The following is a 54801-nucleotide window of genomic DNA, read 5'->3' on the forward strand; positions in this document are numbered from 1 at the left end:
GCCAGGGGCCGTGCTCTGGGATTGTTCCGGCGTCTTGGGCGCTCATGGGTCGGTATTGATCCTTTCGAAAGCGGGGCGAGTCATGAGAGCCGCGCGTCCTTGGGCACGAGGAAATGCTCCAGCGCCATGACCAGCCCATAGAGGAAGACTCCGATCAGGGTGATCAGAATGACGGCCATGAACATGGCGGGGGTGTCCAGCGATGCCTGCACCTGGATCATCAGGTAGCCAAGGCCGCGGCTGGAGGCGATGAATTCGCCGACGATGGCGCCGGCCACGGCCAGGATGGCGGCCACCTTCATGCCCGAGAAGATGTAGGGCAGGGACCCCGGCAGCTGGATATAGATGAAGGTCTGCCAGCGCGAACCGCGCAGCGACTTCACCAGGTCCAGCAGATCCGGCTCGATCTCGCGCAGGCCGCGCACTGTGGTCAGCAGGATCGGGAAGAAGCAGAGACTGAAGGTGATCAGGATGTTGGTGCCGATGCCATAGCTGAACCAGACGATGACCAGCGGACCCAGCGCCACCTTCGGGATCATGTTGAGCGTGACCAGCAGGGGGAAGAACAGAACGAAGGCCAGGCGCGACCAGGTGAAGATGAGGGCACAGAGTACACCCAGGACGACGGCCAGGGCATAGCCGCCGAAGATTTCGATGGCGGTTACCCGGGTGTTCGAGACCCAAGCGTAGTGATCGCCGGTCAGGGTGGCGAGGATCTCGGTAGGCGGCGGTAGGATGAATCGCGGGACTTCAAGGGCACGGACCAGCACTTCCCACAGCACGAAGGCTGCGAGGTGCACGCCGATGACAATGAGCTGATTGTAGGACAGTCCGGGTAGGCGCGGTGCCGTCCGGGTTGCAATCTTGGTATCCTGCATCGTCATCACTGTCTCTCAGCCAGGAGGTGAAAGGACCCTAGAAGATCGCTCTCCCTGCAGTCAACTATCCAGTTGGTTGATTATGGCGGCGCAGGGCATGCAGTACGAAATCGATCACATGCTGGCGCCGCCGCGCCACCTCGGTCGCGGACGACATATCGCGATTGAAAATGGCCGAAAGCGTCGGGTTGTTGGAAAAAAAGAAGTACGAGAGGCTGGCAATGGAAATGTAGAGATTGACCGGTCCGAAGCGGTCGTGAAAAACCCCTTCTTCCACACCGCGCTTGAGCACCCTGTCGATCACGTCGACCAGCGGCGAATGCATGTCCACGAGCTCGCGGGACCCCTTGAGGTGCGCGCTGCGCATGCGGTTCTCGTCGTTGAGTAGTGCGATGAACTCTGGGTGTCCGGCCAGATAGTCGAAGGAGAAGCCGACGAGGCGCTCCATGGCTGCCAGAGGTGGCAGCGCGTGTAGCTCCAGTTCGCGCTCCTGCGAGCGGATTTGGCGATAGACCTCCTCCAAAGAGGCGGTGAAGAGCTCATCCTTGCTGCCGTAATAGTGATAGACGAGTTGCTTGTTGACGCCAGCGCGCCGGGCTATCGCATCGACGCGTGCTCCCGCCAATCCGTTCTGTGCGAACTCGGTGATTGAGGCATCCAGCAGTGCTCGGCGCGTTTCCACCGGGTTGCGGCGGCGTGGCCGTGTGCTCTCTTTGGTTGCTTTGGCCCGCCTCTGTCGCTTGTTCTGGTCCGTGCCGGCCAACTCCGATGCCTTGCGCTTGGAGACTTGCTTTTCCGTCATGCTTCACATCAAACCAACTGGTTGGTTAATTATTGATCCAAGGAAGCGAAATGGGTAACCTTTTTTAAGTGCAACACCAAGTCCGGCCATCTCGCATAATGCTGCCGGACGTGGCACCGCTGCGATCGAGGCTGTTCGGCAGCGATTCAACAGGGAGGAAAGTTCGTTGAAGAGACTAGCGACACTGGCTGCCGCATCGGCAATGATCCTGCCCGGCGCTGTGGTGGCAGAAGATCTGGACATGGTGCTCAACTGGGTGCCCACCGCCGATCACTCGCCCTATTTCTACGCCCAGGAAGCAGGCTGGTATGAAGAGGCCGGCCTCAATGTGAGCATCGAAGCCGGACAGGGCTCCTCGGCCTCGGCCCAGCGTGTTGGCGCGGGGCGCTCCGAGCTGGGCGTGGCAGACATGGCAACGGCGCTGGTCGCACGCAGCAAGGGCGCGGATATCGTTGCGGTCATGGCGGTCTACGCCAACTCGCCCCAGGGCTTCTATTGGCTCAAGAGTACCGGCATCGAGGGGCCGGAGGACTTCCCCGGTCACAAGATCGGAAATCCCCCGGCCGATGCCTCACGCGTGATGTGGCCTCTGTTTGCCGAGACGGTCGGCATCGAACCAGACTCCGTCGATTTCGTGAATGTCAGCCCGCAGGCCAAGCTGACCTCTCTGAAAAGCGGCGCTATCGACATCACCAGTGACTTCTATAACGAGCACGACCTGAAAGTGCGCGAGTTCGGCGATGACCTGGGCTTCGTCGCCTGGCGCGACATCGGTATCAACCCCTACGGCAACTCGGTGATTTTCAACGGCGAGTACAGCCGCGAGAATCCAGAGGTCGTGCAGAAGTTCACTGAGATCAGCCAGCGCGCCTTCAAGGCCTGCGTCGACGATTTCGAACCCTGCCTGGACGCCCTGATGGAGAATGTCTCGGGACTGGATCGAGACAATCAGCGCGATCAATGGGGCCGCATCCAGGAGCTTATGCGTGATCCGACAACCACGAGCGTTGCCCTGGGCGCCTTTGATGCAACGCGAATGGAAGACGACTATGCCATGGTCGACGAGTACTTCGGCGTCGACGTACCGTTCGACGTGAACGACGTCTACACGAACGAATACCTCGATCAGTCGATTAAGATGCCTGAGGAAGAGTGAGCACGCTTTTGGTGTGCGTCAGAGGGCAGCACCGAAGCGCGGATTAGCCCCTCGAGTATTCTTGAAAAGATATAGACAACGGCGGGGTTCAAACCCCCGCCGTTTTTCGTCTTAACAGGCCGGTCAAGTGGCTCTAAGCAGTGCTCTTGGGCACACCCGCTATCCGGCCTAGGCGCACCGATAGCGCTGGGGGCTCATGCCGGTCCAGGCGCAGAAGGCACGGGAGAAGGCGGAGAGTTCGGAATACCCCGCCTGTGCACGACCTCGGTCAGGGACATGGCGGAGTCGTCCAGATGGTGGAGCGCGAGCTCCTTGCGGGCTGGGTTCAGCAGTTCCTGGTACGAGCTCGCCGTCCCGCAGCGGGAAAAGGGCGCGGCCATCCGGCAGTTGCCGACCAGGGCGGCGTAAAGCGTATCTGCCTTTAGGAGAATAGCTCGATACACAGCAATCACCCCCGCCGACCAGGTTACCGGCCGGCGGGGGCTTGGGCGTCACTGCATGCGCATGCCGCCGTCGAGGCGGATGTTGTCGGCGTTGAGCATGGGGTTGCCCAGGATGTGCATGACCAGGCTGGAGAACTCCTCTTCCTTGCCGAAGCGCTTGGGGAAGGGGACCTGGTTGGCGAGGTTCTCCTGCACCTCTTCCGGCATGTTGAGCAGCATCGGCGTGGCGAAGAGCCCCGGCGCGATGGTCATGACGCGCACGCCGGACTTGGCGAATTCGCGCGCGGCCGGCAGCATCATGCCGACCACACCGGCCTTGGAGGCGGCGTAGGCCACCTGGCCAAGCTGGCCCTCGCCGGCGGCGATGGAGGCGGTGTTGACGATCAGGCCGCGCTCGCCGTCCTCGTTCACCGGCTCGGCGCCCAGCATGTCGGCGGCGGCCAGGCGCAGCATGTTGAAGCTGCCCACCAGGTTGATGTCGACGGCCTTGCGGAATTCCTCCAGCGGCATGGGGCCGTTGCGCCCGACGATGCGCTTGGCCGGGGCGACGCCGGCGCAGTTGACCAGCACCCGGGCCGGCCCGTGCTTCTCGCGCGCTTCGGCCATCACGGCCTCGGCCTGCTCGGCGCTGGTGACGTCGCAGCGGAAGCCGAGGCCGCCGATCTCCTCGGCCACGCGCTTGACGCCTTCCTCGTTGATGTCGAGCACCGCCACCTTCGCGCCGGCCTTCGCCAGCGCCCGGGCCGTGGTTGCCCCCATGCCGGAGCCGCCGCCGGTGACGATCGCGGCCAGTCCTTTCACGTCCATGAGCTGTCTTCCTTATCCTGTGGGAAAGTTCCTGCAAAAAGCTGGCCGCGCCTATAGCACGCCCCCGGCCGTCCGGTCACGCCTGCGCGCGCTCACGCCCCGTACTCTCCCGCGTCATTGCGAGGAGGCGCAGCCGACGAAGCAATCCAGGGCCATTTGCCTGTGGCCCTGGATTGCCGCGCTCGCTTTGCTCGCTCGCAATGACGCGGCGAGATGCCGGTTTACACCCCCAGCAGCAGGAAGAGCAGGGACAGCGTGACCAGGGAGAGCAGGGTGGAGAGCAGGATGGCCGAGGTGGCGCGCTGGACATAGACCTCGTAGCTCGAGGCCAGCACGAACATCAGCGCGCCGATGGGCAGGGCCGCCTGGATGATGGCGGAGAAGGCCCAGACCCGCTCCAGCTCGAAGACCACCAGCGCCAGCCAGGCCACCAGGGCCGGCAGGGCCACCAGCTTCAGCAGGCAGATCCACAAGACCTCGCCCAGCCCGGCGCGCAGCGACTTGCCCACCATGAAGAGCCCGATGGCAAAAAGCGCGCAAGGGCCCGCGGCGGCACCCAGGATGTCCATGAAGTTGCCCACCGAGGCGGGCAGCGGCAGCCCGCCCCAAGACCAGAGCAGGCCGGCGGCGGCCGAGAGGAAGAGCGGGTTCTTGCCCACGCCGGCGCCGGCCTTGCGCACCACCTGCAGGGCGCCCTGGCCCTTGGCCCGCACCACCTCCAGCACCACCACCCCGGCGACGATCACCAGAGCGCCGTTGATGATGGTGGTGATGACCGCCGGCAGCACCCCCTCCTGCCCGAAGGCGAGCTGCAGCAGCGGCACGCCCATGTAGCCGGTGTTGGAGAAGATGGCGGAGAAGCCGTGCATGGCGTTGAACTCGATCCCGCCGGGAAAGGCGAAGCGGGCGATGATCGCGGCCAGGAAGAAGATCGCCAGCAGGCCGAGGCCGAAGACGGCGATGAAGTCCCAGTAGAAGACGTCGGCCAGGGGCGTGCGCGCCAGCGAGCCGAAGAAGAGCGCGGGCAGGGCGGCGTAGTAGACGAATCCGTTCAGCGCCTGGCTGGAGTCCTGCCCCAGGATGCCGGTGCGACCGCTGAGATAGCCGGCGGCCATGATGGCGAAGACTGGCAGGACGACATTGACGATGGCTTCCATGACGCGGCGCAGACTGTCGCTGCAACGCCCGGCTGTCCAGCCATGAAGCCGACCACGAGACCGGATCGCATTTAATCTGAACCACTCTTGGATCAGATTAAATGCGTGAATCCGCTCTCCATCAAAGAGATAGAGCCATGCACGCGGCGCAAGCGCGCAGGAAGCGGCTACTCCGCCGCCCGGCGCAACTGTGCCACGCCACCGGGCGGGTGTTCCTGCTTGCGCGACCGCCGCCGGGCGCGCCACGCCTGGACGTTGGCCCGGAACATCAGGGCGCAGGGCGTGAAGATCAGCGTCAGCAGCGTGGAGAAGGCGAGCCCGAAGGCGATCGCGGTGGCAAGCTGCTGCCACCACTGGGTCGAGGGCGCGCCGAACTGCACGCTGCGGCCAAAGAAGTCGATGTTGACCCCCAGCACCATGGGCATGAGGCCCAGGATGGTGGTGATGGTGGTCAGCAGCACCGGCCGCAGGCGCTGTGCCCCGGTGCGCAGGATCGCCTGCCGGGGCTCGGCTGTCTCCTGCTTCAGGCGGTCGAAGGTGTCGATCAGCACGATGTTGTTGTTCACCACGATGCCGGCCAGCGCGATCACACCGATGCCGCTCATCACGATGCCGAAGGGCTGGCCGGTGATCAGCAGGCCCAGCATCACGCCGATGGTGGACATGATGACGGCGGAGAGAATCAGCCCGGCGCTGTAGAAGGAGTTGAACTGGGTGACCAGGATGATGGCCATGAGGAAGAGCGCCACCAGGAAGGCCTTGCTGAGGAATTCGCCGGCGGCGCGCTGCTCCTCGTCCTCGCCGCGGAAGGTCACGCTGACCATTGGATCGAGCTCTGTGCCGGAGAGCGCGGCACGCAGTTCCTGCACCTTGTCGTCGGCCAGGATGCCCGGCGCCACGTCGCTGCGGATGGTCATGGCGCGGTTGCCGTCGACCCGGCGCAGCAGGGAGGTCTTGGGCTCCGGGCGCAGGGTGATGAAGTTGGCAATGGGCACCAGGCCGTTCTCGGTCTGCAGGCGGATGCGGTTCAGGTGGCTGGTGTTGCGATAGGCCTCGGGCAGGCGCACGACGATGTCGATTTCCTCGTCGGCCCGGTCCGGCCGGTAATTGCCGATCTCCAGCCCCCGGGTGGCCATCTGGACGTAGGAGCCGACGAGCTGCACGTCGGCGTCGAACTTGGCCGCCTGGGCACGGTCGACCCGCATCTCCCACTCGATGCCCGGCACCGGCCGCCCATCCTCCAGGTCGATAAAGCCGCCCAGGTCCGCCATCACCTCCAGGATGCGATCGATGGTGGGTTCGATGCGTGCCGGGTCGGAGGAGGCCACCTGGATCTGAATCGGCTTGCCCACCGGCGGGCCCGATTCCTGCTCGCGCAGCTCGATGGAGATGCCGGCCAGGTGCGCGCTGCGCTCGCGGATCTCCGCCAGGATCTCCTCGGACCCGCGCCGCGCGAACCAGTCGACGAACTCGAGCTGGATCGTGCCCACAAGATCTTCCGGCTCCTCGTCGTTGGTCTGTCCCGAACTGGCGACGGAGCGGGCATAGATGGAATGAAACTCGCCGTGCTCGGCCTGAAGGTCGAGCACCTGCTGTTCCACCTCGCGCAGCAGCGCGTCGCGCTCGTGGATCGAGAGGTTGCCGCGGCCGTGAACCCAGAGCGAGACGTTCTCCGGCTCGACGCTGGGGAAGAACTCCACACCGCGCCCGAAGGTGGCGTAGGTGAACTGCACGGCGACCAGCATCGCCACGGCGGTCAGCAGGATCTTGCCGGGATGGCGCAATGTGGCGCGCAGCACCCGCACGTAGGCTCCGGTGATGCCCCCCAGGCGGGAGAGGTCGCCGCTTTCGCCCGCCGCCAGTGCGCGCATGCGCCCGGCCTCCACCGGGGCGCCCGACTTGCCGATCAGCGAACCCAGGGTCGGCACGAAAATGAGCGCCATCACCAGCGAGGCCGTCAGCGTCGCCAGCAGGGTGATGGGCAGGAACTTCATGAACTCGCCCACCAGGCCCGGCCAGAACAGCAGCGGGAGGAAGGCGGCCAGGGTGGTGGCGGTGGCGGCAATGATCGGCCAGGCCATGCGCTTGGCGGCGAGCGCATAGGCTTCGCGCCGCGGCAGGCCCTCGACCAGCTTGCGGTCGGCATACTCGGTCACCACGATGGCGCCGTCCACCAGCATGCCCACGGCGAGGATCAGGCTGAAGAGCACCACGATGTTGACCGTCAGTCCGGCGACCGCCAGCACCAGGATGCCGGTGAGGAAGGAGCCGGGGATGGCCACGCCCACCAGCCCGGCCGAGCGCAGCCCCAATGCGGCCACCACCACGACCATCACCAGGATGATCGCGCTCAGCACGTTGTTCTGCAGATCGCTCAACATGGTGGCGATGTGGGTGGACTTGTCCTGGCTGTAGCTGACTTCGAGCCCCGGCGGCCAGCTGGCGCGCTCCTGCTCGATCAGGGCCTTCACCGCCTCGATGGTCTCGATGATGTTGGTGCCGGTGCGCTTGGAGATCTCGAGCGCCAGGGCGGGCTTGCCATTGACCCGGGCGAAGTCCACAGGATCCTTGAAGGTGGCGTTCAGGTGGCCGATGTCGCGAAAGCGGATCACCGCATCGCCCTCGGTCTTCACCGGCATGTTGAGGATGTCGTCCACATCCTCGAAGAGTCCCGGCACGGTGACGGGGAAGCGTCCGCGGCCCGTGTCCATTTCCCCGGCGGCGACGACGCGGTTGTTGCGGCTGACCGATTCCAGAATCGCCGGCGCGTTGAGCCCGTAGCCTTCCAGCAGCAGCGGGTCGACGATCAGCTCCACCAACTCCTCGCGGTCGCCGCCGATCTCCGCCTCCAGCACGGGGGGGATGGTTTCGATCTTGTCGCGCAGGTCACGGGCGATGCGCAGCAGGCTGCGTTCCGGTACTTCGCCGCCCAGGGTGACCACCAGGACCGGGAAGAGACTGAGATTGACCTCATGCACCCGCGGTTCGTCGGCATCGCCGGGCAGCTCAGCCTTGGCGATGTCCACCTTCTCGCGCACATCGGCGAGCGCCGTGGTCACGTTGAAGCCGGCCTCGAACTCCAGCAGCACCATGCCGCCGCCGAGATAGGCGGTGGAGCGCATCTCCTTCTTGCCCTCGATGGCGGTCAGTTCCTGCTCCATCGGGCGGATCAGGAGACGCTCGGCATCCTCGGGCGAGATGCCCGACTGGCTGAGGGAGACGTAGACGATGGGAATGTTGACGTCGGGCTCTGCCTCCTTTGGGATGCTCAGGTAGGCATAGGTTCCGGCGATCAGAAGCAGCGTCAGCGTCGCCAGCACGGTGCGGGCATGGCTGAGCGCGGCATCGATCAGGCTGTTCATGAGCCCGCTCCGGGCTGCCCGGCTGCCACCTCGGCCTCGTCCACGGGCGTGACCCTCTGGCCTGCCAGCACGTATTCCTGACCCACGGTGATCAGGGTCACCTCGTCCGGCAGGCCCGCGACCCAGACCCCCTCGGGCCGCTGCTCGATGATGGTGACGGGGTGGAAGACGACGCGGTCCTCCTCGTCCACGGCGCGCACGCCGACCGTCCCGTCATCAGCCAGCACCAGGATGGCCGGGGACACCAGATGGGCCGGCACGACCTCCAGCGGCAGGCGCAGTTCGGCAGTCACGCCCGCCGGAAAGACATTGCTCGGGTTGGGGATGGCCAGTTCCACCCGGAAGGTGCGGGTTGCCTCTTCAGCGGTGCGGGCGATGTAGCGCAGCCGACCCTCGGCCTCCCGGCCGTCGGCCAGGCGGGCCGTGCCCCGGTCTCCCACCGAGAGATCGCCTATGTCGCGTTCATTGACCATCGCGACCACAAGGAGCGGATCGAGATCGACCAGACGGGCGACGGTATCACCCTCGCGCAGGAAATCGCCCAGCTCGGCTGAGCGTTCCTCCAGCACACCGGCAAAGGGGGCGCGAACCTCGAGCTGTTCCAGGGCCACTTCCGCCCGGCGCAGCGCTGCGCGCGCCTGTTGCATCTCCGCCCGCGCGGCGGCGTGCTGGGTTTCGGCGGTGTGGCCGCGCTGGAGGAGGCGATCGGCGGCGTTGAATTCCAGCTCACGCGAAGTCAGGCGGGCGCGGGCCTCCTCGACCGCCGCGCTGCGGTCGCGGTCGGCGAGGCGTGCGATCAACGCGCCTTCCTCCAGAACGTCGCCCTTCTTCCCGGGCAGTTTGACGACCGCACCCGACTGTTCAGCGCGGATCTCCACCTCGCGCGTCATCTCGGTGCGCCCGTTGATTATCAGCTCGAGGGTGTGGGGCTCGGCCTGCTGTTGGCGTACGCGTACGTCCGGCCGCCGCTCGCTTCGGTCGAGCGCGGCGGGAGCCTTTTGCATGTCGGGTCCGTCGTCCTGACTCAGCAGCGGACCGGAGACCACCCAGAGGGTGGCGCCGACGGCGATCAGGATGGCAAGAAGAAGAGAGCGATTCATCTGTGGTCTCTTTAAGCCGCGTTCGGTGCTATTCGGCGGCGCGCTTGCTGCTGGGCGCAGAGGCTGCGTTCAGGTCCTGGGCCAGCTTGGAGCGGTTGCGACGGAGGTAGTCGAGACAGCCACAGTAATGGGTCCGGCCCAGGCCATGCAAAAAGACGGCACAGGGCGAGTCCGTGCTGGGTTCGCAGGCCTCTACCTGGGCCAGCTTCGCTTCGAGATCCGTGATCCGGGCATCGATCATTTCCAGAACCAGGTCGGGCGGCAGCAGGTCGCCGTGCAAGAGCGTGAAGAGAAAGTCCGAGCGGAGACGGTCGGGCGTGGGCGCTTGGCCAAGCGCCGCCAGCAGCCGGTCGCGACCTTCGGCGGTCAGTTCATGGATGCGCTTGGCCGGGCGCCCGGTCGGGGTGCAGTCCGTCGCGGCGACGGCCCCTTCCTCGCTCAGCCGCTGCAGCGCCGGGTAGATCGAGCCGAAGCCGGTGTCCTGAAACAGGCAATAGGGCGGCTGCTCCAGGGTCTTCTTGATCTCGTAGCCGCTGGCCGGCCCGCGAGAGAGGACGGCAAGGCACAGGGTTTTGGTGTCCATCGGGCGGGTCTCCTGAGGCAACTCTATGAGGCGCAGCAGTCCTTCAGGGACGCGCTTACCTCGGCCCGATATATATCAGATCGATATAATATTCGAGTGCGGACTTACCCCTATTTCTGCAACATTCCTGCGACGCAGATGGCCAAACGCAGGATTCTTACCCGCCGGTTCCGCCAGGCTTACCAGCACCGGCGCCCAGGTGCTGAACCAGACCCATCAAGTCGCCCGGGAGCGGGAAGACGATGGTGTTGGTTCGCTCACTGGCGATGTCATAGAGCGTGGAGAAGTACCGCAGCGTCATGGCCTCCGGCCGACCGCCAAGGATCTCCGCGGCCTCCAGCAGCTTGGCTGCCGCCTGCTGCTCGCCCTCGGCGTCGATGATGCGCGCGCGACGATTACGCTCCGCCTCGGCCTGGCGGGCGATGGCCCGGACCATGGATTCGTCGATGTCCACGTGCTTGATCTCGACATTGGCGACCTTGATGCCCCAGGCGTCGGTCTGGGAATCCAGGATCTGCTGGATGTCGTCGTTGAGCTTGTCCCGTTCGGCCAGCATCTCGTCGAGCTCGTGCTTGCCGAGCACGGAGCGGAGCGTGGTTTGTGCCAGCTCGCTGGTGGCCTGGAGGAAATTCTCCACCTGGATGGTGGCACGGTCCGGCGCGATCACCCGGGCGTAGATCACCGCGTTGACCTTCACCGAGACGTTGTCGTGGCTGATCACGTCCTGGCTCGGCACGTCGAGCACCACGGTGCGCATGTCCACGCGCACCATCTGCTGGATGTAGGGGATCAGCAGGATCAGGCCGGGGCCTTTCACGCCGGTGAAACGGCCCAGGGTGAAGACCACCGCGCGCTCGTACTCCCGCAGGATCTTGATTGCTGCCGAAAGAAAGAAGATCAGCAGGAAGAGCAACGCGACATAGGTTATGAGGTCGAAGGGCAAGTCCATGGTCTCTACTCCCCTTTGCGGGTGTCGGGTTCAACGGTCAGGATCAGGCCGTCCAGGGCGGTGACCCGTATCTTCTGTCCGGGTGTCAGCGGCGCCGAAGCGCGCGCCTGCCAGATCTCACCGTGGACATGCACGCGTCCGCGCGTGTTCTTCCAGCGGCGCACCTCGCCACTGCTCCCGATCAGCTCCTCGCGGCCGGAAACCACCGGTCGGCGGAAGGAGCGGGCGGCCAGGCGCAGCACGACCGCGAGCAGCAGCAGCGACAGGCCGGTCATGGCGCCGATGGTCCAGTAGGAGATCTCGAAGCCCGGCACATCGGCGCTGTCGAACAGCATCGCCGCACCCAGGGCGAAGGCAACCGCCCCGCCGATGCCGAGTACGCCGAAGGAGGGCACGAAGGCCTCCGCGGTCATCAGCGCCACGCCCAGGAGCAGCAGCCCGAGCCCGGCAAAGTCGATCGGCAGGATGGTGAGCGAGAAGAGCCCCAGCAGGAGACTGATCGCCCCGATGGTCCCGGGATAGAGCGCGCCGGGATTGGAGAATTCGAAGATCAGGCCGTAGATGCCGATCATCATCAGCACCAGCGCCAGGTTGGGATTGCTGATGATCGCCAGCAACTGCGCGCGCCAGTCGGGCGCCTGCTCCTCGATCGTCATGTTGCTGGTGGAAAGCGTCAGGGTTTCGCCGCGCTCCATGACCACGCTGTGCCCATCGAGTTGGTCCAGCAGGTCGGCGGTGTCCTCGGCGATCAGATCGACGACATTCTCGGCCAGCGCTTCCGCGGATGGTAGGCTGGCGGCTTCGCGCACCGCCTTTTCCGCCCACTCGGCGTTGCGGCCGTGCAGTTCGGCCAGGCCCCGGATGTAGGCCACGGCATCCTCGACCATCTTGGCCGACATGGCGTCGGTTGCGCCCTCGCTCGAGCCTTCCTCCGCCTCCTCCTCCTCGGGTGACTCTGCTTCGGGCTCCGTGCTTTCCCCATCGCTTTGCAGCGCCACGCTCGCGCCCACGCGCACCGGTGTGGCCGCGCCCAGGGTCGTTCCGGGGGCCATGGCGGCGACGTGGCTGGCATAGAGCAGGTAGGTGCCGGCGCTCGCCGCTCGCGCGCCACGCGGCCAGACCCAGGTGGCCACGGGCACCGGCGAGGCCAGGATCTCCCGGATCATCTGTCGCATGGAACTGTCGAGCCCGCCGGGCGTGTCCAGCCGCAGGATGACGAGGTCATGCCCCTCGTCGCGGGCGTCGGCGAGGCTGCGCGACAGATAGTCGGCACTGGCCGGGCCGATCGCCCCCTCCCAGGTCAGCATGAGCGCGCTGGTGGGGCGGCTCGTGTCGGTTGTTTCCGATTCCTGACCGACCCCTGGAAGCGCCGGCAACAGGAGAGCCAGCAGAAGCAGCAGTGACCAAAGCATCACCAGCGGAGCGCGCGGGCCCCGCTTTCCAAGCCTTACCGGTCGATCCCGCTGCATGCAGGACTCCTTCCGCTCTGCTGTCTCAGGGCACCCCTTGAAAGATTTTGCTTATACTGGCCGCGATCAAGCTGATTCTCCCCGACGGCTGGGTTCGCGCACGCCCCAGAGCAGCGCAAAGCCCAGGATCAGGAACAGCATGATGGAAGCCATGCCCGCGCGCTGGCTCTCGAAGAACCCGGTGGTGAAGGCCAGCACGGCGGGGCCGAGGAAGGCAATGGCCTTGCCGGACAGGGCATAGAGCCCGAACATTTCCCCTTCCAGGCCCTGCGGTGCGAGCTGTGCCATCATGGCCCGGCTGGCGGCTTGCACCGGGCCGAAGAAGATCCCCAGCATCAGGCCGAAGACCCAGAACCAGAACACCGATTGCAGCAACACCAGCACGATGCCGATCAGCATCATCCCGACAAGGGAGATCTGGATGGTCCGCTTGCTGCCGATCATGTCGATGATCCAGGCGAAGGCGAAGGCGCCGAGACCGGCGGTGATATTAAGCCCGATGCCGAAGAGCACGATCTGGTCGAAGCCCATGCCGAAGGTGCCGGCGGCATAGATGGCGCCGAAGGCAAAGACGGTGTTCAGCCCGTCGTTATAGAGCATGCGCGCGAGCAGGAAGCGGGCGACGTTGCGATAGCGCGGGAGGTTGCGCGCGGTTTGCAGCAGCTGCCGCAGTCCGCGCCGCACGGCCTGGCTCAGGGGCACGCCCGTGGATTTGCGGTCGGGCACGAAGAAGAACAGCGGCAGGCCGAAGAGGAACCACCAGCCTGCGACCACCAGCGCGGAGACGCGCACGTGTTCCGATGTCTCCCGGTCGAGCCCGAAAAGCGGCTGCTCCGGCTGGACGAAAAGCAGCAGGATCAGCACCAGCGAAGCCAGCCCGCCGGCGTAGCCTGCCGACCAGCCCCAGCCGGACAACCGTCCCAGGCGCCCGGGCGGGGCCACGTCCGGCAGCATGGCGTTGTAGAAGATCAGGGAAAACTCGTATGTCGCCGAGCCCAGCGCGAAGAACACGAGCGCCCAGAGGACGTAGTCGTTGGAGGGCTGCGTGAACCACAGCATGGCGCAGGCGGCCATGCACAGGCCGGAGAAGCCGGCAAGCCAGGGCTTGCGCCGGCCGCCCTGGTCGGCCACGGCGCCGAAGATCGGGCTCAGCAGGATGATGAAGAGCCCGGCGACCGAGAGCGCATAGCCCCACTGCGCCGTGCCCTCCACCTCGTTGACGGCTACCACCTGGGTGAAGAATGTGGCGAAGATGAAGGTCTCGATGATGGTGGGATAGCCTTGATTGGCCCAGTCGTAGAGGCACCAGGCCGCCTGCGCGCGTCGGCTGGTGGGCGGGCGCTGTTGCGCCTGGGGTGCCTCGCTTGATGCTACTTCGCCTGACTGGGCCATCTGCCATCCCTTGGTGGTGTTGCCCGCTGAGCTATAGCAGACCCCTGGCGCTGCGGGCCAAGCCTTCCGCTCTGCTGCTGCACATCGGCTCGAAGCGCAGCCGCGTCACGCCTATCTAGCGGAGGGGCAGCGAAACACGAGCGAGAGGTGAAGACCATATGCCAGCGATCCCGGACTTTCCGCGCTTCCGACCGCGCGCGCCCTGGTGGGGCGGGGATCTTCAGACCCTGCGCAACACGCTGGTTCGCTGTGCGCCGAGTCTGGAGCGCTGGCAGGGCGAACCCCTGCGGGTTGCGCTGTCCAACGGTGACCAGCTCTTCGCCACCCGCCATCGTCCCGAGCGCGCCGAGGCGCGGCCCACCGTGGTGCTGATCCACGGGCTGACCGGAAGCGAGGACTCGACCTATATCCGCGCTTCGGCCGCTTACTTCCTGGAGCGCGGTTGGCCGGTCATCCGTTTGAACCTGCGGGGTGCCGGCCCGTCCGGGCCCTATTGCCGCAGCGCCTACCACGCCGGGCGCAGCGAAGACTTGCGTGCCTTCCTGGCCGGACTTGCGCAGCAGGACCCGCAGATCCGCCGCCACGGCGCGCTGCCGCTCGGCTACTCGCTCGGGGCCAACATGCTGCTCAAGTTCCTGGCCGAGCGGGATTTTCCCGTACCGCTGCCTGGTGCCGTAGCGGTTTCCGCTCCCATCGATCTCGAAGCGGCATCGCGGGCGATTGCCCGGCCGCGCAACGCACTCTATCAGCGTTATCTTCTCGCCTGCCTGCGCGCCGAGTTCCGCCGCTGGCCGCTCGACTTGAGCGTGGAGGAGCGTCGGGAGGTGCTGTCCGCGCGCACGCTGCTGGCGTTCGACGAGGTCTGGACCGCCCGGCGCAACGGCTTCGCCGGCGCGCTCGACTACTACCGCCGCAGTTCCGCCGCGCCGCTGCTCCCGAAGATCCAGGTTCCCACGCTCCTGCTGCACGCGGCCGATGATCCCTGGATTCCGGCCGCGCCGCATTTGCAGGCGGCAGAGAACGCCTCACCACTGCAGGTGCTGGTCGCGCCCTCGGGCGGGCATGTGGGCTTTCACGCCGCCGATGATCCGCGGCCCTGGCACGACCGTTGCGCCGAGCGCTTCTTCCGCCAGCTTGCCGCCGGGGACGGCGTGGCGGCCGCGTCGTGACGGCGCCCGGGAAGCTGCTATAACAGGCGGCCCGGGGCGGGGCCCCGGACTTCAAGCAGCAGGAGCAAGGCATGCGCAGACGCGCGCGCAAGGGCGGTGGACGGCAGGTCGAACTGACCGTGACGGCAATCGGCAGCCGCGGCGACGGCATTGCCTTTGTCGATGAGAAGCCGGTCTTCATCCCGCTGACCGTGCCCGGCGATCGGCTGCGCGTGCGCCTGGAGGCGGAGAAGGGCGGCGGCTTTCGCGCCGAGCCGCTGGAACTGCTGGAGGAGGGGCCCAATCGCAGCGATCCGCCCTGTCCCCACTTCGGGGTCTGCGGGGGCTGCCAGCTCCAGCACCTGGACGAGAGCGCCTACCGCGACTGGAAGGCGGCGCGGATGCCCGAAGCGCTCGAGCGGCAAGGGGTGACGGCGGGCGAACTGCGCGAGCCTATCTACATCCCGGCCGGCAGCCGTCGACGCGCGGCCTTCGCGCTCCGCCGTCATGCCGGCGGCCTCGACCTGGGATTTCACCGCCGGCAGAGCGGCGCGGTGGTGGACCTCCAGACCTGCCTCCTGCTGACTCCCGAGCTCTTTGCCCTGGCCGCACCCCTGCGCGCGGCGCTGGAGCCGCTGCTGCCGCAGGGGATGCGTGGCGATGTCATCCTGCTCCAGGCCGAGAACGGGTTCGACCTGCTGCTGATCACTCCGGAGCCGCCGGACCTGGCCGCGCGCGAGGCGCTGAGTGCCTTTGCAGCCGAGCAGCAGGTGGTGCGCGTGAGTTGGGCTGCGGATGGCAAGATGGCGCCGGAGCCGATTGTCGAGCGCTCGGCGCCGCTGCTGACCTTCGGGCAGACCCCGGTCTCACCGCCGCCGGGCGGCTTCGTGCAACCGTCACGGCCCGGCGAGGCAACTTTGGTGGCGGCGGTGCTGGAGGCTCTGCCGGCCGATGCCAAGCGCGTGGCAGATCTCTTTGCCGGCTGCGGCAGCTTCACCTTCCCCCTGGCGCAGCACGCGACGGTTACGGCGGTCGAGGGCGATGCCGCCGCCTTGGCTGCACTCTGGACTGCGGCGCGGCGCGGCGGCCTGGCCGGCCCGGTGATGGTGGAGCAGCGCGATCTGGTGCGCCAGCCGCTGCGTGCCGAGGAGTTGGCGGCGGTGGATGCCGTGGTTTTCGATCCGCCGCAGCAGGGGGCTAAGGAACAGGCCCAAGAACTGGCGGCAAGCCCGGTCCCCAGGGTCATTGCGGTTTCCTGCAACCCGGTGAGCTTTGCCCGCGACGCCCGCAGCCTGGTGGAGGGCGGCTACCGGCTCGACTGGGTCCAGCCGGTCGACCAGTTCCCCTGGGCGGCGCACCTGGAACTGGTCGCCAGTTTCAGCCGTAGCTAGCCAACCCGGCTTTCCGCGTCCCGGTAGCCGAAACGCGCGGCCGTATCGGCGGTCAGTCGCTCGATGGTCGCCACCTGCTCGGGTGTGAAGTCGGGGCGGTAGTAGCTGGGATGCTGGATGCGTTCGGCCGCCTGGGCGGGCAGGCCTTCGGGCGACAAGTGGCAGTGATCCAGGATGCGCCCCATGGTGCCGGCGGGATCGGCGCAGAGGTCCTCGTAGCGCAGCACCAGCGTTGCTGCGCGCAGATCCGGCTCCTCCTCCAGCCGTTCGGCCAGGTGGTCGTAGATCAGCGACCAATAGTGCGCCCAGCCCTCGACCTCGTGGCCCGCGTCCCAGAGGGCGGAAACTTCTGCCACGCGGGGGTCGCCGGTGTTGATCGGCCGACGGTCCAGGCCGAACTCGAAGTGGCCGCTGCGGCGCATGTGACGCAGCACCCGCGGATTGCGTTCCTCCTCGGCGCAGAAGAGGCGGTGCTGCTTCATCAGGGAGGCGATGTGCCAGAGCGGCGCGCGGATCGGCACCACGAAGCGCGCGTCGGGAAACAGCCGCAGCAGATAGCCCAGGCGGGTGATGTTGTAGTTGCCCTTGGCCAGGTAGCGCTCGCCGCCACGCAGCAGCAGCAGCTTGCGCAGGTGGTCGCGGTAGAAGGTCTCGAAGTCCGGGTTCTCGTCGCCGGCGCGCAGCACATTGGTCTGTCGGGGGTCGTGGACCTGCGGGAAGAAGGCGCTCCAGAGCGGCTCCTCGAAGGCCTCCGGGCTTTCCGCGGTGACCGCGATGCCGTCCTGGTGGGCGCGCTCGCGGGCCGGGGCGCCGTCCTTGCCGCCGGCGCGATCCACGAACCAGTTCCAGGCCCAGGGGAGCGCGAGCAGGGGGAAGTCCCGGTAGCGGTGGGTGGCTACCGCGGGGTGCCGCGCCAGCAGTTCCAGCAGGATCGTGCTGCCTGAGCGCGCCAGACCGGTGACGTAGAGCGGGCGCTCGATCCGCACCGCCTCCAGGCGTTCGCGCAGCATGCGGCTTTCCCAGTCGCCCAGGCCCAGCCAGAGCCGCGGGCGGGCCTCGACCAGGCCGCCGAGGCGGTCCTGCCAGGCCGGCACGTGCAGGCCGGCGTCGGCTTTTGTCTCTCGGCTCATTCGATCCGTCGCACGTACTTCAAGAGGAAGGCGAACAGCATCAAGGCTGCGAAGAACGCGGGCTCCCAGCCCCGCAACCACTGCGGGCCGAAGGACAACACTTCCAGCCGCGGCAGGCTGAGGGTGATGCGCTCCACCGGGGCATCGTCGGGCAGGTAGCCCGCCGGATTGCCCAGCAGCAGGTTCCAGTAGCGGCGCTTGTGCAGCAGCGGCACCGGCGCCTCCAGCGCCACCCGCGTCACCTCCTCCCCGGCGGGGTCGAGGATGACGGCGCTCGGCGGTGGTGCCACGGCCTGATCCAGCCGCCCTTCATAGCCGTCCCGTGGCACGGAAACCTCCACGGGTTCCGCGGCCGCCGGGTAGCGGTGGCCATAGCTGGCATCCAGCCAAACGATGACTGCCAGCAACGGCAGGGAGGCGGCGAGCGTGGCCGGGAGCACCAGGCCGATGCGCTTGAAGGCCAGGCCCAGCACCCGGCCGATCAGCGGCCATGCCTGCTCGAATTCGCCGTCGAAGGCATTGAGCCTTTGCTGTGCCGCGCGGAACTCCAGCTTGATCGCCGAGATGCGTTTTTGCGGCGAGAGCAGCCGGTAGAGCTCCATTGCCAGAACTGCGGCCAGCACGGCCCAGAGCAGCAGCCGCAGCAGGGGCGGCAGGAAGCCCAGGACCGTCTGGTCGATCCAGTCGAACAGAGGGTGCGGAAGATTGAGCAGCCCCATCGATCAGGCAGCCGACCTGTCTGGGTGCATCACGGGCGTCGCGACGCGTCCAGCGGTTCGGCGCGGGCGGGTTCGCTGTGGACAAGTTCGTCCTCGGCTACAATCCCGGCCCGCTCGGCCCGACGGCGGCGCAACATCTTGCGCAGCGGCCAGGCGACGATGAAGAGCAGCGCGGTGCCCAGGGCGATCAGCAGCGCCCACAGCGCGCCCAGCAGGCTCAGGCCCGCGCCGGGGCCGACATAGGCCTGGGCGGCGAGCGGCAGGCTGAGTGCCAGCACGCCGGCGGCGAGTGCGAAGAGGTGTCTAGTCATGGTTTTGCTCTCTCCCATCAAGGGGGGTGGACGTTGACGCGGCGAGTTCGGCCGTGTCGCTCAGATCAAGCGTGGCCAGGAAGTCCGGGTCGAAGCTGTCGGGGCTGAGGCGTTCGGCGGAGGCGACTATCGCGATGTGCTCCTCTTCCTCGCCGCCGCGGGCCGGGGTGAGATACTCCCAGACGATCTCTCCCTCCGGGGTGACCTCGAGGATCCGGCCGCCGTTGGACTCGACGATCAGGGTGTTGCCGTTCTCCAGGCGCTGCTGTTCGGCACGGATGGCGCTGTCCAGCGGCTCCTCGGCGCTGCCCGCGTAGTCCCACACGATTTCCATGCTCCGGGGATCGAACTCCATCACCCGGGAAATGCCCTCGTCCGACTGGTAGTTGCCGTAGTTGTCGAACAGCAGGATGTTGCCGTTGGGCAGTGGGTCGGCATCGTGCTGGCCGAGCCAGGGGCCGCGGGTTGCCCAGACCAGCTCTTCCCGCTCCGGGTTGATGACGCCGATGGCATTGAGCTCGCGGAAGGAAAGCATGACGTCGCCTTCCTCGGCGAAAGGCAGACTCTCGGCGGCCTCGGGCCCCACGAGGTTGACGGCGTTGGTGTGCAGCGGATCGCCGAGCGAGTAGCTGGCAACCGTGTGAATCAAGTGTCGATAAGGCGACCGGGCGACCGCTTCGGTCAGCGGCAACTTCAGCTGCTCCTCGCCCTCGGGCGAGAGCACCACGAGGTAGTCTTCCAGCCAGGCATCATCCAGGTGATTGAAGCCCTCCAGGCGCTTGCGCACGATTTCGTGCGTCAGTGTGTAGATCCGCCCGTCTGGCCCCACCGTAAGGTCATGGTGCGCCCGACCAGTGTAGAGCCAGAGCAGTTCAGAATCCCGGTTGAGCTTTGCCACGGCATAGCCGTAAGGCGTGTCGCCGTTGCCTTCGAGGACCGTCAGAAGGTCACCGTTGGGATAGAGATGCAGGTTGCGGAAATAGACGAAGTCGTCGGGACGCGGGCGCGGGAATTCGTAGCCCGCCTCCAGCATCGCGCTGAAGGGCAGGTGCCATTCGTGCAGCACCTCGCCGTCGAGCGACAGCAGCCGCGCGCGATTGGCCTCCCCCGAGGCGTAGAGGGTCAAGCCCTCCTGGGCGCGCGTGCGGTCCGACTGGGTCACGCCGCGCGCCTCGCTGCGCTGCGGATACCAGAGGTCGCCCGAATAGACGTCATCGTAGGCCGTGGCCTGGGTGTAGAGCGCCCGTCCCGCTTCATAGGCGCGGGCGATCTGCGGTCCCGGCGCGACTTGCGCCGTGCTGAGCAGCGCGCCGGCGAGAAAGGCTATGGCGAGCAGCGCGACCAGGAACCCGGCAAAGAACAGGCGGTCCAGTGCCGAGGTGTCGTCGGGTGGCGCTCTACGCTCGGCCTTTGGGGTTGCCATCCGTCTCCTTCCGATTGAACGACAAAAATCATGGCGCAGCGGGATGCGCGTCGCAGCGGGCCCGGCGGTCGCCATGTCTTCATGGACACTAGACGTAGCCCGCGGGGTCCCATTTCGCTTGTGACAGAAACGGGGGAAAAACGGCGCGTGGTTGCAGCCTCTCACAGCGGCGCCCGTCATGGCGGTTCGCTGCAGGCGGCAGGTCGGGCAGCCGGAGCGATTCGGGAGCGCGCTATCTTGTGGGCGTGCCGGGCGGACGGGGGGAAGCCAGTCCCTGGCCGATGAAGTCGAGCAGCGCGGCGATGTAGGCATCCGGCGTGACGCCGCGGGCGCGGTACTTCCAGCGCTTCAGGTACCAGTCCTGCAGCAGTGGCTTGATGAGCGCCGAGGTCATCACAGGATCCTGGAGCCGGAAATCGCCGCGGTCACAACCGGCGCGCAGGATGTCCAGGATCAGGGTCTCGGTCTGCATTTCCGCCGCTTTCACCCGCGCGCGGGCCTGGGGACCAAAGGCCCGGGCCTCCATGTAGGCGAAGGTGAACCAGGCGGGCATGGCTTCGGTGAGGCGCACGTGCCGGTCGATGAAGCGCTCCAGGCGGGCGCGCGGTTCGGCGGTGGCAGCCGCCGCCGGCTCCTCCGGCTCGATCAAGACCCGTTCCACCGCGTCGGTCACCCCATCCAGCATCAGGTCCAGCAGCCCCGACTTGTCCTGGATGTAAGTATAAAGCGCGCCCAGGCTGAGACCGGATTCGCGGCTGAGGTCGCGCATGGACATCTCGTGAAAGCTGCCACGCTCGGCCAGTGCCAGGGTCGCGCTGACGATGCGCGTGAGATTCGCGACTGCGGTCGCCGGTTTGCGCACGTCCATCTGCGCCTGGCGGCGCTCATAGAGCCGGGTGCAGAGCGCTTCCAGCGTCACGCCGTGGATTTCGGCGAAGTCCGGGGCGCTGCTTTCGGCCGGGACGGCTGCCATGCCTGGGTTCCTCAAGGTTCCTGGCTGTCGGTCTGTGCGAAAGAGCTTGCCAGCGCGCGGCTGGCAATGCAAATAATAACGAACGTTCGTTCATATTTCCAGCTCGGCAGCGCGCCTGCCCGGGCCCGCATCGGAAAGGAACCCTGCCATGGACTTCACCCTTCCCACCGAAATCGATGCCCTGCGCCAGCAGGTGCGCGCCTTCGTCGACTCCGAGATCATTCCGCTGGAGGCCGATCCTTCCGCCTATGACGAACATGAGAACATCGCCTCCCATGCCCTAGAGCCGCTCAAGGAGAAGGCCAAGCAGGCCGGCCTCTGGTCGCCGCAGATGCCCAAGGAGCGCGGCGGCATGGGGTTGGGCGTCGTCGGCATGGCGGCGCTCTATGAGGAGATGAACCGCTCGATCTTCGGGCCGGTCTGCTTCAACGCCTCCGCGCCGGACGACGGCAACATGATCCTGCTCAACCGCGTGGGCACCGAGGCGCAGAAGGCCCGCTGGCTGCAGCCCATCGTCGACGGCACCGTGCGCTCCTCCTTCGTGATGACCGAGCCGGATCCCGGCTCGGGCTCCGACCCGGCCGGCATGATGCTGACCCGGGCCGAGAAGAAGGGCGACAAGTGGGTGATCAATGGCCGCAAGTGGTTCATCACCGGCGCCGAGGTGGCGGAGCACTTCATCCTGGTCGCCCGCACCTCCGACGACCCGCGCAAGGGCCTGAGCTGCTTCCTGCACCACCGCGACGATCCCGGCTGGCGCATCGAGCGGCGCATTCCCATCATGGGGCCGGAGGAGCATGGCGGGCACTGCGAGCTGGTCTATGAGGGCCTGGAGATACCGGAAGAAAACCTGCTGATGCAGGTCGGTGACGGGCTGAAGGCGACGCAGATCCGTCTGGGCACCGCACGGCTGACGCACTGCATGCGCTGGACCGGCCTGGCCAAGCGGGCGCTGGAGATCGCCCAGTCCTATGTCAGCAAGCGTGTGGCTTTCGGCGAGAAGCTGGCCGACCACGAAAGCGTGCAGACCCTGCTGGGCGACGCGGCTATGCAGATCGAGATCGGCCGCCTGCTCACCATGAAGGCGGCCTGGAAACTCGATGCCGGTGATTTCGCCCGCAAGGAGGTCTCCATGGCGAAGATCGTGGTGGCCGACGCGCTGCACCAGGCCGTCGACACGGCGATCCAGCTCAACGGCGCGCGCGGCTACTCTAAGGACACCCCGCTGGAGTGGATGTACCGCTACGCCCGCCAAGCCCGCCTGGTTGACGGCGCCTCCGAGGTGCACAAGATGGTGCTCTCGCGCCACCTGATGAAGGAAGGCCAGGACTTCTGGGCCTGGGGCGTCTGAGTTCTTCCTCGTTTCCTACCGGCCGGGCGGACCCAGGCTGCTCGCCCGGCTTCCGGGGTGAGGAGCTGTCTTGTTTCTAGGTTATTGTGTCGTGCGAGTATTAGGTTTTTGTGTCGGGCTCTCGTTGCGCCGAGACCCTCATGCGTTTGGCGTGAGGCGATAAGCGCCTGAAATTACGACGTAAAGATTCAGTTCTGTGCTCTCGCGCGCAGGCTCCGAGCCAGGCTCAGGCGCCGGCCACGGTCAGGCCGTCGATGCGCACCGTGGGGGAATCGATGCCGAAGCGCAGGTCCAGGTCGTTGGCCGGGGTCAGGCCGGCGTACATCGTGAGCAGGTTGCCGGCCACGGTGGCCTCGCTCACCGGCGTGGTGATCTCGCCGTTTTCGATCCAGAAGCCCCCGGCGCCGCGGCTGTAGTCGCCGGTGACCGGGTTGACGCCCATGCCGATCATCTCGGTGATGTAGAAGCCTTCCTCGATCTCGCCGATCAGCTCCTGCGGCGAGCGGCTGCCGGGTGCCAGCCAGACATTCGAGCAGCTCGGACCCGGCGGGCCGGACACCCCGCGTGAGCCGTGCCCGGTGGGCGCCATGCCGAGTTGGCGGGCGCTGGCCAGGTCGAGCAGCCAGGTGGTCAGGCGGCCGTCGTCGATGATCGCCTGCTCGCGGGTCGGCAGGCCCTCGCCGTCGAAGGGGCGCGAGCGCAGGCCGCGGCGCCGGTGCGGCTCGTCGATGATGCGGATGCCCGGTGCAAAGATCGCCTCGCCCAGCTTGTCCTTCAGGAAGGAGGTGCCGCGCGCCACCGCCGGGCCGGAGATGGCCCCAATGAGGGAGCGCAACATGCCTGAGGCCATGCGCGGGTCGAGGACCACGGGCAGCTTGGCCGTGCGTGGCTTGCGCGGATTGAGCCGGGCGACCGTCCGCTCGCCGGCACGCCGCCCGACCGCGGACGGGTCGTCCAGGTCGGTCCCGAAGACGGTGGAGGAGAAGTCATAGTCCCGCTGCATCTCCAGGCCTTCGCCGGCCAGCACCGAGACTCCGACTGAATGGCGCGAGCCGACGTAGGTGCCGCGGAAGCCGTTGGTCGCGGCCAGGGACACGCGGGTCGAGCCCCAGCTCGCCTCGGCCCCTTCGGAGTTGGTGATGCCTGGCACGGCGCGCGCAGCCTCCTCGCAGGCGCGGGCGCGCTCGATGAGGGCCTCCGGGCTGGGCTCGACCGGGTCGTTGGACTCCACGTCGGGATGATCGTGGGCGAGCTGTTCCGGCTCGGCCAGGCCGCACCAGCGGTCTTCCGGCACCACCTTGGCCATGGCCACCGCGCGTTCGATCAGGGCGCTCAAGCTGTCGGCATCGTGGTCAGTGGTGGAGACCATGGCCTGGCGCCGGCCGATCAGCACCCGCAGGCCCAGGTCCAGGCTTTCCTCACGCTCCAGGCGCTCCACTTCGCCCAGGCGCTGGGCGTGGGAGATGGCCGTCGAGCGCAGCAGGATGGCGTCGGCCGCCTCGGCGCCGGCGGCCTTGGCCCGCTCCACCAGCTGCTCCACCAGCGCGGTGTCGGCGGCGGCGATGCGTTCGGGATCCTGGGTCATGGGCGTCCTTGCAGGGCTTATGGTGGCGGGGCAGGGCTTATGGTGGCGGGCAGTGAGGGATGGGGCGACTCAGGGCAGGGCGCGCAGCCAGTCACGCAGATCGTCGCCGCGGTGATGCACCCAGTCGGGCAGGGCGCTGGCGGTGTCTGCCGAGGCATCTGCCAGCCCCGCGCGGCTCCAGGGCGCGTCGTGCTCGATCCAGACCGTGGTCATGCCGCGCTCGTGCGCCGGCTTCAGGTTGCGCGCGGAATCCTCGAAGAAGACGGTGCGGCGGGGGTCGATGTCGAAACGCTCCAGAAGCTGGTCATAGGGTGCGTCGCTCGGCTTCGGCACAAACTCCGCCGCCACGATGTCGAAAATCGCCTCGAAGTGGTGGGCGATGCCCATGCGGTCCAGCACCTTCTCGCTGTAGGGCTGGTCGGCGTTGGTGAAGATCAGCTTGCGGCCCGGCAGCTGCGTCAGGATGTCGTTCATCTCCGGGTTGGCCTCTATGGCCGAGAGGTCGACATCGTGCACGAAATTCAGGAACGCCGTGGCGTCGATGCCATGCTCGTTCATCAGGCCGCGCAGCGTGGTGCCGTGCTCGTGGAACAGCCGCTTCTGCAACGCCTTGGCGTCTGCATGCGCCAGCGCGAAGTGCTGACAGATGAACTCGCCCATGCGCCGCTCCACCTGCGGGAAGAGATTGCAGGCGGCGGGATAGAGGGTGTTGTCCAGATCGAACAGCCAGACGTCCACCTCCTCCCGTTGGGGCAGGGGACGCGTCGAAATGAGGGACGTGGAAGAGGTCTCGCGCATGCCGGAAAGGTGGCCCCGGCGCCGCCGGAAGGCAAGCCTCCTCAGCGCTGCTGGGTCTACAGGCTGCCGAGTGAGCGTTCATCTGGTGGGGGGCGCGGCGGGTTGCGCTCGGGGTCGAGGCCGAGGGAGGCGAGATTGTCGGCGGTTGCCTCGTCCAGCGGCAGGTCGCGTCGGCGGGCGGCCTGCAGCGCGTGCCAGGCGATGTCGCGGAAGCCCTCGACCTGGCCGTCGAACTTCAGCTTGCCGCTGCGGCCCCAGAGCGTGAGTTCCAGCGAGCCGGCGCCCTGTTTGCGCTGGCGGCGCGAGCCGAAGTAGCGCAGGCGCAACCGCTCGATTTCCTCCCAGGCCAACTGCCGCCGGCCGAGGCCGTGGGTGGCGATGCCCTCCTGGTTGAGGGCGACGTGGGTGAGCTGCAACCGGGCGGTATAGAGCCCGAACGCCAGGAAGATGCCGCCCAAGCCCAGGAAGAGCCACAAGAGGAAGGGCATGGGTTCGGCGGCGAGCAGCACGAAGAGGCAGAAGGCCGTGCCCACGCCGGCGCGCAGATAGTCGCCCAGCAGCCGCCGCGGCGGGTAGCGATAGTGGACCGTTTCGTGCGGCACCTGGCTCATAACCCGTCCTTCAGGTGGCGATCTCGACCAGCAGCGGCACGTGGTCCGAAGGCTTTTCCCAGGCGCGGGTCGCCTTGACCACCTCCATGCGGGCGAGGGCGTCGTGCAGCGGCTCCGAGGCCAGGGCGTGATCCAGGCGCCAGCCGTAGTTGCGCTCCAGGGACTGCGGGAAGCGATAGCCCCACCAAGTGTAGAGCGGTTCGTCCTCCGGCACGAAGTGGCGCCCGACGTCGGTGAGCGCGCCGGCCTCCAGCAGGGTCGCCATGCGCTCGGATTCCATCGGCGTGTGGCCGACGGAGCGCACCAGGCGCTTGTGGTTCCAGACGTCGTTTTCCAGCGGGGCCACATTGAGGTCGCCCACCAGCAGCAGACGCCGGCCGCGGGCGTGCACCCGGGCCCAGGCGGCCATTTCCTCGAGGAAATCCAGCTTGTGGCCGAACTTGTCGTTGGCCTCGCGGTCGGGCGTGGGGCCGCCCGAGGGGACGTAGAAGTTATGCAGTTCGATGGGCCCGGCGCTGCCACCGGCCAGGCTGACGCTCAGATGACGCTTGTCGTCCTTGCTGCACCAGATGCGGTGATCCTGCGCCTCGAAGGGCAGGCGGGAGAGAATGGCCACGCCATTGTAGGCCTTCTGCCCACGGATCACCTGATGCGCGAAGCCCATCTCCGCCAGGTCGCTGGCAGGAAACTCCTCATCACGGACCTTGGTTTCCTGCAGGCAAAGCACGTCCGGCTGCCACTCGGCGACGAAGCGCGCCACGTGGTCCAGGCGTTGACGGATCGAATTGACGTTCCAGCTGACAATGCGAAGGCTCAAGAGCCGATCTCCTCCCACCCCGGATGGTCACGACCGGCCTTGTACCCAAGGCGGCGCGGCTTGTCATCCGAGGCGGGAGAGACCCGGGCAAAAGGAACGCCCGGTCGGGGGGCAGCCGGGCGTTCCATCGCTCCGCGGAGTTGTGGGAGTCTTTGGCAGGGGACCTCATTCTCCCACGATCGGGAGGCATCCTTTGCGGCGCCTCCTTGACACAATATTTAAGCGCACCGCACGAGACTGCAATAGGATACGGGACATTAAAAAGTGTTAATCGGCAGGGGGCGTGCCTGATCCACGTGCCGCTCTACTTGGCTTCCTCTCGGCCAAACACCCGGGTCAGCGCCCTTTCCGGTCTCCGTAGGCCCGGGCCTCCGCTGCGAATCGGTGGAAAAGCGCCACCGAGAGCGGATCATCCATCACCTTGTATTCCGGGTGCCACTGAACCCCCAGGGCAAAGCCCTTGGCGTCGCGTACCTCCACTGCCTCGATCGTGCCATCGGGGGCGGTGGCGTTGACGCTCAGGCGCGGCGCCAACCGGTCCACGGCCTGCCAGTGCAGCGAGTTCACCTCGGCCACCTCCGCCCCGGCGATGGCGTGGAGCAGGCCGCCCGGCGTGAGCGCGATGCTGTGGCGCTTGCCGTACTGCACGTCCATGTCATCGTGCTGCGGCCGGCGATGGTCGAGGCGCCCGGACAGTTCATGCACCCGCGGGTGCAGCGTGCCGCCCAGGGCCACGTTGAGTTCCTGCATGCCGCGGCAGATGGCGAAAAGTGGCAGCCCGGCCGCCAAGGTCGCCTCGATCAGCGGCAGGGTGGTGGCATCGCGCGCCTCGTCGTGGGGCGCATGCTCGGGCGTGGCCTCCCGTCCAAAGTGGCTGGGGTGCACGTTGGAGGGGCTGCCGGTGAGCAGGATGCCGTCCAGGCCCTCGAGCGCGGCCGGAATGTCCAGCAGTTCGCCCAGGGAGGGGAGCATGACCGGCACCGCATCGGCGGCCAGGACCACGGCGCGCACGTACTTGTCGCCGATGGTGTGGAAGCTTTGCCCGTCCAGACTGCGCACGCAGGCCGGCAGGCCGATGAGAGGTTTGCGCTGCATGATCCGTAGCTAGCGCCGGGGCGGTCGGGAAACAAGGCCTTTGCCGCGACCATGGGCCGCACCACCTCTGCGGTTTACACTCTGCTGTCCGACCAGGGCGATAAAGGGAGGAGAGATGACCGAATCATCCGCGCTCGGGCCGACGTTCCGGGAGTTCGTGACCGCGTTCGTCGAGGTGGGCGATGTGCCGGCGGTGCAGACGGTGCAAGGCGAACATATCGAGACCCTCACCTATCGTGAACTCTCCGACCGCGCGCTGCGCCTGGCCACCGGCCTGCACCGCCGGGGAGTGCAGCCGGGGGAGCCGGTGCTGCTCTTCGCGCCCAACTCCCTGAACTGGGTGACGGTGCGTCTCGCGCTGGCGGCCCTGGGCGCAATCGGCGTGGCGCTGGATGAGCTTACCAGCGATGCGGAATTGAAAGTGCTGCTGCCCGATTCGCGAGCGCGCCGGGCCTTCGTTTCCGGCGCCTTCCTCTCCCGGGTTCGGGACGTATCCGGGGATCTCGACCTGATTCGCCTGGACGGGGAAGCGGAGGGCGACCCGGCGCCGCATTGGCAGGACCTGCTGGCCGATACCCCGGAGACGCTGCCGCCGATTGCGGCGGACGACCCGATGATCCAGGTCTACACTTCCGGGACCACCGGTACGCCCAAGTCTTTCTTTCTCAGCCACGCCAATCTGCTGCACAACATCTCCGCCATGGTCGAGCGGCAAATCGTGACCGACCGGGATCGGGTGGTGATGCCCCTGCCGCTGCACCACGTCTTTCCCCTGACCATCGGCATCGGGGTCGGCCTGGGCAGCCGTGCCACCCTGGTGCTGCCCGAAGGGGTCACGGGGCCGCAGATCATGACCGCGCTCAAGGTGGCGCGCGCCACGGTCCTGCTCGGTGTGCCGCGGCTTTTCGCAGCGATCCTGGCCGGGCTGGAGGGGCGGGTGGCGCAGCAGCCTCGGCTGCAGCGCCTTGCCTTTCGCACGCTCTTCGCCCTGTCGCACTTCTGTCTGCGCCGCTTCGGCTGGCGCATCGGGCGCCGGCTTTTCGGCTCGCTGCACCAGCGCATCGCTCCCGACCTCTGGCTGCTCGCTTCCGGCGGCGCCAAGTTCGACGCCGAGATCATCTGGAAACTCGACGCCCTGGGCTGGGACACCCGCAGCGGCTGGGGGCTGGCCGAAAGCGCCTCGGTGCTGAGCTACAACCACGGCGGCCCGGGAAAGCGCATCGGCAGCGAAGGCAAGGCCCTGCCGGGCGTCGAACTGCGCGTGGCCGAGCCCGATGCCGAGGGTGTGGGCGAGCTTCAGGCTCGCGGCGGCTCGCTGTTCAGCGGCTATCGCGGCGGACCGGAGGTAAACGAAGGCGTCTTCACCGAGGACGGCTGGTTCCGCACCGGCGACCTGGGGCGCTTGGATGCGGAGGACTTCGTCTACATCCACGGCCGCGTGAAGGAGATGCTGGTCCTCGGCGGCGGCAAGAACGTCTTTCCGGAAGAAGTGGAGGCGGTCTATCGCGAAAGCCCGGTGATCGAGGAGATCGCCGTCATAGAGGAGCAGGGCGCGCTGGTGGCCGTGGTGGTGCCCGACATGGCCGCGGCCACCGCGGCCGGGACGGCCGTGGAGCCGGTCATCCGCGCAGCCCTGGCGGAGCAGGGCGCCAGGCTCGCGCCCTACCAGCGCCTGGCCGGCTTCGCGCTCAGCCGCGAACCGCTCCCGCGCACCCGGCTGGGCAAGTACCAGCGTTTCAAGTTGCCGGAACTCTATCGCCGCATCCGCGCCGGGGGGCAGCGCCCCGCAGCCGATGCCCCGCTGACGGCCGAGGACGGGGTCTTTCTCAATGAGGGGCGGCGGCGTGAACTCCTGGCCTTCCTCAAGGCGCGCTATCCCGACCGCCCGGTCAGCCTGGACGCTTCGCCGGGGCTGGATCTGGGGGTCGATTCCCTGGAGTGGGTCACCTTGAGCATGGAGTTGGAAAGCCGCTTCGGGCTGACCCTCCCCACGGCGGTGACGGCGGAGATTCTCTCGGTCAGGGACCTGCTGGCCCAGGTGAAGCCGCTCGAGGAGGGCGCCAGCGAGCGCGCCCTGATCCGGCCTCTCGCCGAGGAGGAGGCCGAGTGGCTGCGACCGCGCGGTCCGGGCATGCGAGCGCTGGGCGCCTTGCTCTATGGCCTCAACGCCGTGGTGCAGCGCTTCTACTTCCGGCTGGAACTGCGCGGCGAGCCCCTGCCGCCCGCCGATGCGGGGCCGGTGCTCTACGTCGTGAACCACCTGAGCGACCTCGACCCGCCGGTGATGGCGGCCGCCCTGGGCTATCGCCGGCTGCAGAGCCTGCGCTGGTCGGGCGAGCGCAGCCGCCTGTTCCACAGCCCGGTGATGCGGCTGGTCAGCCGGGCGGCGCGGATCTTCCCGGTGGACGAGCGCGACCCCTCGACCACGCTCTCCTATGGTGCTGAAACGCTGCGCCGGGGCGAATCGCTGGTCTGGTTCCCGGAATCCTGGCGTTCGCCGGATGGACGCTTGCAGAGCTTCCTGTCCGGTGTGGGGCACCTGCTGCTGGCACAGCCGGTGACGGTGGTCCCGCTCTATATCGACGGCACCTTCGAGGTCATGCCGCGACACGCCAGCTTCCCCCGTCCGGGGAAGGTGACGGTGACGGCAGGGCCGGCGCTGGAGGCGCAGTCACTGGCGGCGCTGGACGATGCCCAGGCCATTGCCGACCACCTGCGTGCGGCTGTCGCCGCGCTGGCGCCGCCCGACAAAAGGTAAGGGCTCAGCGGAAGCCGATGTCGCCGTCGACCTCGTGCGTGACATCCAGGCCCTCGATGGTGAGCACCACGCGGGCCTTCACGGTCTCCTTGCCTTCGAGCTTTCCGCTGTCTACGCCTTCGCGCACGGCCTCCTCGATCGCGCGCTGGGAGGTGACGCCGACCTTCTTGAGAAACTTGCGCATTTCCATGTTGAAACGATCTTCGTCCATCTCTGCATCTCCTTGAGTTCACTGCTGCAGCGGGTTGCGCAGGGGGGGCGGACATGGCACAGGAGCGCCGGCCGCGTGCGCTGGCCATCGCATCGTGCTATTGCCGAGCATCATGAAACACTATCTGGAATTCGAAAAGCCGGTCGCGGAACTCGAGAACAAGATCGAGGAACTGCGCCATCTCTCCGGCGACGACGAGCTCAACATCGCCGACGAGGTCGGGCGCATGCAGGCCAAGGCCGAGCGGCAGCTCAAGACGCTCTATGCCAAGCTCACGCCCTGGCAGAAGTGCCTTGTCGCGCGCCACCCTGAGCGGCCCCACGTCAAGGACTACATCGACAGCCTGGTCGAGGACTTCATGCCGCTGGCCGGCGACCGGCTCTACGGCGAAGACAAGGCCATCGTCGGCGGTTTCGGGCGCTTCAACGGCCGTACCGTCATGGTCATGGGGCAGGAGAAGGGCAGCGACACCAACAGCCGGGTCACCCACAACTTCGGCATGGCGCGGCCGGAAGGCTATCGCAAGGCCCAGCGACTGATGCAGTTGGCCCAGCGCTTCGGTGTGCCGCTGCTCACCCTGGTGGACACCGCCGGTGCTTATCCCGGCATCGGCGCCGAGGAGCGTGGGCAGGCCGAGGCCATTGCGCGCTGCATGGACATCAGCCTGCAGCTCGACGTGCCGCTGGTCTCGGTGATCGTGGGCGAGGGCGGCTCCGGCGGGGCCATCGCGCTGGCGACCACCGACGAGGTGCTGATGCTCGAGCACGCCATCTACTCGGTGATCTCGCCCGAGGGCTGTGCCTCGATCCTCTGGCGCTCCTCCGAGCAGGCGCAGGAGGCGGCCGAGGCGCTCAAGCTGACGGCGCAGGACCTCAAGGCCCTGGCGGTGATCGACGCCATCGTGCCCGAGCCGCTGGGCGGTGCCCACCGCGGCCGCGAGGAGACCATTGCTGCTGTCGGCGAGGCGGTGGAAGCCGCACTCCAGCGCCTCGAAGGCCAGGACGCTGTGAGCCTGCGTCGCAATCGGCGACAGAAGTATCTCGACATGGGCCAGAAGGGGCTGAGCTGACCCGCGGCGGTTCGGTTGACAGCCCGCAGTCCCTGGCCAATCCTCTCGCCTTTCCGCCCACCATCAATCGGGCCACCATCAATCGGGCCACCATCAATCGGGAGTGCCACCGCGGCCATGCAGAACGAAGATCTGAAGCAGGCAATCGAAACCGCCTGGGACGAGCGCGATAAAGTCAGCGTGGAAACCGGTGGTGTGGTGCGCGATGCCGTGGAACTGGCGCTGGAAGGCTTGGACAGCGGGCGCTTCCGCGTTGCCGAGCGCGACGACGAGGATAACTGGACCGTCAATCAGTGGCTGAAGAAGGCGGTGCTGCTCTCCTTCCGCCTCAACGACATGACCCTCATCAGCGGTGGGCCGCGCGACATCGATCGCGGTCAGGCCTACTGGTTCGACAAGGTCCCCTCCAAGTTCGCCGGCTGGAGCGACGAGCACTTCCGCAAGGCCGGCTTCCGCGCCGTGCCCAACTGCACCGTGCGGCACTCGGCCTATGTGGCGCCCGGCGTGGTGCTGATGCCGAGTTTCGTGAATCTGGGCGCCTATGTGGACAGCGGCACCATGGTGGACACCTGGGTGACCGTTGGCTCCTGCGCGCAGATCGGCAAGAACGTCCATCTCTCCGGCGGCGTGGGCATCGGCGGCGTGCTGGAGCCGCTGCAGGCCGGTCCGGTGATCATCGAGGACAACTGCTTCATCGGCGCCCGCTCCGAAGTGGTGGAAGGCGTCATCGTGCGCGAGGGCTCGGTGCTCTCCATGGGCGTGTTCATTGGCGCCTCGACCAAGATCATCGACCGCAACAGCGGCGAGGTCTTCGTCGGCGAGGTGCCGTCCTATTCCGTGGTGGTGCCGGGCACCATTCCGGGCAAGCCGCTGCCGGACGGCTCGCCGGGGCCTGGGCTCTACTGTGCGGTGATCGTCAAGCGCGTGGATGAGCGCACCCGCGCGAAGACGGCGATCAACGAACTGCTGCGGACCTGAGGTCTATGGTGGCGGCCGCCGGCTCCCATCGTCCGCTCGACCCCGTCGACCTGACGCTGCGCCTCATCCGCTGCCCCAGCGTGACGCCGGCGGAGGGCGGGGCGCTCGACCTGCTGCAGCAGGAACTCGAGGCCCTGGGTTTCGCCTGCACCCGCCTGCCGTTCGAGGAGGCGGGCACCGCCCCGGTGGACAACCTCTGGGCCAGGCTGGGGGAGGGTGCGCCCCACTTCTGCTTTGCCGGACACACCGACGTGGTGCCGCCCGGCGAGGCCGAGGCCTGGGAGGTGGACCCCTTCGCCGGGACGCTGCGCGAGGGTCAGGTGATCGGGCGCGGCGCCGCCGACATGAAGGGCGCCATCGCCGCCTTTGTGACCGCCGTCGCCGCGCATCTTGCCTTTGTGGGCGAGGTGCCGGGCAGCATTTCGCTGCTGATCACCGGCGACGAAGAGGGGCCTTCGATCAACGGCACCCGCAAGGTGCTCGAATGGCTGGCCGAGCGGGGCGAGCGTATCGATGCCTGCCTGGTGGGCGAGCCGACCAATCCCCTGGAACTGGGCGATATGGTCAAGATCGGCCGGCGCGGCAGCCTCACCGGGCGGCTGACGGTCCAGGGCAAGCAGGGGCACATCGCCTATCCGCACCTGGCGGACAATCCCTGCCACCGCATGGTGCCGCTGCTGCAGGCGCTGATCGCCGAGCCGCTGGATGCCGGCAGCGAGCACTTCCAGCCCTCCAGCCTGCAGATCGCCAGCATCGACGTGGGCAATTCCGCGACCAACGTCATCCCCGCCCAGGCCCGGGCCGTCTTTAACGTCCGCTTCAACGACCACTGGACGGGCGCTTCCCTGGAGGCCTGGATCCGCGAGCGCCTGGCCCAGGTGGATCAGGGCTGGGAGCTGGACGTGCGCGTCTCCGGCGAATGCTTCCTCACCCCGCCTGGGCCGCTGGCCGAAGCCGTGGTGCAGGCGGTGGCAGCCGAGACCGGACGCAAGCCGGAACTCTCCACCAGCGGCGGCACCTCCGATGCCCGCTTCATCCGCGCCTACAGTCCGGTGGTGGAATTCGGCCTCGTCGGCCAGACCATGCACCAGGTCAACGAACGGGTGGCCGCTGGCGACATCGAGGTCCTGAGCCGCATCTACGAACGGGTGCTGGAGCGGGTCTTCGCTGCCCGGTGATCATTCGACCGTCGGGTCGTGCTCCATCAGGTGGATGGCGTCGGCCAGCAGGGAAACCCGCACCGCCTCGCCCGGCGCCAGGCCGTTGCGCCGCGCCACATGGGTCGGCAGCGCCAGGCTGATCGCGGAGGCCTGCGGCGCTTGCGTGCGCAGTTCCAGCGAGCAGGTTTCGCCCAGCTCAACCATCTCCGCCACCGTGGCCTCCACCGGATTCTCCCGCTCGCCGCGTGAGGGGCGATCGCGCCGGTGCAGCAGCACGCTGCCCGGCGGTATCACCCAGCTCACCGCCTGCCCGGGCCAAAACTCCGGCCGATGGCGGGCTTCCAGCACCTGTGTCCCCCAGCGCAGCAGTGTGAAGCCCTGATCGGGGCGCTGCTCCACGATCTCGCCGCTGTAGAGGTTGCGCAGGTCCACCAGCCGGGCTACGGCGGCGCTCGTGGGACGGGTCAGAACCTCGCCGGGCGGCCCCTCCTGCAGGCTGCGGCCCTGGTGGAGGATGACCATGCGATCGGCCAGCGCCGCGGCCTCTTCCAGGTCGTGGGTGACCAGAACGATGGGAATGCCCAGCAAGCGTCGAAGCTGTGCCAGTTCGCGCTGCAGCTTGCGTCGGGTGACCTGATCCACGGCGGAAAAGGGCTCGTCCAGCAGCAGCACCCGCGGCTCCCGGGCCAGTGCCCGGGCGAGCGCCACGCGCTGCTGCTGCCCGCCGGAGAGTGCTCCCGGTCGGCGATGCTCCAGCCCCGCGAGATGCACCATTGCCAGCAGGTCCTCGGCGCGTGCACGCCGCTCGCCCCGGGGCAGGTGGCCCAGGGCGGCTGTCACATTGTCCCGGGCGCTGAGATGGGGAAAGAGTGCGTAGTGCTGGAACACCAAGCCGCAGCGCCGTTCCTGCGGGCTGCGGCAGAGGCGGCGCGCGCTGTCGAACCAGATCTCACCGTTGACCGCGATCCGGCCGCCGGCGGCCCGGTGCAGGCCGGCAAGGCAGCGCAGCAGCGTGGTCTTGCCGCTGCCCGAGGGGCCGACCAGGGCCACAAGCTCGCCCGGCGCTGCCGAGAGCTCCGCCTGCAGGGGGATGGGGCGGCTCTGATGGAGCTGCGCCCACAGACCGTCGCCACCCTCAGCCACGCCCTTGCCCCACCCGGCCGCTGAGGCCGTGCACCAGCGCGATGGCCGCGAGCGAGAAACCCAGCAGCGTGGCGGCCATGATGCCCGCCGCCGGCTCGTCGAAAGCTTGCACCCGGTCGTAGATGGCAATGGCGATGGTGCGGGTTTCGCCCGGTATGTTGCCGCCGACCATCAGCACCACGCCGAACTCCCCCAGGGTGTGGGCGAAGGTCAGCACCAGGGCGGAGAGAATGCCGGGCCAGGCCAGCGGCAGTTCGATGCGCAGGAAGGTCTTCCAGGCGCTCATGCCGCTGCACCAGGCCGCCTCGCGCACCTCGCGGCTCACGGCTTCGAAGCCGCGCTGCATCGGCTGCACGGCAAAGGGAATGTTGAAAATGATCGAGGCGAGCAGCAGCCCCTCGAAGGTGAAGACCAGCGATCCACCGAACAGCGCCTCATAGGCGCGTCCCAACCAGGTGCCGCTGCCGAAGGCGCTCAGCAGGTAGAAGCCCAGCACCGTGGGCGGCAGCAGCAGCGGCAGGGCGATCAGTGCCTGCACCAGCGACTGGCCCAGGAAGCGATGCCAGGCCAGCACCCGGGCCGCCAGCAGGGCAAGCGGCAGCAGAACCAGCGTGGTCCAGGCCGCGAGCTCCAGGGAAAGGCTGAAAGCCTGCCAATCCACCCCGACTACTCCGCGCCGTCCGGCAGGGTAAAACCATAGCGGTCGAGGAGATCACGCGCCTCCTCAGTCTGCAGGTAATCGTAGAAGGCCTCGGCTACCGGGCCGGACTTGCGGGTCAGCACCATGCGCTGGCGCAAAGGAGCGTGCAGCGCCTCGTCGACCAGGGCATAGTCGCCTCGGCCTTCCATGGTCGGCGCAAGGACGAGAGAGTAGGCGACCAGGCCGCCCTGCGCTGCGCCGCTCAGCGCGAATTGCGCCGCCTGGGAGACGTTCTCGCCCAAGATCAGCGTCGGCTGAACCGCCTCCCACACGCCGCTTGCCTCCAGGGCCTCGCGCGCGGCCTGGCCATAGGGTGCGTGTTCGGGGTTGGCGATCGCCAGTCGGGTCAGGCGCCCCGCCGCAGCGGCTTCGCCCAGGTCCTCCAGCCTCAGGTCATCCACCGCGCTGTCCTCGCGCAGGGGCGAGCCGGCTGGCAGCAGCAGAACCAGTCGCCCCTGGGCATAGAGCGCCCCGCTGTCGCGCGTGTGGCCGCCCTCGACCAGGCGTTCCACATAGGCTTCGTCGGCCGAAAGGAAGAGCTCGAAGGGCGCCCCATTGGCGATCTGGCGCGTGAGATTGCCGGACGATCCGAACACCAGCCGCAGCGGTTCGCCGCTGTCGCGCTCGAAGGCGTCGGCCAGTTCGCTCAGCGCGAACTGCAGGTCCGAGGCAGCGGCCACCAGCGCTTGTGCGGTGGCCGCGCGCCAGGGCACCAGCACCAGGGCGAACAACAGGAGTGCGGACAGCAGTCGGTGCACGGGAAATCCCCTCGTTATGTCCTTGAGGATATAACGAGGGGCGGGCCGGCGGAAGAGTGTTGTCGGGAAAGAGAGCGGGAAGGGCGGCGCCCGGCATCTTGCGGCGCGAGGGCCGGGCAGCCTAGCCTAGTTTCCATGGACCAAGATCTGACAGCCGATGAGATCGAAGCCTTTCGCCAGCGCCTGCTGGCGCGGCGGGAGGCCATTCTTGCGGAGAGCTCGCAGACGCGCGACGACCGGAAGCCGGTGACGCTGGACCAGCAGTCGGTCGGCCGCCTGTCGCGCATGGACGCGCTGCAGCAGCAGGCCATGGCCGAAGCGGTGGAGACGCGTCGGGCTCACGAAGCCCGCCGGATCGACGCGGCGCTTGCGCGCATTGCCGACGGCAGCTTCGGCGAGTGCCTGCGCTGTGGCGAACTCATCGCCCGCAAGCGACTCGATCTCGATCCAACGATTCCCAACTGTGTCGACTGCGCGTCCGCATGAGGCGGCGCGAGCTTCTCAAGGACAGGACAGACCATCATGGCCGACAGCTTTTCCCACCGACAGACCGTAACCAAGCCCGCCGTTGTGAGCGAGGGCGGCATCGTTGCGGCCCAGAATCGCCTGGCGGCGCAGGCCGGATCGGCCGTGCTCGCCGGCGGTGGGAACGCGGTCGATGCGGCGGTGGCGACGGCCTTTGCCATCGGCGTGGTCGAACCCTGGATGAGCGGTGTCGGCGGCGGAGGGCTGCTGCTGCACCGCGATGCGGCCAGCGGCCGGGTGCGGGCCTGGGATTTCGGCATGCGCACGCCCCGGGCCCTCGATCCGGCCGACTATCCCATCGTCGAAGGCGAGGATGCGGATCTCTTCGGTTGGCCCCTGGTCAAGGACTCGCGCAACCTGCGCGGCGGCACGGCCATCGCGGTGCCGGGGCAGGTGGCCGGCATGGCGGCGGTGCTGCAGGCTCTGGGCACGCTGTCCTGGGACGCGGCCTTGGCGCCGGCGATCCTGCTGGCGGAGCGCGGCGTGCCGCTGGACTGGTTTTCCCTGCTGCAGATCGCCCAGCACGCCGGAGATCTGGCGCAGAACGAGGCCAGCGCAGCGCTCTATCTGCGCGACGGCCACCCTCCGGCCCAGCTCCAGCCCGCGGTCTGCCTGCCCAACCCCAAGCTGCGCGAGATGCTGCAGCATCTGGCCCGGACCGGGGCGCGGGATTTCTATGAGGGCGACCTGGCTGCGCGCATCGTGGCCGATGTCCAAGCGGCGGGCGGTTGCCTCAGTGCCGAGGACCTGCGCGGCTATCAGGCGCGCGAGGTCGAGCCGCTCACGGTGTCCCGCGGCCAGGCCGAGCTGCACGTGCTGCCGGAGCTGAACGGCGGCCCCACGCTGGCGCGTGCCGTGACGCGGCTGGGCGAGAGCTGGACCGGCGGGGCGCCGGACGGGGCCTTCTACCTCGCGGTTGCCGAGGCGCTGCGCGAGGCCTTTGCCAACCGCCTGTCGCATCTGGGCGACGTGGATGGGGCGCGCGGCCCCTCCTGCACCACGCACATCTCGGTGGTCGACCGCGACGGAAACATGGTGACGCTGACCCAGACCCTGCTGTCGGTATTCGGCTCGAAGGTCACGCTGCCCTCCAGCGGCATCCTGATGAACAACGGCGTTAACTGGTTCGATCCGCGCCCCGGGCGCCCCAACTCGCTGGGGCCCGACAAGCGCACGCTCTCGAACTATGTGCCGGTGCTGGGGGTGACCCCGGAAAGGAGCTTTGCAATCGGTGCCTCGGGCGGGCGCAAGATCATTCCGGCCATGACCCAGCTCGGCCTGATGCTGGGCGTGGGCGGGATGACACTGGAAGAGGCGCTGCATCAGCCGCGCATCGATGTCAGCGGGCCGGACCTGGTGACGGTCGACCCGCGCCTCGATGCCTCGATCCGCTCGGCCCTGGCGGCGGTGCATCCCGTGCAGACGGCGGCCGCGGGCTTCGCCCCGAACAACTACGCCACGGCGCTGGCGGTGCTGCGCGAGCAGGGTCGCAACCACGGCGCCGTCGAGCCATTGCATCCCTGGGCGGAAGCGGTGTCGGAAGACGAGGTGCCCTCGGCCTGACGGCGGGCGCTACAGGAGATATCGCAGCAGCGCGACCGTACCGGCGCCGGCCAGCAGGCTGAACAGCAGCGGCACCTTGAGCGCGGCGGTGCCCACCACGGCCAGGGCGCCGGCCCAGGTGGGCGGCCCGCCGCTCAGCACCGGCGGGGTGACCAGGGCGATGAACATGGCGCCGGGCAGGTGGTGCAGGAAGCCGTCCAGGAAGCGGCTGCGCGGCAGGCGCTGCACCAGGAAGAAACCCGAAGCGCGCACGGCGTAGGTGGCCAGGGCCATGCCGAGAATGGCGAGCAGGGCCATGCTATCGACGTCCATTGAGCAACGCTCCCGTGGTGGCGCCGGCCAGAGCGCCGACAAGCAGGTAGGAGGCGCCCGGCAGGAATTGCCAGGCGAGCAGCGAGGCGCCGGCGGCCATGGCCCAGGGTCCGATGCTGCGATGGCGCTCGAAGAGCGGCACCAGCATGGCCAGGAAGCAGGCGGCAACCAGGAAATCCAGTCCCCAGGCCTCGGGATCCTCCAGCAGGTGCCCGAATGCAAAGCCGAAACCGGTGGAGGCGATCCAGATGAGCCAGAGCAGGATGCCTGCGCCGACGAAGTAGGCCGCGTCGCGCTTGCCCCGGCGGATCTCGCCGAGACTCAGCGCGAAGTTCATGTCGACCAGAAGCAGCAGGCTGCCGTAGGCCGTTGCCGGGGGCAGGGGCGCCAACCAAGGGCGCAGCGCCGCCGCCATCATCATGAAGCGCAGGTTGACGAAGGCCGCGCCCAGGGAAAGCAGCAGGATCGAGGGCGGATCGGCCCAGAGCTCCAGGGCCAGAAGCTGCGAGGCGCCGGCGAAGACCAGGCCGCTCATCAGCAGCGATTCCAGTGCGCTCAAGCCGCGCTGATCCGCCAGGAAGCCGAAGAGTGCGCCGAAGGTCGCCGCACCCATGCCCAGGGGCAGGGCGGCCAGGAAGCCGTGGCGGAAACCCGCCAGCGTGAAAATCACTTCGCCCGGCAGGTCGCCAGGCCGGCGGGCACGCCCGACACTGCTCATGAGCGCACCTCGAATGACGGCTCACCGTGCCTTCCGAGCACCGCACCCAGCAGGCTGCCCGCCAGACCGCCGGCGACCAGGTACCAGGTGCCGGGCAGCAGGTCATGCAAAAGCCAGGCGGTGAGCCCGGCGGCCAGCCAGGGCAGCAGGTTGCGGCTGGGCCCTTCCCACATGGGAATCATCAGGGCCAGGAAGACCGCCACCGCAACGAAGTCCAGGCCCCAGACTTCGGGCGCGGTCACCAGGCCGCCGAAGATGCGACCGAGTGCGCCGGACAGCAGCCAGAAGCTCCAGAGCGCAAGCCCGGTGCCAAGATAGAAGGCGGCGTCGCGATTGCCGCGGCGCATCTCCGCCACGCCCACGGCCCAGTTCTCATCGGCGGTGAAGAAGAGGCTGCCATAGGCCCTAAGCGGGCCGACAGGCGCCAGCCAGGGACGCAGCACTGCGGTCATCATCATGTAGCGCAGGTTGATGACCCCAACGGCCACCATCAGGGCCAGAACCGGCACCGGCTCCTGCCAGATCTCCAGGGCCAGCATCTGCGCTGCCCCGGCGAAGACGAGGGCGGACATCAGCATGGTTTCCGCCAGGCTGAGGCCCTTCTGGCCGGCCACCAGGCCGTAGACCAGGCCGAAGACCGACACCCCAAGCGCAATCGGCAGCGTTCGCAGGTACCCCTGGCGCAGGCCGCTGGACGTGAAGACGACGGTCATCCGACACCCCCCGTGAACTGCCGCGGCTCAGGCCGCTGGGGGGAGGACTGGGCAGCTCGCAGACGCACGGCCGACCGCGCCCATCCGGCGGCGGTGCTGCAGTGCGGAGGTTGGCCGGCATGGCCTGTCGAAGCTGCGTGGCATGCCGGCTTGGGTGCGCTGTGGCACGGCGCTTGTCAAGCCGGCGCCGGCGCAGCGCTGCCTTGCACCTCGGTGTTCGCTCCGTCCCAGTCGGGTGCGTTGGCCTCGTCCTCCGCTCCGGTCTCGGCCTGCGTTTCGGATGCCTCGTCCTCGGCAAGCGCCTCGGTCACCAGGGCGGCGGTGCCGACAGCGCCGGTGACGCTGCCGGCGAGCGGCACGTAGGCACCCTGCTCCTCCAGCGGCACCATGGGGCTGCGGGTCATGCGGTACAGGGCGAAGAGGCCGACGGCGCTGTGCAGCAGGATCAGCCAGAGGAAGAAGGCCTCCGGGCCCTGCAGCGACATGGCGAGCCCCACCAGCACCGGCCCCAGGCTGGCGCCCAGGCCGACCAGGAAATAGAGCGTCGAGCTGGCCGCCACCATCTGGTCCAGGCGCAAGTGGTCGTTGCTGTGTGACACCACCAGGGCATAGAGCGGCAGGGAGGTGCCGCCCACCAGGGTCATGCAGACGAAGACCGCCAGCATGTTCCCCAGCAGCGCGGAGAAGAGTGCGCCGGTCGCCGCGAGCGCCGCGCCGAAGGTCACCACCGTGAGCACCAACCGGCGGTCGAAGCGGTCGGACAGGCGGCCGATGGGGAACTGCAGCAGGATTCCGCCCAGGAACACCACACCCATGAAGAGCGAGACCTCCGCCAGTGCGAGGCCGATTTCCCGCGCAACCACCGCCCCCATGCCGAAGAGCGCGCCGTGCGACATGCCGGTGCCGACAGCGCCGATCGCGCCCAGCGGCGAGATGGCGTAGAGCTCCTGCAAGGAGAGCTTGGAGGGCGTCTCGAAGGCCGGCGTCGGGCTGGCGGAGATCAGCATCGGCACCACGGCGAGCGAGATCAGCACCGAGACGAGGATGAAGAGATCGAAGCCGCTGGGATCGGCCACCGTCAGCAGGAACTGCCCCGCGCCCATGCCGGCCAGGGAGATGGTCATGTAGAGCGACAGCAGGGAGCCGCGGTTGTGGTTGTCGCTGCGCTCGTTCAGCCAGGACTCGGCCACGATGTAGAGTGCCGCGAAACAGAACCCGGTCACCAGGCGCATGGTGAACCAGGGCAGGGGGTGCACGAAGAGGGCGTGCAGCAGCACCGCCACGGAGGCCAGAGAGGCGAAGGCGCCGAACACCCGCACGTGTCCCACGCGCTGCACCAGCCGCGGCGTGATGATCGATCCCAGCAGGAAGCCGAGGAAGTAGCCGGCCATGACCACACCGGTCACCCAGGCGGGAAAGGCCTCCATATTGGCGCGCACGCCAAGCAGGGCGTTCTGCAGCCCGTTGGCCAACAGAATGACGGCAATGCCCAGGAACAGCGCCCAGAGCGCGGACAAAGAGTGCAGCAGCATGGATCCCTCCGTCGGGACGGGCGTGCAAAACCGGATTGGAATGAGGGTGTTGGGGTGCGCGGGCTCGGGCGCGCCGTCAGGAGCCGGCGAGGAGCTCCGGCAGGGCGGCGATCGAGGGCAGTACCCGATGCGCCGGCGGCTGGAGGTCCTCGGCAAGCGCCGTGCCGGTCAGAACGCCGACCAACAAGCCGGCGCCTGCCGTCTGGCCCATGACCATGTCCTGCGGACTGTCGCCGATCATGGCCACGGTCTCCGGCGTCAGGCTGGTGCTGCGGCAGAAGGCCTGCAGCATGCCGGGTTCCGGTTTGCGTCCATGGCCGCTGTCCCAGCCGGCCACGAAGGAGAAGAGCGTGGCGATGCCGAAGCGCTCCAGCGTGGCGTGGGCGGCTGCCTCCCCGTCGCTGGTGGCAACACCCAGGCGATAGCCGGCGCCGTGCAGCGCCTCCAGAACCTCGACCAGGGACTCGACCGCCACGGCTTCCGCGACGCCGTCCTCGAAGACGTCGTCGATCAGCCGCGCGAGCCGCGTTGGATCGCGGCCCGGCAGCATTTCGGCCCAATAGGCGGCAATGCCGCCGGCGTCCGCTGCGGCCAGCAGCGAACCGGGCACAACATGATCGCTTTCCGGGTCATGTCCGCCCGCAGCGAGCAGCTGCGCGGCGACAGCCGGATCGTGGTCGGCCGCGGCCAGGGCAGCCCGACGGTTGAGCGGCACCCAGCTCCTGGCGAAATCCAGCAGCGTGCCGTCCTTGTCGAACAGGAGACCCTTGATGGCGGAGGGAGCGGGTCTGTGCATGGGCTGGATCGTGCGTCCGTGGGCGCAAGTACAGGGATCGGGCAACCGGTCCGGAGGTAAAAGGGGAAAGCCCGCCGGCTCAACGCTGTAAACCGGCGGGCTGTATGAGCGGGTAGTTAGGCGATCGCGTTCAGGCGCGCAACCGTTCGTTTTCGGGATCCCAGGGGCTTTCGGGAATCACCACGGCGCGGAAGCGTTCCTGCAGGATGACGATCTCCAATTCCGTGCCGATTTCCGCGGCTTCGGGCTGCACATAGGCGAGTGCGAGCGACTTGCCGCAGTTGTGGCCATAGGTGCCCGAGGTGGCCCGCCCGACCATCCTGCCATCCTTGTAGAGCGGCTCGTTGCCGCCCGCGTCGGCGATGGGGCGGCCGCCGCGGGCCTCCGGGAAGACCTCCAGGGTGACGAAGTGCTGCGGCACGCCTTCCTGTTGTTGGCGGACCAGCGCGTCACGGCCGCGGAACTCGCCCTTGTTCAGCCGCACGAAGCGGTCGAGCCCGGCCTCCAGCGCGGTGTACTCGCGGGTCAGGTCCCCGGCCCACATGCGGTAGGATTTCTCGATGCGCAGCACGTCCATGGCCCGCATGCCGACAAGGTCGATGTCGTAGTCCTTACCGGCAAGCATCAGCTCCTTGTAGATGTGGCGGCTGAACTCGATGGGGTGGTGCAGCTCCCAGCCCAGCTCGCCCACGAAGTTGACCCGGAGCGCGCGCACGTCGCTGGCCAGGCCGACGTTGATGGTCTGGGTCGTCAGCCAGGGAAAGGCCGCATTGGAGAGGTCGCTGTCGGTCAGCGGCTGCAGCACCTTGCGGGCGTCCGGGCCGGAAAGGACAAAGACGCCGCGGCTGTTGGTGACGTTCTGGATCTGCACCGAGCCGTCGCCCGGCAGGTTCTTCCAGAGGTAGTCCCAGTCAAAGCGCTCGGCCGCGCCCGAGGAGATGAGATAGAAGCGCTCCGGGCCCAGGCGGGTGATGGTGAACTCGCTGCGCACGCCACCGCGGTCGGTGAGCGCGTGGGCCAGCGACATGCGCCCGATCTTCTTCGGTATGGAGTTGGCCACCAGACGATCGAGCCAGTCGGCGGCGCCGGGGCCGGAGACCTCGAACTTGGAGAAGGGCGAGAGCTCAATCAGGCCGACCTTTTCGCGCAGGTGCTTTGCCTCACGGCCCACATGCTCGAAGTAGTTGCTGCGGCGGAAGGACCAGACGTCCTTGCGCTCGACGCCGTCGGGCGCAAACCAGTTCGGCCGCTCCCAGCCGTAGCGCTGGCCCCAGACGGCGCCGGCGGCGTCCAGTTCGTCATGCACGGCGACGGTCTTGCCGGGTCGTGCGGCGGGGCGCTCCTCATCGGGATAGTGGATGACGAAGACGTGCTCGTAGGCCTCCTCGTTCTTCACCTTGACGTAGCGCTTGTTGGCGTAGGCGCCGTAGCGGCGCGGGTCGACGTCCATCAGGTCGATGGAAGGCTCGCCGCCCACGATCCACTCGGCCAGGAAGCGTCCGGAGCCGCCGGCAGCGGTGATGCCGAAGGAGTGGCCCTCGTTCAGCCAGACGTTTTGCAGGCCCCAAGCCGGGCCGATCAGCGGGCTGCCGTCGGGGGTGTAGGAGATGGGGCCGTTGATGATGTCCTTGATGCCCACTTCCTCGAAGATCGGCACGCGGTTGATCGCCGCCTCGACGTGGGGCATCAGGCGCTCCAGGTCACCGGGGAAGAGGTTCTGGCCGAAGGAGTCCGGCACGCCGTCGACGAAGCAGGCCGGCGCGCCCTTCTCGTAGGGGCCGAGGATCAGGCCCTGGCGCTCCTCGCGCATGTAGTAGGAGGCGTCGCTTTCACGCAGCACCGCCAACTCTGGCAGGCCCTGCTTCTGGCGCTCGATCAACGCCGGGTGCGCCTCGGTGACGATGTATTGGTGCTCCACCGGGATCGCCGGAACATCGAGCCCGAAGAGCGCGCCGGTCTGGCGGGCATAGTTGCCGGTGGCGCAGACCACGTGCTCGCAGGTGATGTCGCCCTTGGGCGTGTGCAGGGTCCACTCGCCGTTGGCCTGCTGCGTGACGCCGGTGACTGGCGTCTGGCGGTAGATCTCGGCGCCGCGGCTGCGTGCGCCCAGCGCCAGGGCGTTGGTCAGGTCCGCCGGTGCGATGTGGCCGTCCTGCGGGTGATAGAGCGCGCCCACCAGCCCCTCGATGCTGGCCAGCGGCCAGAGCTTCTGGACCTCCTCCGGGCCGATCATCTCGAAGGGGACGCCGATGGTGTTCGCGGTGCCGCAGTACTTCTTATACTCGTCCATGCGCTCCTGATTGGTCGCCAGGCGCAGGTTACCGGTGACGTGGAAGGAGACGTTCTGCCCCGTCTCCTCTTCCAGCGACTTGTAGAGGTCGACCGAGTATTTGTGAATCTGGCCGACGCCGTAGCTCATGTTGAAGAGCGGCAGCAGGCCCGCGGCGTGCCAGGTGGACCCGGCGGTCAGCTCGGTGCGCTCCAGCAGCACCACGTCCGACCAGCCGAGTTTCGCCAAATGATAGAGGGTGGAGACCCCGACGGCACCGCCGCCGATCACCACCACGCGGGCATGGGACTTCATTGCTTCCTACTCCTTGCGACCACGCGAGATTGTACGCCGGCGACCTCCGGACGGCGGCACATTCGCAGTCGTGAAGCGGGAAAGCAGGACACTGAGCGACGCCGGAAAGAGTGGGAGCGACATGCACCGCTTTAGGCTGTGTCGCACGCCGGCGGGTTCTGGCCAGTCGAAGGACGAGGTGGCCGAACGGAGGACCTTTTTGGCCCTCCGCCAGGCTGAGATTCAGCCCTCCGCCAGGCTGAGATTCAGAACGTGGTCTTCACGCTCAGCCACAGCCGCCGGCCGTCGTCCACCTGGCCGTACTCGCTGTAGCGGACCTGCTTGTCGGTGACGTTATAGACGCCGACATTGAGCAGGACGTTGTCCAGCATCTGGTAGCCCAGGCCCACGTCCACGAAGGTGTAGGAGGGTGCGACGATCGAGCTGGAGGAGGGTCCCTGGATCGGCTGGCTCTCCTGGCCGCGGTAGGTGATGCGGGTCCAGGGGCGCACCTTCTCGCTGGCCTGCCACTCCAGCTCGGCAGACGCCAGGTGCTTCGGCAGCTGGGTCAGCGGCTGGCCCTTGTACTGGCCGGACTTCTGTTCGGAGTCGGTGTAGGTGTAGCTGCCGGTGAGGACCAGATCGTCGGTCAGCTCGGCCTGCAGCGAAGCCTCGATGCCCCGGGTGATCGCCTTGTGCACATTGACGCGGTAGGTCGGCCGCGACCCGAACTGATTGGGGCCGCCCGGGCAGATGCTGGCCGGGCACTGGACGCGGGTGATCTTGTCCTCGAAGTCGTTGTGGAACAGGGTCAGGCTCATATCCAGGCCGGACAGCCCGGAGTAGATCAGCGAAATCTCCTTGTTGAGCGACTTCTCCGGCTCGAGATCGGGGTTGCCGTAGACATTGCCGCCGCGGCTGACCTGGCCCCAGTCGGGGGTGATCTCGCGCAGGCTCGGCGAACGATAGCCGGTGGAGACGCCGCCCTTCAGAGTCCAGTCACTGGCGAAGTTCCACACGCCGTAGAGCCGCGGGCTCACATGGGCGCCGTAGTCGCTGCTGTAGTCGAGCCGCGCGCCGCCGGTCAGCGAGAAGCTGTCCGTCAAGAGCCACTCGTCCTCCACGAAGCCGGCGTACTTGGTCATGGAGATCTTGGTGCGGTTCGAGATCTGGTTGCTGGTCTCGTCTTCCAGATGCTCGTAACCGAAGTTGCCGCCCAGGGTGAGGATGTGATCGCCCAGCGGTACGATCATGCTGGATTTGGCGGTGGTGTTCTCGATCTGCATGTTGCGGCTCTGATTGTCCGCAATCTCGTGTTTGACGTGGCTGTCGAGGGTACCGAAGGAAAGCTGGCCCCCATGACTGGCCGCGATGTGGGTGTTGGTGCTGGTGGTGTCGGAATCCGAACAGCCGCCGCGGCAGGGTGGCACGATGGTCTTGCCCACTGTCGCCTGACGGTTCTGCCGCGTCTGCCCGGCCTCTAGCGCGATCTCGTGGTCCTCATCCGGCGTGAAGGTCAGACGCCCGGTCAGGCTGGTGAAGCGCCGGTCCTCGTAGCCGTTCTCCAGGTTGTCTTCGGCGCGCCGGGTGTACTGGCCCCAGACCTGCAGCCCCAGCCGATCCTCGATCAGCGGCCCGCCGGTGTAGAAGTTGCCCTGGTAGCCGCTGCCTGAATTCGTGCTTTCCTGCAGGGTGACGGCGGTCTCGACCGCGCTCTGCCAGGAGTCGGGCACCTTGCGGGTGATGATGTTGATGACGCCGCCCATGGCATCGGAGCCGTAGAGCGTCGACATGGGGCCGCGGATCACCTCGATGCGCTCGATCGCCTGCAAGGGCGGCAGCCAGTGCTGCTCGAAGCCCGCGCTGCCGTTGGGGCGGACCTCCCGGGTGTCGACGCGCTGGCCGTCCACGAGCAGCAGGGTGTAGGCGGCCGGAAATCCGCGGATGCTGATGTCCGCACCGTTGTCGCCGGCACCGCCCCCGGTCACCGTGACGCCGGGCACGCTGCGCAGCGCGTCGGTCAGGTCGTTGTACTGGCCGCGCTCCAGTTTCTCGCGCGGAATGACACTGATCGAGGCCGGGGCGTCCTTGAGCTGCTGCTCATAGCCCGAAGCCGTCACCACGACCGGCGAAAGTTCGGCCGCATCCTGGTCCTGCGCCAGCGCCGATCCGCCCGCCAGCGTCGCGAAAAGCCCCACCGCCACAAGCGAAAAGGCGCAGTCCTGTGCCGCCCGGCACCGAGGCCTGCTGTGTTTCACCGACATTCAATTGCCCCCAAAGTTGGTACGAATGTCGCGAGTGATAATGACTCGCATTCGCTATAGCAACGGGGAATGTTGGTGGGAGGGAGAAGAGCGGGCGGGAGCGGGAAGGTGGGGCGGGATGCAGGTGGTGGGTTCAGATGGCACCGAAACGGCGCGCCAAACCAAGCTATTGCCAGCATCCACGTTAGAATCGATCAGAGAGCGTCGACCTGAGGTGCAAACCGCACACTGCAGCTCAACTTTAAGGGCTTCCGGCCGTCTTGCGGCCCCTTCAGTCTAGCGAAACTCAAAAGAGTTTCGCTCTACCCAGGCTGAGAACTGCTGCTCATCGAGTGTGCCCGCGGCGAGAGCGATCATGACATCCGTTGCTTCGCGCTCGGGAGCATCCAGGTGCTGATTGTTCAGTCCAAGAGTGACGCCGAGCGCCATGAAGCTGATGCGCTTGTTGCCATCAACGAACGGGTGCCGCCGGATGAGCGATACAGCCAGCGCAGCGGCCAACTCGAAGACGGAAACGTGGTCCTGATTCGCATACGCCAGCAGCTGCTGCGGCCGAGCGAGTGCCGCATCCAGCGCTTCGCGATCTCGTATGCCGCCTGCGCCGCCGTGTTCGTCCAGCAGTTCCTTATGTAACTGAATGAGCACTTCAGCGCTGGGGAGTGCGATCCCCTGCTTCACTTGGCAAGATCACTCATCGTTCGACGGTAGCGCTGTGCAAAGCGGCGCCCGATTTCCAGCGCACGCGTGTCGTCTTGGCTGACGCGCACAATCTCCACCGTTTCGCCTTTCAGCGACACGGTGACGGCGTCACCCTGCTCCATGCCTGCCGCGGATAGCACGTCTTGCGGTAGGACAACGCCTGTTGAACTGCCGATTTTAACCAGCTTGGTGGTGCTCACGGTCACGCAACTCCTCGCCGTTAGGGCGACAATTCTACCACAAGCACAGTTGCGTTTACGACGGTTATTGAACTGCTACGCTATGGTGGCCCCCACTCGGCCGAGGTTGGATGAAGCGCCACACCGCTACCCAAAGCGCTGAAGCGACTCCGCGGCTGCGGTGGGGTTGAAGAAGTCGGTGGCGGCCAGGAGGCGGTTTTCCTGGTGGATCAGGTTGCCGGCCTCGGCGCTCATCTGCTTGAAGCGGATCCAGTCCGGGTCGGCTTCCATGGCGGCGCGGCGGGTCGCGCGGTCGGCGGCGTCGCGGTAGGCCCAGATGTGGATGTAGGTGTTCTGCGCCCCGGTTTCGGTGATGCCATAGAAGACCGGCGCGCCGAGATGGCGGACCTGCGCCTCATAGCCGTGCTCGCGGTAGAGCGCGAGCTGCTTCTGGATGGTGCCGGGGCGGCAGGTGTAGGTGCGCATGTCGAAGAGCATGATGGCTTCCCTCTCTGTCTGGCTGCGTTCTTCTGGTCGCGAGGACTCACGCTTGAAGAATCACGCCGGGGCCCGGCGATCAAGCCCTCCCGGCAGAAAGCCGCTGAAAGAAGGCCCGGATCGCCTCTGCCGCCTTCTGCGGCTGCTCCATGTGGACGAAGTGGCCGGCGTCTGATGCGCTGGAGGCCTCCAGGTCGCTGAAGTGTTCCGGCAGGCGGTCCATCCACTCGGCTTTCAGGATCGGGTCCTGCGCGCCCCAGAGCACCCGCGTTGGCAGATCGAACGGCGGCAGCTTGGGCGCTTCGCCACGCATCACCGCCAGGCGGCTGGCGTTGATGCTGCGGTACCAGTTGAAGCCGCCTTGGAGATTGCCGGGCTTCATGAAGGTGTCGACCCAGGCCTCAAGGTCGTCCTCGAAGGCTTCCGGCCGGGCTGACCAGTGGGTGAGGAAGTGGCGCAGATAGATGCGGCAGTTTTCCCGGGACGCGCCCACAAGCTCCGCCGCCAGGGGCAGCTGGTGGAAGGACTGGTACCAGATCTCCTTGAGGTGGCCGGGCTCCGCCCAGCGCGCGCCGATGCCGGGATAGACGCAGTTGAAGAAGAACAGGCCCGACAGCCGCTGGGGATGTCGCCGCGCCACGGCCTGGGCCGCGGCCGAACCCACATCGTGGGAGACCAGGCCTACGGGCGTGGATATGTCGAGCGCGTCCAGCAGGCCCAGCAGGTCCTCGGCCAGCACATCCGGGGTCATGGCCTCGCTGGGGCCGTCGTAGGGCTTCTCGCTGTCGCCGAAGCCGCGCAGGTCCGGCGCGATTAGCTCAAAGTCATCTGATAGCAGGGGGATCAGCCGGCGCCAGGTGCGGCAGAACTCGGGCCAGCCGTGCAGCAGCACCAGCGGCGGCCCGCTGCCCTCGCGCCAATAGTGGATGCGGATGCCGTTGGCGGTGGCGAAGCGGGAAGTGAAGTCGGTCATGGCGTTCCTATGGGCGATCCTGTGGCTTGTCTGACGCGGAGGGCGCCCAGCCTACACCCTTGGCCGCCGGAGGCGTTACTGCGGATCGAACAGCCGGGCGCCCGGGCCGCCGGCGGCCGCCGAATCGCCGGGGTTGCGCAGCGGGCAGTCGCGCAGCGACAGGCAGCCACAGCCGATACAGCCGTCGAGCTGATCGCGCAGCCGGGTGAGACGCTCGATGCGCGCTTCGAGTTCGGCGCGCCAGCGGCTCGAAAGTGCGCGCCAGTCCGCCGCCGTCGGCGTGCGCTCGTCCGGGAGGGTGGAGAGGGCTTCCTTGATCTCGGCAAGGGGAATGCCGGCGCGCTGCGCCACCTTGATGACGGCGACGCGGCGCAGAACCTCGCGCGGATAGCGACGCTGGTTGCCGCTGCTGCGCCGGCTGTGGATCAGGCCCTTGGATTCGTAGAAGTGCAGGGCCGAGACAGCCACGCCGCTGCGTGCCGCGACGGCGCCGATGGACAGTTCGCGCTGCAAGGCGCCTGGAGATTTCATCACATCGACCTCTTGACCTCAAGTATGCTTGAGGTTCTATCAGGGTGGCTCCCGACGCCACAAGCGCTTGGCGTCATCCACTCAAGGAGCTGACGGATGCGACAGATCTATCCCGACCTCTGGCAGAGCAAGACCGAGAACCCCATTCCCGGTGCGCCGCAGGTGAACACCCACGCCTACCTGCTGACGCACGAGGCGGGGAATGTCCTTTTCTACGCGACCGGTAACACGGCCGAGCACGATCAGATCGCCGAACTGGGTGGGCTGGCGCGCCAGTATCTCAGCCACAGGGACGAGGTGGGCCCTCATCTGGCGACGATCCGCAAGCGGTTCGGCTCGATGCTCGTCGCCCACAAGGCGGAACTGGCGGATGTAAGCGCCGCGGCACCGGTCGACCTGGTCCTCGACAAGCGGGAGGTACATCTGGGCAGTATCGAGGTCATCCCCACTCCGGGCCACAGCCCGGGCAGCACCTGCTACCTCGTGCGCTCGCCCCACGGTCGCCGTTATCTCTTCACCGGCGACACCATCTTCCTGAACGACGGCCAGTGGGAGACGCTGGTCTTCAACCAGGCGGACAAGGACGACCTGCGCCGGAGCCTGGAGCTCCTGCGCGGGCTGGGCCCCGATGTGGTCTTGTCGAGCGCGTCGCTCGGCGAGCCCTCCTACAAGGAGTTCACCCCTGGCGAATGGTCGGCCAGTGTCGATGGCGTATTGCGCGCTCTATAATAGCCCAGCCGGGGCAGGGGGGTCAGACGTCGATCCAGACCTCCCCCTCCTCGATCTTCACCTCGAAGGTCTGTAGCGGTTCGTCCACCGGGCCTTCCAGCGGCTCGCCGGTCTTCACGTCGAAGACACCCTGATGCAGCGGGCATTCGATGGTGCCGTCGTCGTAGTAGCCCGTGTGCAGGCAGGCGTAGGCATGGGTGCAGATGTTGTCGGTGGCGTAGATCTCGCCTTCATAGTCGTAGAGCGCGATCTGCCGCTTGCCCACGCGCACCTCGATGGGCTTGTCGGTCGGAATTTCATTTCGCTGAGCAACCTTGTGCCACGCCATCGTCTGCCTCTGTATTCGTTGCATCCAGGCTCGTCCTGAGCCGCGCGGACGGTAGCCCGCAGGCCTCAGGCTTGCAAACCTCGGCAAGGCAGGGGCGGACGAGTGCCTGTGCCTCTGCCTGTTCCCGGGGCGCGCGGTGACGCTTTTGCGGCAAAGAAGTGGGAAGCACCTTCCGGGCGCTTGTCGTTGCGCACCCCCGTCCCAATTCCCGTGGTGGACAGGATGCAACCCGTCTCACGCATGAGTTCAGGGAGAAGAGCCATGTCACTCTCGCGTCGTTCGGCCCTGACGGTCGGGGCCGGTTTTTCGCTCGCTGCCGCCGGCAGTCTGGCCGCTTTCGCGCCCGCGCCGTCCAGGGCGTCGGCCCACGCCCTGCAGGAAGCCCACGCCGCCGCGGGCCGGGCGCGCGCGGCCTACCACCTGCTGCTGGAAAGTGGCCGCCTGCCGGCGCTGATCCTCGATCTGGCCGAGCGCATCTACGAGCGCCACCGGGCCACGGAGGAGGCTCTGGGCGACCGTCTCGCCGGCGCGCGCCCCGCCGGCCTGGACCAGCCGGATGTGCAGGCCGCCATCCAGGGCGCGGACACGCCCACGGCGCTCATCCGCCTGATGCGCGACATCGAGGCGCGTGCCTTGGCCGGCTATCTGGCGCAGGAGACCGCAGAGGGCGAGGCCAAGGTGCTGCTGGCCGCTGCCGCGGCCGATGGCGCCATGCATTGGGCGCTTCTGAACCACACCCTGGGCGAGGCACTGCCGCGACAAGGCCTGAGCGCCGGCGGCAGCCTGCCCACCAGTGGCATCGAGTAAGGTGGAGGCGTGCGATGAGGGCTCTACAAGCCTTGGGCCTGACGGTCCGCCAGGAACTGCTGCACCTCGATCTCGATCGCGGTGTGATCGGTGAACGCCGGCGACTGGCCAATGTGGAGGATCTGCGCGGTCTGCTCCTCGCCCTCGACCGGCGCCCCTCGGACGGGCGGATCTACGCCCTGACCGGACTGACCGAAATGACCGAGCGCATGAGTCTCTTGCCGCTGCCGCCAGGCGCCACGCGCAGCGCCGACTTCCGGCAGCAGGTCAACGAGGTTGGCCTGGATCTGCCGCTGCCCGAGAATGCACTGATCGCCTTCGATCCGGTGCAGGACAATCTGCGCGCGGTCGCGCCCTCCGGACGCAGCTTCCGGGTCGACCCGGAAAGCGGCGCGCTCCAGGCCGATGTCAGCCTCTCGCTCTGGGATGGCCGCGGGCGCCCGCGGCTTTCGGCCATCGCCTACGCCCGGGCCCTGCCGGATGCTAGGCGCGCCCCGCTCTATCTGCTCGACGTGGGGCAGCGGGCGCTGCACGTGGAGGACCCGCGCGAGCCCGGGCGGGTGGAGTACATCGGGGCGCTGGGCATCGAGCTGCGTGAACTCTCCGCCTTTCGCATCTTCTCCACGCCGGAGCGTGGCGATACGGCGGTCCTGGTGGATGGCCACCGCATCTATACCGTGGACCTTCTGACCGGACGCGCCTGGGATCGCGGCAGTTTCGGAGCGCAGGATCTGGTCATCACTGACATGGCCCCGCTCTTCGAGTAGCAGGGAGCGCCGAAAGGGCATCACACGGCTTCACAAGGCATCAGGGGCCCCGTCGCGCAGTTGGTTGCGGTGCACAAGGTGCGCTTGCACCGACCCGGCGCCGGGGCTATAAGGCGCACTCCCGAACCGGACGGTGCGGCCCACAGGCATGCCCAGCCGTCCAGAACATTCATGGCCTTCGAGCCTGAAAGGAATGAAAATGCCGAAGATGAAGACCAAGAGCGGGGCCAAGAAGCGCTTCCGCCTCACGGCGAAGGGCAAGGTCCGTGCCAACGCGGCCTATCTGAGCCACATGATGCGTCGCAAGCCGCAGCAGATGAAGCGTCAGGCCCGCGGGACGATGATCCTGAGCGAGCGTGATGCGCGGGTCGTGCGCAAGCACTTCCTGCCCAACGGCTGACCTGAGAGCGGAGAAAGAAAATGGCACGCATCAAGCGCGGCACGACCGCCCATGCCGCTCATAAGAAAGTTATCAAGCAGGCCAAGGGCTATCGCGGCCGTGGCAAGAACGTCTATCGCGTCGCTGTCCAGCGCGTCGAGAAGGCCCTGCAGTACGCCTATCGCGACCGCCGTGTGCGCAAGCGCGATTTCCGTGCGCTGTGGATCCAGCGGATCAATGCCGCTTCGCGCGAGCATGGCCTGTCCTATTCGCAGTTCATGAACGGCATCCACAAGGCCGGCATCGAGGTGGACCGCAAGGTCCTGGCCGATCTTGCGGTGCGCGAGCCGGCCGCTTTTGCCAGCCTGGTCGAGCAGGCACAGGCCGCGCTCGCCGAGGCTGCTCAGGCCAAGGCCTGAGCCTCCGGGCTTCGCGCTCTTCCCTGTCCCTGCTCCGGACTGTCGTGGCCCCGCGGTGCGGCAGTCCGGTTCCGGCCTTTCCACCGGCCCCTTGTCGGCGCCGCGGGGACAGACCCGCGATGCCACTTGAGGCGATGCCGGAAGGAAGTCCATGGACGATCTCGACAGTCTGAAGGCCGAATTGCTCTCGGCCGCCGAGCAGGCGCCGGACCTCTCCGCGCTTGATGCATTGCGCGTGCGCGCACTTGGCAAGAAGGGTCTGGTCACCGAGCGGATGAAGACGCTCGGCCAGCTCGATCCCGAGGCGCGCAAGGCCCGGGGCCAGGCGCTCAATCAGGTCAAGGAAGCGTTGGCCGCCGCCATCGAGGCGCGCAAGGCCGTGCTCGAGGAAGAGGCGCTGGAAGCGCGCCTGACCGAGGAGCGGGTCGATGTCTCTCTGCCGTCCCGCGCACAGAGTGTCGGCCACCTGCACCCGCTCAGCCGCACCATCGACGAGCTGATCGCGATCTTCGGCGAAATGGGCTTCTCCGTGGCGGAAGGCCCGCACATCGAGGACGACTTCCACAACTTTGAAGCCCTCAACATCCCGGCCTGGCACCCGGCGCGCCAGGACCACGACACCTTCTATCTGAAGCCCCCGGCCGCCGATGCTGATGAGGGCGGAGAGCGCCCGGTGCTGCGCACCCACACCTCGCCGGTGCAGATCCGGCACATGCAGACCACTACGCCGCCGATCCGCATCATCGTGCCCGGGCGCACCTATCGCGCCGACAGCGATGCGACCCACAGCCCCATGTTTCACCAGGTCGAGGGCCTGGTGATCGACGAGAAGACTCACATGGGCCACCTGAAGGGCACGCTGATCGACTTCTGCCGCGCCTTCTTCGGCGTCGACGACCTGCCGGTACGCTTCCGCCCCAGCTATTTCCCCTTCACCGAGCCTTCGGCGGAGGTGGATATCGGCTGCTCACGGGAGAAGGGGCAGCTTGTCATCGGTCCGGGCAAGGACTGGCTGGAGATTCTCGGCTGCGGCATGGTGCATCCCAAGGTGCTGGCCAACTGCGGCATCGATCCGACGCGCTATCAGGGCTTTGCCTTCGGCATGGGCATCGAGCGCATCGCCATGCTGAAGTACGGCATGCCCGACCTGCGCCCCTTCTACGAAAGCGACATTCGCTGGCTGCGGCACTTCGGCTTCCTGCCGCTGGAGGTGCCCTCCATGGTGCGGGGGCTGTGACGTCATGAAATTCACGCTGAGCTGGTTGAAGGACCATCTGGA

The 54801-nt window shown here is 67.4% G+C and carries 55 protein-coding genes (2 of these 55 cut by a window edge); 17 read left to right on the forward strand and 38 right to left on the reverse strand.

From position 1 onward, the window contains the following. The 3 genes in view from ABZ720_RS03200 to ABZ720_RS03210 are tightly spaced (at most 58 nt apart) and all read right to left on the reverse strand, a layout consistent with a single transcriptional unit that may run on beyond the window. Window positions 1-46: the start of an NAD-dependent epimerase/dehydratase family protein gene (locus ABZ720_RS03200; protein ID WP_366553748.1), read on the reverse strand. 1031 nt of this gene lie to the left of the window's left edge; only the first 46 of its 1077 coding nucleotides appear in the window; its start codon is at window positions 44-46; its stop codon lies beyond the left edge, outside the window. A 34-nt stretch (window positions 47-80) separates the two neighbouring features. Further along, window positions 81-884 carry an ABC transporter permease gene (locus ABZ720_RS03205; protein WP_366553750.1) on the reverse strand — a complete coding sequence of 268 codons (804 nt, stop codon included), beginning with the start codon at window positions 882-884 and terminating at the stop codon, window positions 81-83. A gap of 58 nt (window positions 885-942) precedes the next feature. Beyond that, window positions 943-1680 carry a TetR/AcrR family transcriptional regulator gene (locus ABZ720_RS03210; RefSeq protein WP_366553752.1) on the reverse strand — a complete coding sequence of 246 codons (738 nt, stop codon included), beginning with the start codon at window positions 1678-1680 and terminating at the stop codon, window positions 943-945. Window positions 1681-1846: 166 nt separating this feature from the next. Between ABZ720_RS03210 and ABZ720_RS03215 the strand changes: the two genes are divergently transcribed. Next, complete coding sequence (locus ABZ720_RS03215) at window positions 1847-2836, forward strand: ABC transporter substrate-binding protein (protein ID WP_366553754.1); 990 nt, start codon at window positions 1847-1849, stop codon at window positions 2834-2836. Window positions 2837-3327: 491 nt separating this feature from the next. On the opposite strand, the gene ABZ720_RS03220 is transcribed toward ABZ720_RS03215, so the two are convergent. The 8 genes from ABZ720_RS03220 to ABZ720_RS03255 form a co-directional block, all read right to left on the reverse strand. Beyond that, the gene (locus tag ABZ720_RS03220) at window positions 3328-4086 is read right to left on the reverse strand and encodes an SDR family NAD(P)-dependent oxidoreductase (protein ID WP_366553756.1); all 759 of its coding nucleotides are present in this window, start codon (window positions 4084-4086) and stop codon (window positions 3328-3330) included. Window positions 4087-4307: 221 nt separating this feature from the next. Next, the gene (locus tag ABZ720_RS03225) at window positions 4308-5243 is read right to left on the reverse strand and encodes an AEC family transporter (protein ID WP_366553758.1); all 936 of its coding nucleotides are present in this window, start codon (window positions 5241-5243) and stop codon (window positions 4308-4310) included. Window positions 5244-5410: 167 nt separating this feature from the next. Next, window positions 5411-8605, reverse strand: a complete 3195-nt coding sequence (locus ABZ720_RS03230; protein WP_366553760.1) for an efflux RND transporter permease subunit — start codon at window positions 8603-8605, stop codon at window positions 5411-5413. Then, window positions 8602-9705 (reverse strand): efflux RND transporter periplasmic adaptor subunit, encoded by a 1104-nt coding sequence (locus ABZ720_RS03235; RefSeq protein WP_366553762.1) that lies wholly within the window; start codon window positions 9703-9705, stop codon window positions 8602-8604. Before ABZ720_RS03235 ends, ABZ720_RS03230 begins: the two co-directional genes overlap by 4 nt. Window positions 9706-9733: 28 nt before the next feature. Continuing rightward, window positions 9734-10288 carry a PadR family transcriptional regulator gene (locus ABZ720_RS03240; protein WP_366553764.1) on the reverse strand — a complete coding sequence of 185 codons (555 nt, stop codon included), beginning with the start codon at window positions 10286-10288 and terminating at the stop codon, window positions 9734-9736. A 157-nt stretch (window positions 10289-10445) separates the two neighbouring features. Then, window positions 10446-11237, reverse strand: a complete 792-nt coding sequence (locus ABZ720_RS03245) for a slipin family protein (protein ID WP_366553766.1) — start codon at window positions 11235-11237, stop codon at window positions 10446-10448. A 5-nt stretch (window positions 11238-11242) separates the two neighbouring features. Further along, a complete protein-coding gene (locus tag ABZ720_RS03250; RefSeq protein WP_366553768.1) occupies window positions 11243-12706 on the reverse strand; it encodes an NfeD family protein in 1464 nt (487 codons plus the stop codon). A 66-nt stretch (window positions 12707-12772) separates the two neighbouring features. Beyond that, window positions 12773-14098, reverse strand: coding sequence for an MFS transporter (locus ABZ720_RS03255; protein WP_366553770.1), 1326 nt, complete (start codon window positions 14096-14098; stop codon window positions 12773-12775). Between the two features lie 158 nt (window positions 14099-14256). On the opposite strand from ABZ720_RS03255, the gene ABZ720_RS03260 reads away from it, so the two are divergent. Both ABZ720_RS03260 and ABZ720_RS03265 read left to right on the forward strand, forming a co-directional pair. Further along, a complete protein-coding gene (locus ABZ720_RS03260) occupies window positions 14257-15267 on the forward strand; it encodes a YheT family hydrolase (protein WP_366553772.1) in 1011 nt (336 codons plus the stop codon). Window positions 15268-15338: 71 nt separating this feature from the next. Further along, window positions 15339-16637 carry a class I SAM-dependent RNA methyltransferase gene (locus ABZ720_RS03265; protein WP_366553774.1) on the forward strand — a complete coding sequence of 433 codons (1299 nt, stop codon included), beginning with the start codon at window positions 15339-15341 and terminating at the stop codon, window positions 16635-16637. Here the strand turns inward: ABZ720_RS03265 and ABZ720_RS17470 are convergent. The 5 genes from ABZ720_RS17470 to ABZ720_RS03295 form a co-directional block, all read right to left on the reverse strand. Beyond that, window positions 16634-17767, reverse strand: a complete 1134-nt coding sequence (locus ABZ720_RS17470; protein WP_438264076.1) for a sulfotransferase family protein — start codon at window positions 17765-17767, stop codon at window positions 16634-16636. The genes ABZ720_RS03265 and ABZ720_RS17470 overlap by 4 nt on opposite strands. Beyond that, window positions 17764-18486 (reverse strand): hypothetical protein, encoded by a 723-nt coding sequence (locus ABZ720_RS03280; RefSeq protein WP_366553776.1) that lies wholly within the window; start codon window positions 18484-18486, stop codon window positions 17764-17766. The genes ABZ720_RS17470 and ABZ720_RS03280 overlap by 4 nt, the downstream gene beginning before the upstream one ends. Window positions 18487-18515: 29 nt before the next feature. Then, entirely contained in the window at window positions 18516-18797 is a 282-nt protein-coding gene (locus ABZ720_RS03285) for a hypothetical protein (protein WP_366553778.1), read from the reverse strand. Then, a complete protein-coding gene (locus ABZ720_RS03290) occupies window positions 18790-20220 on the reverse strand; it encodes an arylsulfotransferase family protein (RefSeq protein ID WP_366553780.1) in 1431 nt (476 codons plus the stop codon). Before ABZ720_RS03290 ends, ABZ720_RS03285 begins: the two co-directional genes overlap by 8 nt. A gap of 232 nt (window positions 20221-20452) precedes the next feature. Beyond that, window positions 20453-21193 (reverse strand): TetR/AcrR family transcriptional regulator, encoded by a 741-nt coding sequence (locus ABZ720_RS03295; RefSeq protein WP_366553782.1) that lies wholly within the window; start codon window positions 21191-21193, stop codon window positions 20453-20455. Between the two features lie 148 nt (window positions 21194-21341). Here ABZ720_RS03295 and ABZ720_RS03300 point away from each other — a divergent pair, with 148 nt between their 5' ends. Beyond that, the gene (locus ABZ720_RS03300; RefSeq protein WP_366553784.1) at window positions 21342-22544 is read left to right on the forward strand and encodes an acyl-CoA dehydrogenase family protein; all 1203 of its coding nucleotides are present in this window, start codon (window positions 21342-21344) and stop codon (window positions 22542-22544) included. 226 nt (window positions 22545-22770) lie between these two features. On the opposite strand, the gene ABZ720_RS03305 is transcribed toward ABZ720_RS03300, so the two are convergent. The 5 genes from ABZ720_RS03305 to ABZ720_RS03325 all read right to left on the reverse strand — a co-directional run bounded on the left by ABZ720_RS03305 (window position 22771) and on the right by ABZ720_RS03325 (window position 27450). Then, the gene (locus ABZ720_RS03305; RefSeq protein WP_366553786.1) at window positions 22771-24129 is read right to left on the reverse strand and encodes a TldD/PmbA family protein; all 1359 of its coding nucleotides are present in this window, start codon (window positions 24127-24129) and stop codon (window positions 22771-22773) included. 69 nt (window positions 24130-24198) lie between these two features. Continuing rightward, on the reverse strand, window positions 24199-24927 hold the full coding sequence (locus tag ABZ720_RS03310) for a pyrimidine 5'-nucleotidase (RefSeq protein ID WP_366553788.1): 729 nt from the start codon (window positions 24925-24927) through the stop codon (window positions 24199-24201). Between the two features lie 56 nt (window positions 24928-24983). After that, a complete protein-coding gene (locus ABZ720_RS03315; protein ID WP_366553790.1) occupies window positions 24984-25538 on the reverse strand; it encodes a hypothetical protein in 555 nt (184 codons plus the stop codon). A 10-nt stretch (window positions 25539-25548) separates the two neighbouring features. Continuing rightward, a complete protein-coding gene (xth, locus tag ABZ720_RS03320; RefSeq protein WP_366553792.1) occupies window positions 25549-26355 on the reverse strand; it encodes an exodeoxyribonuclease III in 807 nt (268 codons plus the stop codon). Window positions 26356-26691: 336 nt separating this feature from the next. Beyond that, on the reverse strand, window positions 26692-27450 hold the full coding sequence (locus ABZ720_RS03325; protein ID WP_366553794.1) for a gamma-glutamyl-gamma-aminobutyrate hydrolase family protein: 759 nt from the start codon (window positions 27448-27450) through the stop codon (window positions 26692-26694). A gap of 115 nt (window positions 27451-27565) precedes the next feature. Here ABZ720_RS03325 and ABZ720_RS03330 point away from each other — a divergent pair, with 115 nt between their 5' ends. Then, a complete protein-coding gene (locus tag ABZ720_RS03330) occupies window positions 27566-30208 on the forward strand; it encodes an AMP-binding protein (RefSeq protein ID WP_366553796.1) in 2643 nt (880 codons plus the stop codon). Between the two features lie 4 nt (window positions 30209-30212). Here ABZ720_RS03330 and ABZ720_RS03335 read toward each other — a convergent pair whose 3' ends face one another. Next, window positions 30213-30419 (reverse strand): DUF6494 family protein, encoded by a 207-nt coding sequence (locus ABZ720_RS03335; RefSeq protein ID WP_366553798.1) that lies wholly within the window; start codon window positions 30417-30419, stop codon window positions 30213-30215. A 112-nt stretch (window positions 30420-30531) separates the two neighbouring features. On the opposite strand from ABZ720_RS03335, the gene ABZ720_RS03340 reads away from it, so the two are divergent. The 3 genes from ABZ720_RS03340 to dapE all read left to right on the forward strand — a co-directional run bounded on the left by ABZ720_RS03340 (window position 30532) and on the right by dapE (window position 33644). Further along, window positions 30532-31488: an acetyl-CoA carboxylase carboxyltransferase subunit alpha gene (locus tag ABZ720_RS03340; RefSeq protein WP_366553800.1), complete on the forward strand. Its 957-nt coding sequence runs from the start codon at window positions 30532-30534 to the stop codon at window positions 31486-31488. Between the two features lie 117 nt (window positions 31489-31605). Beyond that, on the forward strand, window positions 31606-32466 hold the full coding sequence (gene dapD, locus ABZ720_RS03345; RefSeq protein WP_366553802.1) for a 2,3,4,5-tetrahydropyridine-2,6-dicarboxylate N-succinyltransferase: 861 nt from the start codon (window positions 31606-31608) through the stop codon (window positions 32464-32466). Between the two features lie 5 nt (window positions 32467-32471). Continuing rightward, window positions 32472-33644 carry a succinyl-diaminopimelate desuccinylase gene (dapE, locus tag ABZ720_RS03350; protein WP_366553804.1) on the forward strand — a complete coding sequence of 391 codons (1173 nt, stop codon included), beginning with the start codon at window positions 32472-32474 and terminating at the stop codon, window positions 33642-33644. Here dapE and ABZ720_RS03355 read toward each other — a convergent pair whose 3' ends face one another. The 3 genes from ABZ720_RS03355 to modA are packed head-to-tail and all read right to left on the reverse strand — an operon-like array spanning window position 33645 to window position 36227. Beyond that, on the reverse strand, window positions 33645-34769 hold the full coding sequence (locus tag ABZ720_RS03355) for an ABC transporter ATP-binding protein (protein WP_366553806.1): 1125 nt from the start codon (window positions 34767-34769) through the stop codon (window positions 33645-33647). Then, a complete protein-coding gene (gene modB / locus ABZ720_RS03360; protein ID WP_366553808.1) occupies window positions 34762-35430 on the reverse strand; it encodes a molybdate ABC transporter permease subunit in 669 nt (222 codons plus the stop codon). Before modB ends, ABZ720_RS03355 begins: the two co-directional genes overlap by 8 nt. A 5-nt stretch (window positions 35431-35435) precedes the next feature. Next, on the reverse strand, window positions 35436-36227 hold the full coding sequence (modA, locus tag ABZ720_RS03365) for a molybdate ABC transporter substrate-binding protein (protein WP_366553810.1): 792 nt from the start codon (window positions 36225-36227) through the stop codon (window positions 35436-35438). A 135-nt stretch (window positions 36228-36362) separates the two neighbouring features. Here modA and ABZ720_RS03370 point away from each other — a divergent pair, with 135 nt between their 5' ends. Both ABZ720_RS03370 and ABZ720_RS03375 read left to right on the forward strand, forming a co-directional pair. Further along, window positions 36363-36713: a TraR/DksA family transcriptional regulator gene (locus tag ABZ720_RS03370; protein WP_366553812.1), complete on the forward strand. Its 351-nt coding sequence runs from the start codon at window positions 36363-36365 to the stop codon at window positions 36711-36713. Between the two features lie 36 nt (window positions 36714-36749). Beyond that, complete coding sequence (locus ABZ720_RS03375; RefSeq protein ID WP_366553814.1) at window positions 36750-38315, forward strand: gamma-glutamyltransferase; 1566 nt, start codon at window positions 36750-36752, stop codon at window positions 38313-38315. A gap of 9 nt (window positions 38316-38324) precedes the next feature. On the opposite strand, the gene ABZ720_RS03380 is transcribed toward ABZ720_RS03375, so the two are convergent. From ABZ720_RS03380 to soxR, 12 genes are all read right to left on the reverse strand, one after another. After that, window positions 38325-38627: an AzlD family protein gene (locus ABZ720_RS03380; RefSeq protein ID WP_366553816.1), complete on the reverse strand. Its 303-nt coding sequence runs from the start codon at window positions 38625-38627 to the stop codon at window positions 38325-38327. Further along, window positions 38614-39345: an AzlC family ABC transporter permease gene (locus tag ABZ720_RS03385; protein ID WP_366553818.1), complete on the reverse strand. Its 732-nt coding sequence runs from the start codon at window positions 39343-39345 to the stop codon at window positions 38614-38616. Before ABZ720_RS03385 ends, ABZ720_RS03380 begins: the two co-directional genes overlap by 14 nt. Further along, complete coding sequence (locus tag ABZ720_RS03390; RefSeq protein WP_366553820.1) at window positions 39342-40058, reverse strand: AzlC family ABC transporter permease; 717 nt, start codon at window positions 40056-40058, stop codon at window positions 39342-39344. Before ABZ720_RS03390 ends, ABZ720_RS03385 begins: the two co-directional genes overlap by 4 nt. 176 nt (window positions 40059-40234) lie before the next feature. Further along, window positions 40235-41590 (reverse strand): MFS transporter, encoded by a 1356-nt coding sequence (locus ABZ720_RS03395; RefSeq protein WP_366553822.1) that lies wholly within the window; start codon window positions 41588-41590, stop codon window positions 40235-40237. A gap of 76 nt (window positions 41591-41666) precedes the next feature. Continuing rightward, on the reverse strand, window positions 41667-42386 hold the full coding sequence (locus ABZ720_RS03400; protein WP_366553824.1) for an HAD family hydrolase: 720 nt from the start codon (window positions 42384-42386) through the stop codon (window positions 41667-41669). Window positions 42387-42516: 130 nt separating this feature from the next. Beyond that, entirely contained in the window at window positions 42517-44970 is a 2454-nt protein-coding gene (locus ABZ720_RS03405) for a GcvT family protein (protein WP_366553826.1), read from the reverse strand. A 245-nt stretch (window positions 44971-45215) separates the two neighbouring features. Beyond that, window positions 45216-47213 carry a ligand-gated channel protein gene (locus tag ABZ720_RS03410; RefSeq protein WP_366553828.1) on the reverse strand — a complete coding sequence of 666 codons (1998 nt, stop codon included), beginning with the start codon at window positions 47211-47213 and terminating at the stop codon, window positions 45216-45218. A 276-nt stretch (window positions 47214-47489) separates the two neighbouring features. Continuing rightward, entirely contained in the window at window positions 47490-47891 is a 402-nt protein-coding gene (locus tag ABZ720_RS03415) for a type II toxin-antitoxin system death-on-curing family toxin (RefSeq protein ID WP_366553830.1), read from the reverse strand. Continuing rightward, complete coding sequence (locus ABZ720_RS03420) at window positions 47888-48112, reverse strand: AbrB/MazE/SpoVT family DNA-binding domain-containing protein (protein WP_366553832.1); 225 nt, start codon at window positions 48110-48112, stop codon at window positions 47888-47890. Before ABZ720_RS03420 ends, ABZ720_RS03415 begins: the two co-directional genes overlap by 4 nt. A gap of 126 nt (window positions 48113-48238) precedes the next feature. Further along, window positions 48239-48589: an NIPSNAP family protein gene (locus ABZ720_RS03425; RefSeq protein WP_366553834.1), complete on the reverse strand. Its 351-nt coding sequence runs from the start codon at window positions 48587-48589 to the stop codon at window positions 48239-48241. A 79-nt stretch (window positions 48590-48668) separates the two neighbouring features. Then, window positions 48669-49562 (reverse strand): alpha/beta fold hydrolase, encoded by an 894-nt coding sequence (locus ABZ720_RS03430; protein WP_366553836.1) that lies wholly within the window; start codon window positions 49560-49562, stop codon window positions 48669-48671. 75 nt (window positions 49563-49637) lie between these two features. After that, entirely contained in the window at window positions 49638-50093 is a 456-nt protein-coding gene (gene soxR, locus ABZ720_RS03435) for a redox-sensitive transcriptional activator SoxR (RefSeq protein WP_366554425.1), read from the reverse strand. Window positions 50094-50189: 96 nt separating this feature from the next. Between soxR and ABZ720_RS03440 the strand changes: the two genes are divergently transcribed. After that, entirely contained in the window at window positions 50190-50822 is a 633-nt protein-coding gene (locus tag ABZ720_RS03440) for an MBL fold metallo-hydrolase (protein WP_366553838.1), read from the forward strand. 22 nt (window positions 50823-50844) lie between these two features. Here ABZ720_RS03440 and ABZ720_RS03445 read toward each other — a convergent pair whose 3' ends face one another. Beyond that, window positions 50845-51150 (reverse strand): Rieske (2Fe-2S) protein, encoded by a 306-nt coding sequence (locus ABZ720_RS03445; protein ID WP_366553840.1) that lies wholly within the window; start codon window positions 51148-51150, stop codon window positions 50845-50847. Between the two features lie 261 nt (window positions 51151-51411). Here ABZ720_RS03445 and ABZ720_RS03450 point away from each other — a divergent pair, with 261 nt between their 5' ends. The 6 genes from ABZ720_RS03450 to pheT all read left to right on the forward strand — a co-directional run. Continuing rightward, a complete protein-coding gene (locus tag ABZ720_RS03450; protein WP_366553842.1) occupies window positions 51412-51957 on the forward strand; it encodes a hypothetical protein in 546 nt (181 codons plus the stop codon). Window positions 51958-51971: 14 nt separating this feature from the next. Then, window positions 51972-52724: a DUF4394 domain-containing protein gene (locus ABZ720_RS03455; protein ID WP_366553844.1), complete on the forward strand. Its 753-nt coding sequence runs from the start codon at window positions 51972-51974 to the stop codon at window positions 52722-52724. A 199-nt stretch (window positions 52725-52923) separates the two neighbouring features. Beyond that, window positions 52924-53124, forward strand: coding sequence for a 50S ribosomal protein L35 (gene rpmI, locus ABZ720_RS03460; RefSeq protein ID WP_366553846.1), 201 nt, complete (start codon window positions 52924-52926; stop codon window positions 53122-53124). Between the two features lie 20 nt (window positions 53125-53144). Further along, entirely contained in the window at window positions 53145-53522 is a 378-nt protein-coding gene (rplT, locus tag ABZ720_RS03465; protein WP_366553848.1) for a 50S ribosomal protein L20, read from the forward strand. A 151-nt stretch (window positions 53523-53673) separates the two neighbouring features. Then, window positions 53674-54759 carry a phenylalanine--tRNA ligase subunit alpha gene (gene pheS, locus ABZ720_RS03470; RefSeq protein WP_366553850.1) on the forward strand — a complete coding sequence of 362 codons (1086 nt, stop codon included), beginning with the start codon at window positions 53674-53676 and terminating at the stop codon, window positions 54757-54759. Window positions 54760-54763: 4 nt separating this feature from the next. Then, window positions 54764-54801 carry the beginning of a phenylalanine--tRNA ligase subunit beta gene (pheT, locus tag ABZ720_RS03475; protein ID WP_366553852.1) on the forward strand. Its footprint extends 2377 nt past the window's final position, so the window shows 38 of its 2415 coding nt (coding positions 1-38); the start codon lies at window positions 54764-54766; the stop codon falls past the right edge of the window.

The sequence above is a fragment of the Aquibaculum sediminis genome (assembly GCF_040712085.1).
GTDB lineage: Bacteria > Pseudomonadota > Alphaproteobacteria > Kiloniellales > DSM-21159 > Aquibaculum > Aquibaculum sediminis.

Excerpts from the sequence above, each read along its gene's own strand:
- ABZ720_RS03295 (WP_366553782.1), bottom strand. The coding sequence starts at position 21,193 with ATGGCAGCCGTCCCGGCCGAAAGCAGCGCCCCGGACTTCGCCGAAATC.
- ABZ720_RS03385 (WP_366553818.1), bottom strand. The coding sequence starts at position 39,345 with ATGAGCAGTGTCGGGCGTGCCCGCCGGCCTGGCGACCTGCCGGGCGAA.
- ABZ720_RS03250 (WP_366553768.1), bottom strand. The coding sequence starts at position 12,706 with ATGCAGCGGGATCGACCGGTAAGGCTTGGAAAGCGGGGCCCGCGCGCT.
- dapD (WP_366553802.1), top strand. The coding sequence starts at position 31,606 with ATGCAGAACGAAGATCTGAAGCAGGCAATCGAAACCGCCTGGGACGAG.
- ABZ720_RS03330 (WP_366553796.1), top strand. The coding sequence starts at position 27,566 with ATGACCGAATCATCCGCGCTCGGGCCGACGTTCCGGGAGTTCGTGACC.
- ABZ720_RS03390 (WP_366553820.1), bottom strand. The coding sequence starts at position 40,058 with ATGACCGTCGTCTTCACGTCCAGCGGCCTGCGCCAGGGGTACCTGCGA.
- ABZ720_RS03305 (WP_366553786.1), bottom strand. The coding sequence starts at position 24,129 with ATGACCCAGGATCCCGAACGCATCGCCGCCGCCGACACCGCGCTGGTG.
- ABZ720_RS03430 (WP_366553836.1), bottom strand. The coding sequence starts at position 49,562 with ATGACCGACTTCACTTCCCGCTTCGCCACCGCCAACGGCATCCGCATC.
- pheS (WP_366553850.1), top strand. The coding sequence starts at position 53,674 with ATGGACGATCTCGACAGTCTGAAGGCCGAATTGCTCTCGGCCGCCGAG.
- ABZ720_RS03290 (WP_366553780.1), bottom strand. The coding sequence starts at position 20,220 with ATGGCAACCCCAAAGGCCGAGCGTAGAGCGCCACCCGACGACACCTCG.
- ABZ720_RS03340 (WP_366553800.1), top strand. The coding sequence starts at position 30,532 with ATGAAACACTATCTGGAATTCGAAAAGCCGGTCGCGGAACTCGAGAAC.
- ABZ720_RS03265 (WP_366553774.1), top strand. The coding sequence starts at position 15,339 with ATGCGCAGACGCGCGCGCAAGGGCGGTGGACGGCAGGTCGAACTGACC.
- ABZ720_RS03285 (WP_366553778.1), bottom strand. The coding sequence starts at position 18,797 with ATGACTAGACACCTCTTCGCACTCGCCGCCGGCGTGCTGGCACTCAGC.
- ABZ720_RS03325 (WP_366553794.1), bottom strand. The coding sequence starts at position 27,450 with ATGCAGCGCAAACCTCTCATCGGCCTGCCGGCCTGCGTGCGCAGTCTG.
- ABZ720_RS03260 (WP_366553772.1), top strand. The coding sequence starts at position 14,257 with ATGCCAGCGATCCCGGACTTTCCGCGCTTCCGACCGCGCGCGCCCTGG.
- ABZ720_RS03210 (WP_366553752.1), bottom strand. The coding sequence starts at position 1,680 with ATGACGGAAAAGCAAGTCTCCAAGCGCAAGGCATCGGAGTTGGCCGGC.
- ABZ720_RS03380 (WP_366553816.1), bottom strand. The coding sequence starts at position 38,627 with ATGGACGTCGATAGCATGGCCCTGCTCGCCATTCTCGGCATGGCCCTG.
- ABZ720_RS03245 (WP_366553766.1), bottom strand. The coding sequence starts at position 11,237 with ATGGACTTGCCCTTCGACCTCATAACCTATGTCGCGTTGCTCTTCCTG.
- ABZ720_RS03375 (WP_366553814.1), top strand. The coding sequence starts at position 36,750 with ATGGCCGACAGCTTTTCCCACCGACAGACCGTAACCAAGCCCGCCGTT.
- ABZ720_RS03300 (WP_366553784.1), top strand. The coding sequence starts at position 21,342 with ATGGACTTCACCCTTCCCACCGAAATCGATGCCCTGCGCCAGCAGGTG.
- ABZ720_RS03445 (WP_366553840.1), bottom strand. The coding sequence starts at position 51,150 with ATGGCGTGGCACAAGGTTGCTCAGCGAAATGAAATTCCGACCGACAAG.
- ABZ720_RS03255 (WP_366553770.1), bottom strand. The coding sequence starts at position 14,098 with ATGGCCCAGTCAGGCGAAGTAGCATCAAGCGAGGCACCCCAGGCGCAA.
- rpmI (WP_366553846.1), top strand. The coding sequence starts at position 52,924 with ATGCCGAAGATGAAGACCAAGAGCGGGGCCAAGAAGCGCTTCCGCCTC.
- ABZ720_RS03220 (WP_366553756.1), bottom strand. The coding sequence starts at position 4,086 with ATGGACGTGAAAGGACTGGCCGCGATCGTCACCGGCGGCGGCTCCGGC.
- ABZ720_RS03335 (WP_366553798.1), bottom strand. The coding sequence starts at position 30,419 with ATGGACGAAGATCGTTTCAACATGGAAATGCGCAAGTTTCTCAAGAAG.
- ABZ720_RS03225 (WP_366553758.1), bottom strand. The coding sequence starts at position 5,243 with ATGGAAGCCATCGTCAATGTCGTCCTGCCAGTCTTCGCCATCATGGCC.
- ABZ720_RS03310 (WP_366553788.1), bottom strand. The coding sequence starts at position 24,927 with ATGCGCGAGACCTCTTCCACGTCCCTCATTTCGACGCGTCCCCTGCCC.
- ABZ720_RS03205 (WP_366553750.1), bottom strand. The coding sequence starts at position 884 with ATGACGATGCAGGATACCAAGATTGCAACCCGGACGGCACCGCGCCTA.
- ABZ720_RS03405 (WP_366553826.1), bottom strand. The coding sequence starts at position 44,970 with ATGAAGTCCCATGCCCGCGTGGTGGTGATCGGCGGCGGTGCCGTCGGG.
- ABZ720_RS03425 (WP_366553834.1), bottom strand. The coding sequence starts at position 48,589 with ATGCTCTTCGACATGCGCACCTACACCTGCCGCCCCGGCACCATCCAG.
- soxR (WP_366554425.1), bottom strand. The coding sequence starts at position 50,093 with ATGAAATCTCCAGGCGCCTTGCAGCGCGAACTGTCCATCGGCGCCGTC.
- ABZ720_RS03455 (WP_366553844.1), top strand. The coding sequence starts at position 51,972 with ATGAGGGCTCTACAAGCCTTGGGCCTGACGGTCCGCCAGGAACTGCTG.
- ABZ720_RS03400 (WP_366553824.1), bottom strand. The coding sequence starts at position 42,386 with ATGCACAGACCCGCTCCCTCCGCCATCAAGGGTCTCCTGTTCGACAAG.
- ABZ720_RS17470 (WP_438264076.1), bottom strand. The coding sequence starts at position 17,767 with ATGAGCCGAGAGACAAAAGCCGACGCCGGCCTGCACGTGCCGGCCTGG.
- ABZ720_RS03240 (WP_366553764.1), bottom strand. The coding sequence starts at position 10,288 with ATGGACACCAAAACCCTGTGCCTTGCCGTCCTCTCTCGCGGGCCGGCC.
- ABZ720_RS03235 (WP_366553762.1), bottom strand. The coding sequence starts at position 9,705 with ATGAATCGCTCTCTTCTTCTTGCCATCCTGATCGCCGTCGGCGCCACC.
- ABZ720_RS03410 (WP_366553828.1), bottom strand. The coding sequence starts at position 47,213 with ATGTCGGTGAAACACAGCAGGCCTCGGTGCCGGGCGGCACAGGACTGC.
- ABZ720_RS03395 (WP_366553822.1), bottom strand. The coding sequence starts at position 41,590 with ATGCTGCTGCACTCTTTGTCCGCGCTCTGGGCGCTGTTCCTGGGCATT.
- ABZ720_RS03315 (WP_366553790.1), bottom strand. The coding sequence starts at position 25,538 with ATGAGCCAGGTGCCGCACGAAACGGTCCACTATCGCTACCCGCCGCGG.
- dapE (WP_366553804.1), top strand. The coding sequence starts at position 32,472 with ATGGTGGCGGCCGCCGGCTCCCATCGTCCGCTCGACCCCGTCGACCTG.
- ABZ720_RS03370 (WP_366553812.1), top strand. The coding sequence starts at position 36,363 with ATGGACCAAGATCTGACAGCCGATGAGATCGAAGCCTTTCGCCAGCGC.
- rplT (WP_366553848.1), top strand. The coding sequence starts at position 53,145 with ATGGCACGCATCAAGCGCGGCACGACCGCCCATGCCGCTCATAAGAAA.
- ABZ720_RS03230 (WP_366553760.1), bottom strand. The coding sequence starts at position 8,605 with ATGAACAGCCTGATCGATGCCGCGCTCAGCCATGCCCGCACCGTGCTG.
- ABZ720_RS03450 (WP_366553842.1), top strand. The coding sequence starts at position 51,412 with ATGTCACTCTCGCGTCGTTCGGCCCTGACGGTCGGGGCCGGTTTTTCG.
- ABZ720_RS03280 (WP_366553776.1), bottom strand. The coding sequence starts at position 18,486 with ATGGGGCTGCTCAATCTTCCGCACCCTCTGTTCGACTGGATCGACCAG.
- ABZ720_RS03440 (WP_366553838.1), top strand. The coding sequence starts at position 50,190 with ATGCGACAGATCTATCCCGACCTCTGGCAGAGCAAGACCGAGAACCCC.